This window comes from Methylophilus sp. 42, from assembly GCF_000384155.1.
Classification (GTDB): domain Bacteria; phylum Pseudomonadota; class Gammaproteobacteria; order Burkholderiales; family Methylophilaceae; genus Methylophilus.
Genome location: NZ_KB913031.1, coordinates 2,386,136 through 2,441,849, shown reverse-complemented (window position 1 = coordinate 2,441,849; position 55,714 = coordinate 2,386,136). Strand labels below are relative to the sequence as shown.

The 55,714-nt window shown below is 51.1% G+C and carries 59 protein-coding genes (1 of these 59 only partly in view); 40 read left to right on the top strand and 19 right to left on the bottom strand.

Annotated elements, in window-relative coordinates:
- The 4 genes from MET42_RS0111580 to MET42_RS0111565 form a co-directional block, all read right to left on the bottom strand.
- Positions 1–149 carry the 5' end (the start) of a GNAT family N-acetyltransferase gene (locus tag MET42_RS0111580; protein ID WP_019883179.1) on the bottom strand. The gene continues 640 nt to the left of window position 1, outside the view, so only the first 149 of its 789 coding nucleotides appear in the window; it begins with the start codon at positions 147–149; its stop codon lies off the left edge, out of view.
- Between the two features lie 164 nt (positions 150–313).
- Positions 314–772, bottom strand: coding sequence for a glycine zipper 2TM domain-containing protein (locus tag MET42_RS0111575; protein ID WP_019883177.1), 459 nt, complete (start codon positions 770–772; stop codon positions 314–316).
- Positions 773–843: 71 nt separating this feature from the next.
- Positions 844–1,812: a carbohydrate kinase family protein gene (locus MET42_RS0111570; RefSeq protein WP_019883176.1), complete on the bottom strand. Its 969-nt coding sequence runs from the start codon at positions 1,810–1,812 to the stop codon at positions 844–846.
- An 85-nt stretch (positions 1,813–1,897) separates the two neighbouring features.
- Complete coding sequence (locus MET42_RS0111565) at positions 1,898–2,464, bottom strand: TetR/AcrR family transcriptional regulator (protein ID WP_019883175.1); 567 nt, start codon at positions 2,462–2,464, stop codon at positions 1,898–1,900.
- A gap of 150 nt (positions 2,465–2,614) precedes the next feature.
- Between MET42_RS0111565 and MET42_RS0111560 the strand changes: the two genes are divergently transcribed.
- Entirely contained in the window at positions 2,615–3,112 is a 498-nt protein-coding gene (locus tag MET42_RS0111560; protein ID WP_019883174.1) for an SRPBCC family protein, read from the top strand.
- A gap of 46 nt (positions 3,113–3,158) precedes the next feature.
- Here the strand turns inward: MET42_RS0111560 and MET42_RS0111555 are convergent, their stop codons facing one another.
- Genes MET42_RS0111555 through MET42_RS0111545 form a run of 3 tightly spaced genes read right to left on the bottom strand, consistent with a single transcriptional unit; the run spans position 3,159 to position 4,827 of the window.
- Complete coding sequence (locus tag MET42_RS0111555; protein WP_019883173.1) at positions 3,159–3,905, bottom strand: hypothetical protein; 747 nt, start codon at positions 3,903–3,905, stop codon at positions 3,159–3,161.
- A 4-nt stretch (positions 3,906–3,909) separates the two neighbouring features.
- Positions 3,910–4,320, bottom strand: coding sequence for a CopD family protein (locus MET42_RS0111550; protein ID WP_019883172.1), 411 nt, complete (start codon positions 4,318–4,320; stop codon positions 3,910–3,912).
- Positions 4,321–4,827 carry a TlpA disulfide reductase family protein gene (locus tag MET42_RS0111545; protein WP_019883171.1) on the bottom strand — a complete coding sequence of 169 codons (507 nt, stop codon included), beginning with the start codon at positions 4,825–4,827 and terminating at the stop codon, positions 4,321–4,323.
- 95 nt (positions 4,828–4,922) lie between these two features.
- Between MET42_RS0111545 and MET42_RS0111540 the strand changes: the two genes are divergently transcribed.
- Complete coding sequence (locus MET42_RS0111540; protein WP_019883170.1) at positions 4,923–8,792, top strand: DUF3683 domain-containing protein; 3,870 nt, start codon at positions 4,923–4,925, stop codon at positions 8,790–8,792.
- A gap of 50 nt (positions 8,793–8,842) precedes the next feature.
- On the opposite strand, the gene MET42_RS14650 is transcribed toward MET42_RS0111540, so the two are convergent.
- Positions 8,843–8,968 carry a DUF3149 domain-containing protein gene (locus tag MET42_RS14650; RefSeq protein ID WP_019883169.1) on the bottom strand — a complete coding sequence of 42 codons (126 nt, stop codon included), beginning with the start codon at positions 8,966–8,968 and terminating at the stop codon, positions 8,843–8,845.
- Positions 8,969–9,133: 165 nt separating this feature from the next.
- On the opposite strand from MET42_RS14650, the gene MET42_RS0111530 reads away from it, so the two are divergent.
- Both MET42_RS0111530 and MET42_RS0111525 read left to right on the top strand, forming a co-directional pair.
- Positions 9,134–10,150 (top strand): quinone-dependent dihydroorotate dehydrogenase, encoded by a 1,017-nt coding sequence (locus tag MET42_RS0111530; protein ID WP_019883168.1) that lies wholly within the window; start codon positions 9,134–9,136, stop codon positions 10,148–10,150.
- Positions 10,150–10,767 carry a glutathione S-transferase gene (locus MET42_RS0111525; RefSeq protein ID WP_029512417.1) on the top strand — a complete coding sequence of 206 codons (618 nt, stop codon included), beginning with the start codon at positions 10,150–10,152 and terminating at the stop codon, positions 10,765–10,767. The genes MET42_RS0111530 and MET42_RS0111525 overlap by 1 nt, the downstream gene beginning before the upstream one ends.
- A gap of 719 nt (positions 10,768–11,486) precedes the next feature.
- Here the strand turns inward: MET42_RS0111525 and MET42_RS0111520 are convergent.
- Both MET42_RS0111520 and miaB read right to left on the bottom strand, forming a co-directional pair.
- Positions 11,487–12,440 (bottom strand): PhoH family protein, encoded by a 954-nt coding sequence (locus MET42_RS0111520; protein WP_019883166.1) that lies wholly within the window; start codon positions 12,438–12,440, stop codon positions 11,487–11,489.
- A gap of 2 nt (positions 12,441–12,442) precedes the next feature.
- Positions 12,443–13,780 carry a tRNA (N6-isopentenyl adenosine(37)-C2)-methylthiotransferase MiaB gene (miaB, locus tag MET42_RS0111515; RefSeq protein WP_033425682.1) on the bottom strand — a complete coding sequence of 446 codons (1,338 nt, stop codon included), beginning with the start codon at positions 13,778–13,780 and terminating at the stop codon, positions 12,443–12,445.
- Positions 13,781–13,907: 127 nt separating this feature from the next.
- Here miaB and cysG point away from each other — a divergent pair, with 127 nt between their 5' ends.
- Positions 13,908–15,299 carry a siroheme synthase CysG gene (gene cysG, locus MET42_RS0111510; protein ID WP_019883162.1) on the top strand — a complete coding sequence of 464 codons (1,392 nt, stop codon included), beginning with the start codon at positions 13,908–13,910 and terminating at the stop codon, positions 15,297–15,299.
- Positions 15,300–15,315: 16 nt separating this feature from the next.
- Here the strand turns inward: cysG and MET42_RS0111505 are convergent, their stop codons facing one another.
- Together MET42_RS0111505 and ompR are read right to left on the bottom strand one after the other, a co-directional pair.
- On the bottom strand, positions 15,316–16,593 hold the full coding sequence (locus MET42_RS0111505; RefSeq protein ID WP_019883161.1) for a sensor histidine kinase: 1,278 nt from the start codon (positions 16,591–16,593) through the stop codon (positions 15,316–15,318).
- Positions 16,594–16,653: 60 nt separating this feature from the next.
- A complete protein-coding gene (gene ompR / locus MET42_RS0111500; protein WP_019883160.1) occupies positions 16,654–17,379 on the bottom strand; it encodes a two-component system response regulator OmpR in 726 nt (241 codons plus the stop codon).
- 474 nt (positions 17,380–17,853) lie between these two features.
- Here ompR and MET42_RS0111495 point away from each other — a divergent pair, with 474 nt between their 5' ends.
- Together MET42_RS0111495 and MET42_RS0111490 are read left to right on the top strand one after the other, a co-directional pair.
- Positions 17,854–18,432 (top strand): EF-hand domain-containing protein, encoded by a 579-nt coding sequence (locus tag MET42_RS0111495; protein ID WP_232411533.1) that lies wholly within the window; start codon positions 17,854–17,856, stop codon positions 18,430–18,432.
- A gap of 100 nt (positions 18,433–18,532) precedes the next feature.
- On the top strand, positions 18,533–19,678 hold the full coding sequence (locus MET42_RS0111490; protein ID WP_019883156.1) for a GNAT family N-acetyltransferase: 1,146 nt from the start codon (positions 18,533–18,535) through the stop codon (positions 19,676–19,678).
- Positions 19,679–19,887: 209 nt separating this feature from the next.
- On the opposite strand, the gene MET42_RS0111485 is transcribed toward MET42_RS0111490, so the two are convergent.
- The gene (locus tag MET42_RS0111485) at positions 19,888–20,580 is read right to left on the bottom strand and encodes an SDR family oxidoreductase (protein ID WP_019883155.1); all 693 of its coding nucleotides are present in this window, start codon (positions 20,578–20,580) and stop codon (positions 19,888–19,890) included.
- An 81-nt stretch (positions 20,581–20,661) separates the two neighbouring features.
- On the opposite strand from MET42_RS0111485, the gene MET42_RS0111480 reads away from it, so the two are divergent.
- From MET42_RS0111480 to MET42_RS0111460, 5 genes are all read left to right on the top strand, one after another.
- A complete protein-coding gene (locus tag MET42_RS0111480; RefSeq protein ID WP_232411531.1) occupies positions 20,662–21,780 on the top strand; it encodes a TIGR03790 family protein in 1,119 nt (372 codons plus the stop codon).
- Positions 21,781–21,877: 97 nt separating this feature from the next.
- Entirely contained in the window at positions 21,878–23,176 is a 1,299-nt protein-coding gene (gene phoR / locus MET42_RS0111475) for a phosphate regulon sensor histidine kinase PhoR (protein ID WP_029512415.1), read from the top strand.
- Positions 23,173–23,910 (top strand): hypothetical protein, encoded by a 738-nt coding sequence (locus tag MET42_RS0111470; protein WP_019883151.1) that lies wholly within the window; start codon positions 23,173–23,175, stop codon positions 23,908–23,910. Before phoR ends, MET42_RS0111470 begins: the two co-directional genes overlap by 4 nt.
- Before the next feature lie 8 nt (positions 23,911–23,918).
- On the top strand, positions 23,919–25,082 hold the full coding sequence (locus MET42_RS0111465; protein WP_019883150.1) for a cupin domain-containing protein: 1,164 nt from the start codon (positions 23,919–23,921) through the stop codon (positions 25,080–25,082).
- Between the two features lie 204 nt (positions 25,083–25,286).
- Positions 25,287–25,502, top strand: coding sequence for a hypothetical protein (locus MET42_RS0111460; RefSeq protein WP_019883149.1), 216 nt, complete (start codon positions 25,287–25,289; stop codon positions 25,500–25,502).
- Positions 25,503–25,653: 151 nt separating this feature from the next.
- On the opposite strand, the gene tpiA (MET42_RS0111455) is transcribed toward MET42_RS0111460, so the two are convergent.
- The gene (tpiA, locus tag MET42_RS0111455; protein WP_019883148.1) at positions 25,654–26,436 is read right to left on the bottom strand and encodes a triose-phosphate isomerase; all 783 of its coding nucleotides are present in this window, start codon (positions 26,434–26,436) and stop codon (positions 25,654–25,656) included.
- 64 nt (positions 26,437–26,500) lie between these two features.
- On the opposite strand from tpiA (MET42_RS0111455), the gene ybeY reads away from it, so the two are divergent.
- The 7 genes from ybeY to MET42_RS0111420 all read left to right on the top strand — a co-directional run bounded on the left by ybeY (position 26,501) and on the right by MET42_RS0111420 (position 30,883).
- Positions 26,501–26,935 (top strand): rRNA maturation RNase YbeY, encoded by a 435-nt coding sequence (ybeY, locus tag MET42_RS0111450; RefSeq protein WP_019883146.1) that lies wholly within the window; start codon positions 26,501–26,503, stop codon positions 26,933–26,935.
- 37 nt (positions 26,936–26,972) lie between these two features.
- Positions 26,973–27,758, top strand: coding sequence for a ScpA family protein (locus MET42_RS0111445; RefSeq protein ID WP_019883145.1), 786 nt, complete (start codon positions 26,973–26,975; stop codon positions 27,756–27,758).
- 11 nt (positions 27,759–27,769) lie between these two features.
- Positions 27,770–28,318: an SMC-Scp complex subunit ScpB gene (scpB, locus tag MET42_RS0111440; RefSeq protein WP_019883144.1), complete on the top strand. Its 549-nt coding sequence runs from the start codon at positions 27,770–27,772 to the stop codon at positions 28,316–28,318.
- Between the two features lie 8 nt (positions 28,319–28,326).
- The gene (locus tag MET42_RS0111435) at positions 28,327–28,674 is read left to right on the top strand and encodes a winged helix-turn-helix domain-containing protein (protein ID WP_019883143.1); all 348 of its coding nucleotides are present in this window, start codon (positions 28,327–28,329) and stop codon (positions 28,672–28,674) included.
- An 84-nt stretch (positions 28,675–28,758) separates the two neighbouring features.
- Complete coding sequence (modA, locus tag MET42_RS0111430; RefSeq protein ID WP_019883142.1) at positions 28,759–29,514, top strand: molybdate ABC transporter substrate-binding protein; 756 nt, start codon at positions 28,759–28,761, stop codon at positions 29,512–29,514.
- A 23-nt stretch (positions 29,515–29,537) separates the two neighbouring features.
- Entirely contained in the window at positions 29,538–30,227 is a 690-nt protein-coding gene (gene modB, locus MET42_RS0111425) for a molybdate ABC transporter permease subunit (RefSeq protein WP_019883140.1), read from the top strand.
- Positions 30,227–30,883 carry an ATP-binding cassette domain-containing protein gene (locus MET42_RS0111420; RefSeq protein WP_019883139.1) on the top strand — a complete coding sequence of 219 codons (657 nt, stop codon included), beginning with the start codon at positions 30,227–30,229 and terminating at the stop codon, positions 30,881–30,883. Before modB ends, MET42_RS0111420 begins: the two co-directional genes overlap by 1 nt.
- Positions 30,884–31,024: 141 nt before the next feature.
- Here the strand turns inward: MET42_RS0111420 and MET42_RS0111415 are convergent, their stop codons facing one another.
- Genes MET42_RS0111415 through nadB form a run of 3 tightly spaced genes read right to left on the bottom strand, consistent with a single transcriptional unit; the run spans position 31,025 to position 33,658 of the window.
- Positions 31,025–31,504, bottom strand: coding sequence for a peptidylprolyl isomerase (locus tag MET42_RS0111415; protein WP_024930796.1), 480 nt, complete (start codon positions 31,502–31,504; stop codon positions 31,025–31,027).
- A gap of 59 nt (positions 31,505–31,563) precedes the next feature.
- Positions 31,564–32,040, bottom strand: a complete 477-nt coding sequence (locus MET42_RS0111410) for a thermonuclease family protein (RefSeq protein WP_019883137.1) — start codon at positions 32,038–32,040, stop codon at positions 31,564–31,566.
- A 7-nt stretch (positions 32,041–32,047) separates the two neighbouring features.
- Entirely contained in the window at positions 32,048–33,658 is a 1,611-nt protein-coding gene (gene nadB / locus MET42_RS0111405) for an L-aspartate oxidase (RefSeq protein WP_019883136.1), read from the bottom strand.
- Between the two features lie 209 nt (positions 33,659–33,867).
- Here nadB and rpoE point away from each other — a divergent pair, with 209 nt between their 5' ends.
- From rpoE to acpS, 12 genes are all read left to right on the top strand, one after another.
- Positions 33,868–34,497 carry an RNA polymerase sigma factor RpoE gene (rpoE, locus tag MET42_RS0111400; protein WP_019883135.1) on the top strand — a complete coding sequence of 210 codons (630 nt, stop codon included), beginning with the start codon at positions 33,868–33,870 and terminating at the stop codon, positions 34,495–34,497.
- A gap of 100 nt (positions 34,498–34,597) precedes the next feature.
- Positions 34,598–35,062, top strand: coding sequence for a sigma-E factor negative regulatory protein (locus tag MET42_RS0111395; protein ID WP_019883134.1), 465 nt, complete (start codon positions 34,598–34,600; stop codon positions 35,060–35,062).
- A gap of 20 nt (positions 35,063–35,082) precedes the next feature.
- Positions 35,083–36,069, top strand: coding sequence for a MucB/RseB C-terminal domain-containing protein (locus MET42_RS0111390; protein WP_019915178.1), 987 nt, complete (start codon positions 35,083–35,085; stop codon positions 36,067–36,069).
- A 206-nt stretch (positions 36,070–36,275) separates the two neighbouring features.
- Positions 36,276–37,694, top strand: a complete 1,419-nt coding sequence (locus MET42_RS0111385; protein ID WP_019883132.1) for a DegQ family serine endoprotease — start codon at positions 36,276–36,278, stop codon at positions 37,692–37,694.
- A 189-nt stretch (positions 37,695–37,883) separates the two neighbouring features.
- Positions 37,884–39,677 carry a translation elongation factor 4 gene (gene lepA / locus MET42_RS0111380; protein ID WP_019883131.1) on the top strand — a complete coding sequence of 598 codons (1,794 nt, stop codon included), beginning with the start codon at positions 37,884–37,886 and terminating at the stop codon, positions 39,675–39,677.
- Between the two features lie 36 nt (positions 39,678–39,713).
- On the top strand, positions 39,714–40,529 hold the full coding sequence (gene lepB, locus MET42_RS0111375) for a signal peptidase I (RefSeq protein WP_019883129.1): 816 nt from the start codon (positions 39,714–39,716) through the stop codon (positions 40,527–40,529).
- Positions 40,530–40,578: 49 nt separating this feature from the next.
- Positions 40,579–40,932: a DUF4845 domain-containing protein gene (locus MET42_RS0111370; RefSeq protein WP_019883128.1), complete on the top strand. Its 354-nt coding sequence runs from the start codon at positions 40,579–40,581 to the stop codon at positions 40,930–40,932.
- 22 nt (positions 40,933–40,954) lie between these two features.
- Positions 40,955–41,626, top strand: a complete 672-nt coding sequence (gene rnc / locus MET42_RS0111365; protein ID WP_019883127.1) for a ribonuclease III — start codon at positions 40,955–40,957, stop codon at positions 41,624–41,626.
- Positions 41,623–42,528 (top strand): GTPase Era, encoded by a 906-nt coding sequence (era, locus tag MET42_RS0111360; protein ID WP_019883126.1) that lies wholly within the window; start codon positions 41,623–41,625, stop codon positions 42,526–42,528. The genes rnc and era overlap by 4 nt, the downstream gene beginning before the upstream one ends.
- A 28-nt stretch (positions 42,529–42,556) precedes the next feature.
- Complete coding sequence (recO, locus tag MET42_RS0111355; RefSeq protein ID WP_029512412.1) at positions 42,557–43,309, top strand: DNA repair protein RecO; 753 nt, start codon at positions 42,557–42,559, stop codon at positions 43,307–43,309.
- Between the two features lie 718 nt (positions 43,310–44,027).
- Positions 44,028–44,756 carry a pyridoxine 5'-phosphate synthase gene (gene pdxJ, locus MET42_RS0111350; RefSeq protein WP_019883123.1) on the top strand — a complete coding sequence of 243 codons (729 nt, stop codon included), beginning with the start codon at positions 44,028–44,030 and terminating at the stop codon, positions 44,754–44,756.
- A gap of 31 nt (positions 44,757–44,787) precedes the next feature.
- On the top strand, positions 44,788–45,168 hold the full coding sequence (acpS, locus tag MET42_RS0111345) for a holo-ACP synthase (protein ID WP_019883122.1): 381 nt from the start codon (positions 44,788–44,790) through the stop codon (positions 45,166–45,168).
- 4 nt (positions 45,169–45,172) lie between these two features.
- On the opposite strand, the gene MET42_RS0111340 is transcribed toward acpS, so the two are convergent.
- Complete coding sequence (locus MET42_RS0111340; RefSeq protein WP_019883121.1) at positions 45,173–46,015, bottom strand: hypothetical protein; 843 nt, start codon at positions 46,013–46,015, stop codon at positions 45,173–45,175.
- 123 nt (positions 46,016–46,138) lie between these two features.
- On the opposite strand from MET42_RS0111340, the gene MET42_RS0111335 reads away from it, so the two are divergent.
- The 8 genes from MET42_RS0111335 to MET42_RS0111300 all read left to right on the top strand — a co-directional run bounded on the left by MET42_RS0111335 (position 46,139) and on the right by MET42_RS0111300 (position 54,404).
- Positions 46,139–46,933, top strand: a complete 795-nt coding sequence (locus MET42_RS0111335) for a ThiF family adenylyltransferase (protein ID WP_019883120.1) — start codon at positions 46,139–46,141, stop codon at positions 46,931–46,933.
- A gap of 252 nt (positions 46,934–47,185) precedes the next feature.
- Positions 47,186–48,163, top strand: a complete 978-nt coding sequence (locus MET42_RS0111330; protein ID WP_198289755.1) for a class 1 fructose-bisphosphatase — start codon at positions 47,186–47,188, stop codon at positions 48,161–48,163.
- A 14-nt stretch (positions 48,164–48,177) separates the two neighbouring features.
- Positions 48,178–49,212: a class II fructose-bisphosphate aldolase gene (gene fba / locus MET42_RS0111325; protein WP_019883118.1), complete on the top strand. Its 1,035-nt coding sequence runs from the start codon at positions 48,178–48,180 to the stop codon at positions 49,210–49,212.
- Between the two features lie 79 nt (positions 49,213–49,291).
- The gene (gene tpiA / locus MET42_RS0111320; RefSeq protein ID WP_019883117.1) at positions 49,292–50,122 is read left to right on the top strand and encodes a triose-phosphate isomerase; all 831 of its coding nucleotides are present in this window, start codon (positions 49,292–49,294) and stop codon (positions 50,120–50,122) included.
- Positions 50,119–50,280: a DUF2256 domain-containing protein gene (locus MET42_RS15000; RefSeq protein WP_019883114.1), complete on the top strand. Its 162-nt coding sequence runs from the start codon at positions 50,119–50,121 to the stop codon at positions 50,278–50,280. The genes tpiA (MET42_RS0111320) and MET42_RS15000 overlap by 4 nt, the downstream gene beginning before the upstream one ends.
- On the top strand, positions 50,277–51,821 hold the full coding sequence (locus MET42_RS0111310) for a cryptochrome/photolyase family protein (RefSeq protein ID WP_019883113.1): 1,545 nt from the start codon (positions 50,277–50,279) through the stop codon (positions 51,819–51,821). The genes MET42_RS15000 and MET42_RS0111310 overlap by 4 nt, the downstream gene beginning before the upstream one ends.
- A gap of 66 nt (positions 51,822–51,887) precedes the next feature.
- Positions 51,888–53,930 carry a polyphosphate kinase 1 gene (gene ppk1 / locus MET42_RS0111305; RefSeq protein WP_019883111.1) on the top strand — a complete coding sequence of 681 codons (2,043 nt, stop codon included), beginning with the start codon at positions 51,888–51,890 and terminating at the stop codon, positions 53,928–53,930.
- Positions 53,931–53,939: 9 nt separating this feature from the next.
- A complete protein-coding gene (locus MET42_RS0111300) occupies positions 53,940–54,404 on the top strand; it encodes a histidine phosphatase family protein (protein WP_019883110.1) in 465 nt (154 codons plus the stop codon).
- 41 nt (positions 54,405–54,445) lie between these two features.
- On the opposite strand, the gene MET42_RS0111295 is transcribed toward MET42_RS0111300, so the two are convergent.
- Entirely contained in the window at positions 54,446–54,946 is a 501-nt protein-coding gene (locus tag MET42_RS0111295; protein ID WP_019883108.1) for a hypothetical protein, read from the bottom strand.
- A 143-nt stretch (positions 54,947–55,089) separates the two neighbouring features.
- Between MET42_RS0111295 and MET42_RS0111290 the strand changes: the two genes are divergently transcribed.
- Positions 55,090–55,710: a ParA family protein gene (locus MET42_RS0111290; protein WP_019883106.1), complete on the top strand. Its 621-nt coding sequence runs from the start codon at positions 55,090–55,092 to the stop codon at positions 55,708–55,710.
- The last annotated feature ends 4 nt before the right edge of the window (positions 55,711–55,714 follow it).

Below are 55,714 nucleotides of genomic sequence, written 5' to 3'. Positions count from 1 at the left end.
TGGTAGCGCAGGCGTTGTGCTTCCATGATCTCTTCTGCGCTGGTGGCCAGTGCCACGCTCAGGGTTGAGGCTGGCTTACGGGTGGTGTCGGCTGGCGATTGAATTTCTGCCTGGTATGTGCCGTGTTCTTGCAGATGGCGTTCTAACATCACGCAACTCCTTGGTTGAGGTTTAGCGAGATATTAGGAGTGTCACATGAACGATTGGTGACGTTGGTGTGACAGTTGTGTGACGCCGCCAGTGACTAAACTGCTCGCGCTAAATAAAAAAGAGCGACCCATGGTCGCTCTTTTAAATGAAGCTATTTCCGCGCTTAGTGAGAAACGCGGGAGGTGCCGCCACTTTCAACAATACGCACACGCTCACCCGCGTTAAATTGCTCGTCAGCCTCTTGCACAATGGCGACCAAACCGCCGCCATCCAGCTTGACTGTGATTTCGTAAGCATTTTTACGCGTTGCCACTTCTTCTGCGGCAGAGCCCGCCAGGCCACCGGCGACTGCGCCAATCACGGCAGCAATCGCACTGCCTTTGCCGCCACCGACCGAGCTACCCGCGATACCGCCAATGGCGCCACCGGCAATGGTCCCGACAGGTGACTTGGTGCCTTCCAGTTTCACGGAGCGTACACTTTCCACCACACCGGTTTTGACTGTTTGTGCTTTACGCGCTTCGTCTCGTGAATACACATTGCCAGAGTTTGAACTGGCGCACGCCGCTAATACCGCTGCGATCACTGCGACAGTCATCCATTTTAATACGCGTGTTGTCATTTTTCTCTCCTAGTATTTACACACATCACTTCACTATTTAACGTAAATCACTTATATCTAATGCACATTGCTTAGCTGGCAGTCTGGCGCAGGGATGGGTCTTCTTTGAGCGCATCCTGTACCAGTGCATGGCTATAAATGTTTTCAATCTCTGTCCTGCTTGGCTGGTGGTTCTGGCCGCCGCGGCTGCCAATCTTGATGGCGCCCATGGTGGATGCCAGGCGGCCACAAGCCTTCCAGTCCCAACCGCGCACAATGCCGTATAACAAGCCGGCACGGTAAGCATCGCCACAGCCAGTCGGGTCTACCAAAGACTCTGCTTTAACGCATGGAATATCATGGCGTTGACCATCGGCATAAATATGTGAGCCTTCGCTACCCAAGGTCACAATCAGCGCTTTTACTTTAGCCGCCAGTTGTTCTAATGATAGCCCTGTTTTGTCTTGGATGACTTGTGACTCGTAATCGTTCACCGCCAGATAGTCGGCCATTTCAATAAAATGCAACAGTTCTTCGCCATTAAACATTGGCAAGCCCTGGCCAGGGTCAAACATAAATGGAATACCCGCATCGTGGCATTCTTTGGCATGTTGGAACATGGCATCGCGGCCATCTGGCGCAATGATTGCCAGCTTGATGTCGCGCGCATCATTCACGCTATTGGCGTGTGCATGCTGCATGGCGCCTGGGTGAAAAGCTGTGATCTGGTTGTCATCCATGTCAGTGGTGATAAACGCCTGCGCGGTATAAGTGCCTGCCACTGTTGTGATATGCCGCGGGTCAATATTGTTTTGTTCCAGCCAGGCTTGGTAAGGCGCAAAGTCATCGCCCACGGTGGCCATGATGTGTGGCTGGCCTTCAAGCAATTGCAGGTTGTAACCGATGTTGCCCGCGGTACCGCCAAATTCACGACGCATCTCCGGCACCAAGAAGGCAACGCTGAGTTTGTGGATTTTGTCCGCCAGAATATGGTTTTTAAATTGGTCAGGAAACACCATGATGGTGTCGTAGGCCAGTGAACCGCAAATAAGAATGTTCATGAATCCGCTTAAAGTCTTTAATTGAAAGTGAGGCTATTATTGCCGCCAGACAGGCGGCTGGCAAGTGCTGAAAGCCTGATGAGGCTCAGGATTGTTTGATGGCCATGTCGATTAAGGTTTTGGCGGCTTTTTTTGCCGATTTGATTGCGCCGGAACCACGCTTGATTTGTTCGGCCTGTACGGCGCCTTCAAACAGGATGGACAGTTGCAGTGCCAGCCCTTCGGCATCTTTAATATTGGCGTCTTGCGCTAATTTGGTGATGAACTGGCGAAACTCGCGCGATTGCTGCGAAGACAGTTGGTGGATGCGGTTTTCTTCGTTAGGGAATTCTGCCGAGGCCTTGATAAAAGCGATACCGGTGAAGGAGGGCGAAGTCACCCATTCTTCAATGAATTCAAACAGTTTCTGGATTTTTTCATTCGGGCTGCCACCCAGGCCACCCAGTTTTTCATTCATCCAGTTTTGAAAGTCCTGATGGCTTTGCTGCAACACGGCCAGGATCAGTTCTTCCTTGGTCTCAAAATACTTGTAAAGCGTCATTTTGGTGGTGCCGGCCACGGCCACAATCGTATCCACGCCAGTGGAATTGATACCGCGCGTCTGAAACAGGTCAGTGGAAACCTGAAGAATCTTTTGCTTTAAAGTATTCATGCTTTGATTATAGCACTCTATACCGCCTTGTATAGAGGTAAGCCAAGGCGCAAGGAATAAATCCTATTGATTTAGTTTTAATTGTCGTGTTAAATATACTATACCGTATAGTATAGTTTTATGGACAATCAATCACAACAGGAGAACATCATGCGTCAACTACAATCATTGGTATTAGCAACATTATTGGCGGCTGCAGGCAGCGCGTTTGCGGCGGAGCCGTTATTTGTGGTCAAGTCGGTGGAGCTTAATCAGCCAGTCGATGTGGTCTGGAAAAAAGTCGCTGATTTTGGCGATCTCGGCGCCTGGCATCCGGCCGTGGCCAAAACTGAAATTGTCTCTGGTAAAAATAACCATGCCGGTGCCAAGCGCGTATTAACCTTGCAGGATGGCGGCAAAATTAACGAAACATTGACGGCCTACAATGCCAAATCTAAAAGCTATTCTTACAAAATCACCGATAGCGTGTTGCCTGTGAATGAATACGCGTCTACCGTGAGTGTGCACAGCAATGGCGACGGCAAGTCTGTGGTGGTGTGGGAAGGTCATTTCTTGCCAAAAGCGCCGGCTGACGAAAAAGCGGCTTCTGATACGATTAAAGGCGTTTACGATGGTGGTTTGAATCAGCTAAAAACATTATTCCAGTAATTGGGCAAATGTGAATGATCAGCCGTCGTGATTGCGACGGCTTTTTTTATTTGGAGTTCAGCATCAGCTTGGGGGTGTAATTACATTTCACCTGGTCCAGCAATTGGTTGACCAGCACTTGCTCATCGCGATTGGTGGTGACATGGCCATTGATGATGTTTTCGATATATATACTTTTCAGTCGCTCTGGCAGCTGAATCGCTTCCAGCAAGCGGCAATCGCCGTGCTTCATGGTTTCCAGGCGGCTGTAAATGGCAGCGGTTTCAGAGGGGCTGGCTTCGTGTGACAGAGGGTGCGCAGGCGGCGAGTATTCTGGCGCTTTTGCTTGCAGCGCGGGTACTGGCGTGATCTGCATGTGCCAATAATATCCGCCGATGACGCCAAACAATAATGTCACGATGACCACGCCATAGTTGCGGATGGCTAGCCAGTTGATTTCGCGTCTGGTTTGCACATCAAGCAGTGCCTGCGCAGCTTGCCTGGCATGTTGCAGGGCGCTGGATTGTGGATGTAGCAATTTTTCCTGGCAGGCACTGCGCGCCATAAAATACAACTGATTGGCCAGCATGTCCGGCAATCTGGCGCCTGCCAGTTGTGCCTGGGCGGTCAGGTAGTATTGCAGTCTGTCAGGCGGGTTAATGTCTGTTGTCGTGTTGGCTGGCAATTGCGCCATCGGGCTGGATAGCAGGTCATCGAGAATGTTGAAGAGTGCGAACAGCTTGTGCGCGGCATGCTTGCCAGACTTGTCCAGCATGCGTATCAACCATTCGGATTGCAGCAGCGCGTCCAGCATGCGCTTAGAACGGTTTGGTCACGACCAGAATAACCACGGCAACCAATAGCATTACCGGCACTTCGTTAAACCAGCGGAACCAGACGTGGCTGTGGCGGTTTTGCTGTGCGCGGAATTGTTTTAACAGTCTGCCGCAATAATGATGGTAGCCGATCAGCGCAATCACCAGTGTCAGCTTGGCATGCAGCCAGCCGCCTTTGAAGCCATAACCTAACCATAGCCATAGGCCAAAAGCCAGCGCCAGTAACATCAATGGTTGCATAAAGCGGTAAAGCTTGTGTGCCATCAGCAGTAATCTGGCCTGGGCTTGTGGATCCTGCTCCATGGCCAGATTGACATAAATGCGCGGCAGGTAAAACAAGCCTGCAAACCAGCTGGTGACAAAAATAATGTGGAACGCCTTAACCCACAGCATTTAGCTGGCTTCCTTGTCTAATAGCTGACGTAACTCGGTAAAGTTGAGTTCGCCTATGGTTTTTTGCAGGCGATTGCCCTGCGCGTCAAAAATAAAGGTGGTGGGCGTCAGGTTGACGTCGCCAAAGGCTTTCACCATTTCGCCGTAGCCATCATGCATGACGGTAAAAGGCAGGTTTTTTTCTTTGGTGTAATTGGCGACTTGCGCGGGTGGGTCGTAAGGCATGGCGACGGCAATCACCACCAGGTTTTTGTCTTTGTATTGCTGGTAGGTGTTGATCAGGTCTGGCATTTCCTTGATACAGCCCGGGCAATCTGTGGCCCAGAAATTAACCAGCACGGTTTTACCGCGCAACGATTCCATACTGATTTTTTCGCCACTCAGGGTGGTGAAGGTGACCTCGGGCGCTTGCGGTTTTTGCATTACAGCCAAGGCCAGCCCTGCAAACAGGGCCAGCGCGACCAGTGGCACTACCCATTTTTTAAACTTAGATTTGAATGTAGACATCTGAAAACCTGATTAGTCAAAAACCCTGGCGGCTGTACCGTGTTTGTGCCGAATACGGCGTGGTATAATTAGCTTTTGTTTTTGATAAATTATCAATGAACGCACCTGTCAACGCAGATTTGTTAAAGCACAATTCTACTCCTCTCACGCGTTTACGCGAAATCCCGTACAACTATACCTCCTTCTCTGACCGCGAAATCGTTATTCGGTTTCTGGGCGAAGAAATCTGGGAGATTTTAAATACCTTGCGCGCAGAGCGTAAAACGGGTCGTAGTGCACGCATGTTGTTTGAGGTGTTGGGCGATATCTGGGTGGTATCACGCAACCCTTATCTGCAAGATGACTTGCTGGAAAACCCAAAACGTCGCAAGGCGCTGATTGAAGCCTTGTACCACCGTATCTCTGCGATTAATGAGCGTAGCGGCGGTAACGATAAAGTACAAAAGCTGGTGGCTGCAGCCACCAAGGCGGTTGAAAAATTTGCCGATGATTTCAAGCAAACGGCCGATTTGCGTAAAAAAGCCTTGGCCAAACTGACCAAATTTACGCGCAAAGACAATGTACAGTTTGATGGCCTGGCACGTGTGTCACATGTGACCGACGCGACTGACTGGCGTGTCGAGTATCCGTTTGTGGTGATTAACCCGGATACCGAAGCCGAGATTTCCTATCTGGTACGTGCGTGTATCGAATTAGGCTTAACCATTATCCCGCGTGGCGGTGGTACGGGTTATACCGGAGGTGCCGTGCCGCTGACACCGTTATCGGCAGTCATCAATACCGAAAAACTGGACCAGCACACTGGCGTGCAAATGCGCACTTTGCCTGGTGTCTCACGCCAGGTGGCCACCATTGAGTGTGGCGCCGGGGTGGTGACACGCCGCGCCATGGACGCAGCCACTGCGGCTGGGCTGGAGTTTGCCTGCGACCCAACCTCTGCGGATGCCTGCTGCATCGGCGGTAACGTGGCCATGAACGCTGGTGGTAAAAAAGCTGTGCTATGGGGTACTGCACTGGATAACCTCGCCTCCTGGCGTATGGTGACGCCTGACGCCACCTGGTTGGAAGTCGAGCGTCTGGATCATAACCTGGGCAAGATTCATGATATCGAGATGGCGCGCTTTAAAATCAGCCGCTACGACATTGATTTCAAGAATCTGCTGTCTGAGCCAGAAATCCTCTCGATTCCAGGACCTAGCTTCCGTAAGGTTGGCTTGGGTAAGGACGTAACTGACAAGTTCCTGTCTGGTTTGCCTGGCGTGCAAAAAGAAGGTTGCGATGGCCTGATTACTTCCGCGACCTTTATTCTGCACCGCATGCCCAAGCATGTGCGTACCATTGCGCTGGAGTTTTTTGGCAATGTGTCACATGCGGTACCGGCGATTGTCGAGATTAAGGACTACCTGGATGCAACCGCCAAGCAAGACCCGGCCGTAATTATGGCTGGCCTGGAGCACATGGACGAGCGCTATGTGAAGGCCGTGGGTTATGCGACCAAAGCCGCGCGTCAGCAACGCCCGAAAATGGTGTTGTTGTGCGATATCGCCTCTGATGACGAGAATGCCGTCGGTGAAGTGGCGTCCGCCGTGGTGCGTATGTGTAATGCGCGTAACGGTGAAGGCTTTATTGCCGTTTCGGCAGATGCGCGTAAAAAATTCTGGCTTGATCGTTCACGCACGGCGGCGATTGCGCGTCACACCAACGCCTTTAAAATTAACGAGGATGTGGTGATTCCATTGCCACGCCTGGGCGAATACTCTGACGGTATTGAGCGTATTAATATCGAGCTGTCGATTCAGAATAAATTGCGCCTGGTCGATGCACTGGAAGCGTTTGTGTCAGGTGATCTGCCACTGCAGCCGGATGAGGATGGCAATGCTGACCCTGAAGGCGTGAAATCCAAGCAGAATATTGCGCTGCAATTATTGCGCGACGTGCGTGCCAAATGGCGTTTACTGTTGAATACGCTGGATGAGCCTGTGGCCGTGCTGGGCGAGCTTGGCAAAGCATTTACGCAATATGACAACGTGTTCCGCGCCGTGCAATCATATGATTTGCGTGTGTCCTGGAAGCGTGAGCTGAAGCGCCCAATGGCCGATATTTTTGCTGGCCGTGAATACCAGAAAATTCTCGACAAGCTGGATGAAATCCAGAAAACCGTATTGAAGAGCCGCGTGTTTATTGCGCTGCATATGCACGCCGGTGACGGTAACGTGCACACCAATATCCCGGTCAATTCCGATGACTACGGCATGATGCAGGACGCACACGCTGCCGTGGCACGTGTGATGGATCTGGCACGTGGCCTCAATGGTGTGATTTCCGGTGAACACGGTATTGGTATCACCAAGATGGAGTTCCTGGACCAGGCCACCATTGATACCTTTGCCGCTTACAAAAACAAGGTAGACCCGAAAGGCCACTTTAACAAAGGCAAATTGTTGATGGGTTCCGGGCTGGAAAACGCCTATACGCCTAGCTTTGGTTTGCTGGAGCAAGAGTCCATCATCATGGAGCAGTCTGCCATTGGCGAAATTGCCGATGATATTTCTGACTGCTTGCGCTGCGGCAAGTGTAAGCCGGTGTGTTCAACGCATGTGCCACGCGCCAACTTGCTGTACTCGCCACGTAACAAAATTCTGGGTACTTCGCTGTTGATCGAAGCCTTCTTGTATGAAGAGCAGACGCGTCGCGGTATTTCACTCAAGCATTTTGACGAGTTCAACGATGTGGCCGACCATTGTACGGTTTGCCACCGTTGCGAAAAGCCGTGCCCGGTCAATATTGACTTCGGCGATGTGTCGGTCAAGATGCGTAACTTCCTGCGCGAACAGGGTAAAAAGAAATTCAACCCAGGCACCGCTGCGGGCATGTTGTACCTGAACGCTAAGGATCCGGCGACCATTAAATTCTTGCGCGGCACCATGATCGGCATGGGCTATAAAGCCATTAATATCGCCAATAGCCTGGCCAAGAAGTTTGGCTTGCTCAAGGATAAAAAAGCGCCGCCAGCCACGGTGGGCAAGGCTGAAATCAAGGCGCAGGTGATTCACTTTATCAATCGCCCGATGCCGAAGAAAATGCAGTCCAAAACTTCGCGCGCCATGTTGGGTGTGGAAGACGACACCATGATCCCGGTCATTCGCAATCCGCAAAAGGTGACTGAAGATTCAGAAGCGGTGTTCTACTTCCCGGGTTGTGGCTCCGAGCGCTTGTTCTCTAATGTGGGCCTGGCAACACAAGCCATGCTGTATGAGGTAGGCGCGATTACGGTGTTGCCGCCAGGTTATCTGTGCTGCGGTTATCCGCAAACAGCGTCGGGCAACCATGATAAAGGCCAGGAAATCACCGCCGATAACCGTGTGTTATTCCATCGCGTGGCTAATACACTGAACTACCTGGACATCAAGACGGTGATTGTGTCTTGCGGTACCTGCATGGATCAGTTGCAGAAATACGAGTTCGAGAAAATTTTCCCCGGCTGCCGTCTGCTCGATATCCACGAATACCTGATGGAAAAAGACATGCGCTTGCAAGGCGTGACTGGTACACGTTATATGTACCATGACCCATGCCATTCGCCGATGAAAACCTACAAGCCGTTGGAAGTCACCAACAAGCTGATGGGCACCGATGTGGCACTGAATGACCGTTGCTGCGGTGAGTCTGGCACGTTTGCAGCGGCACGTCCTGACATTGCGACCCAGGTGAAATTCCGCAAGCAGGAAGAGCTGGAAAAAGGCATGGAAAAAATGGGCCTGACCGTCGGTGCACCTGAGCAGGCTGTCAAGATTTTGACCTCTTGCCCAAGCTGCCTGCAAGGCTTGTCACGTTATGGGGATGATACCGGTATTGAAGCCGACTATATCGTGGTGGAAATGGCCAAGCATGTGCTGGGTGAAAACTGGATGGAAAATTACATCCAGAAAGCCAATAATGGCGGCATTGAAAAAGTGCTGCTGTAAACAAGATAAACCCCGCGAAAGCGGGGTTTCTGCTAGTGGTCGTGTGGCGCTTATTGTTGGCGCGCCTTGAGGTAGACGTAAATGCCCGCCCAGGTCATGACTACAAAAATAACGGCAATCACGATAAAACTCATCAAACCATAGTCTGTAGATAATAAATCAATCAAAATTTTCATTGGGTTTCCTCCTGTAAGCTCATGATTAGCAAGCACTGATTCTGAGGATAATTTTGAACCCTATTGTTGACATGGTTTTTGATGTAACGCAAAAGTGATGCAGGCAGTAAGCGCTGAAATACAGCTTGTGCTGCCTTACTTGAGAAATCTTCAGGAAAATAACAGATGAATGTTTACCCGCTAATCAAGCCGCTGCTGTTTCAACTGGACGCAGAGCAGGCACATGACCTCACCTTGCAATCGCTCAAGCGCGCTGAAAAACTGGGGCTGCTGGCATTGGCTGCTGGCCGGTTGCCAGAACAGCCTACGCAGGTGATGGGGCTGACTTTTCCTAACCCGGTAGGCCTGGCCGCAGGCCTGGATAAAAATGCTGCCGTGATTGACGGCATGGCTGCGCTGGGGTTCGGCTTTATTGAAGTCGGCACCGTTACACCACGCGCGCAACCGGGCAACCCCAAGCCACGCCTGTTCCGTTTGCCAGAAGCACAAGCCATTATTAACCGCTTCGGCTTTAACAACCTGGGCGTGGATCAGTTGATCCAGAATGTGAAGGCCAGCAAGTTCAAGGGCATTCTGGGCATCAATATAGGCAAAAATTTTGATACGCCTAACGACAGGGCAGCAGAAGATTACCTGACCTGCATGCGTAAAGTGTATAGCCATGCCAGCTATATCACCGTGAATATCTCTTCGCCCAACACCAAGAACCTGCGTGCACTGCAAGAAAAAGACGCGCTGGGGCAATTGCTGGCCACACTTAAGTCTGAGCAAAAAATCCTGTCACAGGTCCATGGTAAATATGTGCCCGTGGTGCTTAAAATTGCACCGGACCTCACGACTGAGCAAGTGCAGGAAATTGCTGAACTGCTAATGCAGCACCGCATGGATGGCGTCATCGCGACCAATACCACGCTGGCGCGTGATGCTGTGGCCGGTCTGCCGAATGCGGAAGAAGCTGGAGGCCTGTCAGGCGCACCTGTGAAGGCAGGGTCTACACGTGTGATCCAAACCCTTGCGGCTACATTGCAAGGCAGTTTGCCGATTATTGGCGTAGGTGGCATTTTGAATGGGGACGATGCCAAAGAAAAAATGGCTGCGGGCGCCAGTCTGGTGCAGTTGTATAGCGGGTTAATCTATAAAGGCCCGCAGCTGATTAAGGATTGCCGTAAAGCGCTGCTGTAATGGCATTGCCTATCCTTTACTCCTATCGGCGTTGCCCGTACGCCATGCGCGCCCGCATGGCATTGTGGGCGGCTGATATCCAGCTTGAGGTACGTGAAATTTCATTGCGAGAAAAGCCTGCGCATTTGTTGCAGATTTCTCCCAAGGGCACCGTACCTGTATTGCAACTGACAGAGGGAACAGTGTTGGAGCAAAGCCTGGATATTATGCTGTGGGCGTTGGCACAGCGTGATCCGCAAGGTTGGCTCAACACAGACCGCGACACGATAGTGCGCCTGATCGCGATCAATGATGGTGACTTTAAAAAAGCCCTGGACCGCTACAAATATCCCGAACGTTATCCCGAGCAACCGCAAGTGTTTTATCGGCAACAGGGGGAGCAGTTTTTGCAGCTGCTGGAGGCCGCCTTGCAGCAACATCGCTTTGTATTGGGTGATTCTGCCAGTATGGCAGATGTGGCGATTTTTCCGTTTATCCGCCAGTTTGCGGCTGTGGATGCTGGGTGGTTCGCTGGTAGTGCTTATCCGCAATTGCGGGCTTGGTTAAACGGTTGGCTGGAAAGTGCGTTGTTTGCGCAGATTATGCAGAAGTTTCCAACATATATTGAGTCGACATAGCCAATATTGCTAAGGCTGATATTCCTTAGATAATGTCAAAGAAAGTCATTCTTCTGATTTTTTGTTTTGTGGGCTTGGGTGACATCGTTTTTCGCCTGTAGGCGAGTTACTTTTCTTTGCTTGCCCAAAGCGAAGACTATTCTATGATCGATCTATTTCGTCTCTCGACGAACATTCTTTCTTATGCTTGTCCATAAGAAAGAAGGCAAAGAACAAGACACCCCAACTTCCGCTTGTATCCTGTGCTACTCGGCTTGTCGGGCGGCAATCAAAAACTCGCTCCTTTGGAGCTCAAACAGTTGCTTGCCGACTACTCCCGCCAATCCTGCGTTGCTCGGCGCGGCAGATGGGGACCCCGAAAACCTACGAGCGCCGTCGTTTGGCCGATTTAACAAAAGAATCCGGTTTTTGAATCGTCCGAACTAAACCAATGCAAGTTAGATGAGACAAATCCCATCCCATCACGCTGAGTAGCGGAGACAAAATAAGGAGAAAGGGAGCGACTGTTTGAGCACCGCGGCAGCTTGCGTAGTGTGCAAGCTGCTAGGGCGAGTTTCGTGACCGCTTATTTTGTTGAGCAACGCAAGGAAGCCGCAGGCCGTGATGGCTGGGTGCCCTCCTCTTTGGTTACTTTCTGAGGGGCAAGCATCAGAAAGTGACTCGCCGAGAGGCGAAACAATTTGATGCTTAAATGCACAACACTTAAATATCAGAAGTGCTTAGTCGCTTTTCTGTGCACTCTGCTCAAACTTCTCATACGCATTAATAATCTTCTGTACCAACGGGTGCCTTACCACATCCTGCGACATAAACTGCGTAAAGGCGATGCCTTTGACATCTTTGAGGATTTTTTGCGCTTCTACCAAGCCACTTTTCTGGTGACGTTGCAAGTCAATCTGTGTGACGTCCCCCGTAATCACGGCTTTGGTACCAAAGCCAATGCGGGTTAAAAACATCTTCATCTGCTCCGGCGTGGTGTTCTGCGCTTCATCCAGAATAATAAAGCTCTGGTTGAGCGTACGGCCACGCATATAGGCGAGCGGGGCGACTTCAATGGCGCCACGTTCGAACATTTTATTCACGGTGTCATAACCCGCCAGGTCATACAGCGCGTCATACAACGGGCGCAGGTAAGGGTCAACTTTCTGGTTTAAGTCGCCGGGTAAAAAGCCCAAGCGCTCACCGGCTTCCACGGCCGGGCGCACTAATACAATCCGTTTTACGCGGTCGCGCGTCATGGCATCCACCGCGCTGGCGACGGCGAGGTAGGTTTTACCTGTACCTGCGGGGCCGATGCCAAAGGTGATGTCGTGGTCCTGGATTTGCTGCAAATAACTGACCTGGCGTGGCGTACGGCCATGCAGGTCGCCACGGCGTGTCATCAGTACCGGCATCGCGCTGCTGGCGACTTCTTCTGGTTTGAGTTTGTCGATTTCGACCAGGCCTAATTGAATATCTTCCAACTCAATTGGTTTTTTGGATCGCGCATAAAAGTTTTCCAGCATTTGCGCGCCCAGCCGCATATTGGTTTGCGTGCCGCTCAAATAGAAGGTGCTGCCACGGCGGTTGATTTCAATATCAAGACCATTGGCGAGTTGGCGGATGTTTTCATCCAGCGGGCCGCACAGGTTGGCCAGCATCAGGTTGTCTTCGGGGCTTAAGGTAATTTCCATGCTTAATTCACAATTTCGCCAACCAGGCGATGGGGGTTGTAGACGTTGGTAATTTTGACTTGAACCATTTGATGGATAAAACGGGCATCGGCGGCGATATCCACGACGCGGCCGTTGTCGGTTTTGCCAGCCAGCAAGCCAGGGTCTTTCCAGGAGGGGCCGTCAATCAGTACGCGTTGTACGGTGCCTAGCATGGCACGGCTGATGGCATCACCGTTGGTTTCGTTTTCGGTTTGCAGTTGCTTCAGCCATGCGGCTTTATCCGCTTGCGGGGTTTCGTCAGGCAGGTAACTGGCTGGCGTGCCCGGACGCGGGCTGTACAAAAAGCTGAAGCTGTAATCAAAACCGACATCGCGCATCAGTTTGAGCGTGGCCTGGAAGTCTTTTTCTGTTTCGCCAGGGAAGCCAACAATAATATCGCTGGTAATGGTTAGTGCTGGATTGGCTGCTTTCAGTTTGCGGATCAGGCCTTTGTATTGCAACGCGGTGTAGTTGCGTTTCATCGCCATGAGGATGCGGTCACTGCCAGCTTGTACCGGCAGGTGTAATTGATTGGCCAGTTTTGGCACATTGGCATGGCAGGCAATCAGGCGCTCGTTCATCTCGTTCGGGTGACTGGTGGTGTAGCGGATGCGCTCGATTTGCGGGATCTCGGCCACGGTTTCAATCAGCATCGCCAGATCAGCTTCAATCCCTGCATATTGCACACGGTAGGCATTCACGTTTTGGCCTAGCAGGGTAATTTCTTTCACGCCTTGTTCGGCCAGTTGGATCGCCTCGGTCAGGATGTCTTCAAACGGACGTGAAAATTCTTCACCGCGCGTGTAAGGTACGACGCAAAAACTGCAGTATTTGCTGCAGCCTTCCATAATGCTTAAGAAAGCCGTTGCCCCTTCGATACGTGGTGGTGGCAAGTGGTCAAACTTTTCAATTTCGGGAAAGGTAATATCCACCTGCGGTTTGTTTTCGGTCTGCTTGGCTTTGATCAGCTCTGGCAGGCGGTGCAGGGTTTGTGGTCCGAACACGACGTCGACATAAGGGGCACGCTTGATAATCGCGTCGCCTTCCTGGCTGGCGACACAGCCGCCGACGCCAATGACCAGGTTGGGGTTTTTCTCTTTGAGCGGGATCATGCGGCCCAAATGGCTGAATACTTTTTCTTCAGCTTTTTCGCGCACCGAGCAAGTGTTGAGCAGAATCACGTCGGCTTCTTCCATATTATCGGTCTGGGTCATGCCGTCGTGTTCGCGCATGAGGTCAACCATGCGCGAAGCATCGTATTCATTCATCTGGCAACCAAACGATTTAATGAATATCTTTTTTCCGCTTTCCTGCTTCATTGAACGCTAAATTTCTCACAAAAACAGTATTTTAGCGTATTTACAGGTGAAACCCTAGGCAACAATCAATCCCCGGAGAACTGGTCACTGCGGTAAAATATACTTCTTTTATTCAAACACTGTCTGCATGCAAGCCTTACCGATTTTTTTCAATATTGCACAACGCCTGTGTGTCGTCATTGGTGGCGGCGATGTCGCCACGCGCAAGGTGCTGATGCTGCGCAAGGCGCAAGGCCAGGTCATGGTGATCTCGCCTGAATTGTGCGATGAGTTGCGCGTGTTGTTCGAGCAGGGTGAGATTCAATACGTGCAGGATCAATTTCAGCCTGGGCAACTGACGAGCGCTTGCCTGGTGATTGCAGCCACAGATGATGAGGCTGTCAATGAAGCGGTTTCGGTTGCGGCTAAACGCCTGAATATCCCGGTGAATGTGGTGGATGCTCCAGCTTTATGCACGTTCACCATGGGCTCCATTATAGATCGCAGCCCGGTGGTAATCGCGGTTTCCAGCGAAGGTAATGCGCCGGTATTGGCGCGACATATCCGCAGTAAAATCGAAACCATGCTGCCTGCGGCATATGGCCGTATCGCGACCATCGCCGGCGAGTTTCGCGAGCAGGTGAAGGCCAAGTTTACCAATATGCCTGCGCGCCGCCGATTTTGGGAGGGTGTGTTGAATGGGCCGTTGGTCGAGCGCGTATTGTCCGGCCAGGAACAGGCTGCGCGTGACTTGCTGGGTGAGTTGCTCAGTCAGAGTGAAGATGCGCCCACGCGAGGTGAAGTGTATCTGGTGGGCGGCGGCCCGGGGGATCCTGACTTGTTGACCTTCAGGGCGTTGCGCCTGATGCAGCAGTGTGACGTGTGTGTCTATGACAAGCTGGTTAGTAAAGAGGTGATGGAGTTGGTGCGACGCGATGCCGAGTTGATTTACGTCGGTAAATCACGCGACCAGCATACTTTGCCACAAGAGGAAATTAACCAGTTGCTAGCCAGGCTGGCATTGGAAGGCAAGCGCGTGTTGCGCCTCAAAGGCGGCGACCCGTTTATTTTTGGCCGCGGGGGAGAAGAAATTGAAACCCTGATGCAACATGGCGTGCCATTTCAGGTGGTGCCTGGTATCACGGCGGCGAATGGTGTTTCCAGTTATGCCGGTATCCCATTGACGCACAGGGATTATGCGCAAGCCTGCTTGTTTATCACTGGCCACCTGAAAGATGGCACGATTGATTTGGACTGGCAGGCCATGGCACGGCCCAAGCAAACGGTGGTAATTTATATGGGCTTGGTGGGGCTGGAGCAAATTTGCGCTAAGCTAATTGCACAAGGGGTTTCGCCAGATATGCCCGCCGCCGTGATTCAGCAGGGCACGACACAAAAGCAACGTGTGGTGGAGTCTACCCTGAAAAACTTGGCCGCAGATGTCGCTGCTGCTGGGTTGAAGCCGCCCAGCCTGACTATTATTGGTGAAGTGGTGAAATTGCGCGCACGCTTGAACTGGTTTACACCGACCGACGAGTAAAGCCGGGTCGTATCAATCAGGTATTCGGCAGGATGGGTAAAGAAAGCCTGGCTTCCAGCCCACCTTCAGTGCGGTTGAGCAGTGCCAGCTGGCCGCCATGCAAGGTGGCGATACGGTTGCAAATCGCCAAGCCCAGGCCGCTGCCGCCTTCGTATTTATTACGCGCGCTGTCCATACGCTCAAACGGGCGTAGCAAGCGCTCTGCATGTTCAGGCGGAATACCGGGGCCGTTGTCGAGCACACTGATCACGATCTTGTCGGCCATGACCTGGCTGCGTACCTCCACTTTACCCTTGCCGTAGTTGTAGGCGTTGCCGACCAGGTTATCGAGTAAGCGCTGCATGGCAAGCGGCCGGATAGGGATAAAATATTTAGGCCCCAGTGACACTTTTAACTCACGGCCTGCGCGGCGCTGACGTTCAGCCAGCGCATGCAGCAGGTCGTTGATATCCATCATGCGCGTGGGTTCGCCTTCCACGCCGCGTACAAAATCCAGGAACTGATGGATAATATTGTCCATGTCGGAAATATCTTCAATCATGCCATGCTTCATATAGTCAGCTTCCGCTGGCAGCATTTCTACCGCCAGGCGCAGGCGTGCCAGCGGGGTGCGGATATCGTGTGATACGCCTGCCAGCAATAATGTGCGTTCGGCATCCAGGCGTGCCAGCGATTCGGCCATTTCATTAAAGGTATGCGTCACTTCGCGCAACTCCTCCACACTATCCTCTGGCAGTTTTGGCGCTGGTTCGCCATTGCGCAGACGTTCGGCTGCATGTACCAGCATGGTCAGTGGCCGGTTGATTCTGGCAGTCAGCAAATAGCCGCCAATCAATGACAGCAAGCCTACTACGGCGGCCCATCCAAGCCAGTGCCAGGGGAAAGGGCGGTCGACCTGGATTTTTGGAATGACCACCCAAAAATCATCTTGCCCCACATTAAAGCTGATCCAGAGGCCGGGAATGTCGTAATGGTTGACCGTGATAATGGTTTCTTCGCCCATACGCTCGCGGATTTTTTGTGCCACCAGGTTAATAAACGGGTCTACGGGCAGCGGCTCAATGTCTTCCAGAAAGTCTGCAGCATAGACGCGCACACCTTCGCGGCCGGACAGTTCTGACAACAAGGCCAGGCGGCGATTTTCATGCGAGGCAATCAGTGAGGCGCGGGTGTAATTAACGATGGTGACTGCCTGTAAGGCAGCCGCGGTTGCGCGTGGTTCGCGGTCAAAATAATCAAAAATTTTGAGTGAGGCATAGATGCTGACGGCCAATAGAATGGCAATCAGTAACATGATGCGGGACAGCAGTCTGCGAGGCAGTAGGCGCACGTGAGTTAGAGCAATGCAGGCAATTTATTGCGGCGCTTCGCCATCTGGAATAAACACATAGCCAAAGCCCCACATGGTTTGCAGGTAGCGTGGATGCGCTGGATCCGGTTCGATAATGCGGCGCAGGCGTGACACTTGCACATCTATGCTGCGGTCAAACACATCCAGCTCGCGGCCACGGGCCAGTTGCATCAGGCGGTCACGTGACAATGGCTGGCGCGGATGTTCGGTAAACACCTTTAACAAGGTGAACTCGCCACTGGTAATAGTAATCGGCACGCCATTTTTGGTCAGGCTGCGTGTGTTGGTGTCAAAGACAAACTCACCAAACTGAAACGCGGCACTTTTTTCTTCAACCGCTTGTTTGGGTGTGATTTCGTGACGACGCAACACGGCGTTGATCCTGGCCAGCAACTCACGTGGATTAAACGGTTTCGGCAGGTAGTCATCAGCGCCCATTTCCAGGCCAACAATGCGGTCGACTTCGTCACCGCGTGCAGTCAGCATGATAATCGGTGTCATGTGGTTGGCACCACGCAGTCGGCGGCAGATGGCCAGGCCATCTTCACCTGGCAACATCAGGTCGAGAATCAGCAGGTCAAAGCTCTCGGCAGACATGGCTTTGTCCAGCTCTTTGCCATCGGAAACGGATTTGATATTGAATCCTTGTTCAGTGAGGTAGCGCTGTAAAAGTTCGCGCATACGCAAATCATCATCAACCATCAATATTTTTTTTAACTGTTCTGCCATACGTACCTTTTTACACAGAAGCGTGCGTTTTGTTAACGCGCCGGGCCGCCATCGGGATGACCTCACACAAGAGGCCAAAATGGCTGAGCCATAAAACTTATCTTTATCATTATACTCCAAGCCGTATCCGGCATGAAGTGGGGTGGTTACAACTTGGTTACAAATAGCGCAGGGGATGAAATATTGCATTTACAATCCTGATGCAAGATGACTGCCTGAAATTGACAGGCATGGCGATGAAAGAATCGCTATTTTTTGTTAAATCAGTTGATGCCGCGACCAGAGTTGCGTTATGTTAGGCAGCCTGATTTTAAAGTCAGGCAATATCTGTCATGTTAATCGTGCTTGGTTCTACTTTAAAAAGATTGTTTTTCAAAAAGCTTTGAGTGAAACAAGAATTTAGTGAAACAAGAATTAAGGTATTACGTTTGGATGTGGATGTGTAAAGCGAACAAACATTTGAAAGAGGTTTTTTTGCTAACAACGACCATGTTGCTGGCATCGCCTGTGTCTGCCGATCTGAAGCTACCTATTCGGCTGACGGATAATCGTATCGTCGATAATGACGATGTGGGCCTCTCCAAGACGCTTGAACATAACTTCAGTCCTGAAGACCGTGCGCGTTTACGCAAGGCCTTGTCTGATTATGCACGTAATACCGACCCTGATCACCAGCTCATGCTACAAAAGCGCAAGGTGATGCACGACAGCATTTCCCAGCGTTTTAATGAATGCAACCGCGACAATGATGACTCGCTGGATCGCGAAGAAGCCACCCTCTGTTTGCCGCAGGTAGCGCGTCATTTTTCATATGTTGACCTTGATGGTAACGGTGTTATTACCCTGGATGAATTGGAAAATGCGTATGCGCAAATGGTCGAGCGGCAACGTGAAGCTGAAGCCAAAAGCCAGTCACAGCAAGCGATTGTGTCAGATTCAGACACAGATAAATCCAAAAATAAATCCAAACCGGCTTCCGCAGTCATTCCCGCCAATAGTACGGTGAATTCCACTGGCAAAGATGCTTCTGTCATCCGTAAACGCCCTAGTTAAAAACATCCTGGTTAAGTCACAGTTCTTGCCTCCCTGCATGCCAACTTCAGCCTCGGCGTGTTCACTTTCTCATTTGTGTGTGATCACGGCTTAATCCCGTATGGATATCAGTCAATTATCGTTTGTCTGGTATCGTGGTTTGCAGGACATTTCAGCGACGGCCTGGCAGGCATTAGCCGGCTCTCATCCTATGCTGGATTACCGGTTTTTGCGGGCGTTCGAATTGTCGGCAGCGGTGGATCAGGAAACCGGCTGGATTCCGTATCATTTAGCCGTTTTTAATGGTGAGCAACTGCTTGCTGCGGCACCTTGTTATATTAAAACCCATTCGTATGGCGAGTATGTCTTTGACTGGTCGTGGGCGGATGCTTACGAACAGGCGGGTGGCCAATACTATCCCAAACTGATTTCAGCCATTCCGTTTTCGCCCGTTACCGGGCCGCGCATCCTGATCCACCCTGATTATCCAGACTCCATTGCCTTGGTTAAAGCCATGTTGTCGCAGATGCGTGAACTGTGCCAGGCGCATGCTTTATCCGGGCTGCATGTGTTATTTCCTGATGAGCCGTCGGCAGCAGCCTGTGCCGAGGCTGGTGGCTTACGCCGCCATGGTGTGCAGTTTCGCTGGGAAAATCCAGGCTACGCTGATTGGGAGGCCTTTCTTGCTGCACTTAGTCGCGACAAGCGTAAAAAAATACGCCAGGAACGCAATAAAGTGACTCAGCAAGGCGTGCATTGCCGTGTACTCAACGGGCATGAGGTCAGTCCGGCGGAACTCGCCTTGTTTTATCAATGCTACTGCAATACTTATCACCGGCACGGCAGTAGTCCTTATTTATCCTTGGCTTTTTTTGAGCACATCAGTCGTGACCTGCCTGAACAGTTCAGGCTGTTTATCGCCAGCCAGGATGGCGAAGACGTGGCCGCCAGTTTATGTGTGCTGGGGGATGACACATTGTACGGTCGCTATTGGGGCAGCTTGCGCGATATTTCGTGCCTGCACTTCGAGTTGTGTTACTACCAGCCGCAACAATTCTGTATCAGCCACAACGTACGCTATTTTGAAGGTGGCGCCCAAGGCGTACACAAACTGGCGCGCGGTTTTACCCCTTATACTACTTGCTCCTATCACTGGTTAAGCCATGCTGATTTCCACCAGAGCGTTGCGCGCTTTTTGGCCCGCGAAGCCAGCACCATGCAGGACTATGTCGATGAACTAGAAGAGCGTAGTCCTTATAAGGGCTAATTTACTGCCGATAAGCTAAGTATTCAAGATACTACTTAAGCGCTCTAACGGTGCCACCTGCTTCGGGCCTCATCTGCCGCGCCGAGTAGCGCAAGGAAGAAGCGGAAGCTGGGGTGTATTTCTTTTGGTGACTTATTCTTTGTGCAAGCAAAGAAAAGTCACTCGCCTAGAGGCGAAAGGCAATGCTGCGCGTTGCTACTCACCGCCAATCACCAAGGAATCCCTTTCCCATCATAAGCAATAAACTCTCCCGATTGCGCGCTGGTTAATCCCTCAATCACCTGGCGTAATCCACGCACGCTGGTTTCGGTATCAATCAAGCCATTCGGCCCGCCCATATCGGTACGCACCCAGCCCGGATGCAAGGCTGCAACTTTGATATTAAATTCCCGCAAATCAATAGACAGGCTTTTAACCACCATATTCAATGCGGTTTTGCTACTGCGGTAAATATATTCGCCACCACTGCCGTTGTCTTCCATACTGCCCATTTTGCTGGTCATGGCGATGAGTTTCGCCTGGTTGGCGCGGCGCAGTTGCGGTAAAAAGGCTTCGGCGAGGTAGTAAGTGGTCAGCGTATTGACCTGGAATGCGTGTAGCCAGGCTTGTGGATCGGTCTTGCCGAATGCGCTGTCAGGATAAGTGCCGGCGTTGCTGATTAGAATATCGATAGTGAGTGCGGACAATTGGCCAGCCAGCGCGCGAATGGCACTCACATCGCCCACATCCAGCGCCAATACCTGGATGTTGGTGTGCTTGGCAGCTAGTTGTTGTAGTGCTGTCGCTTTGGACGGGTCGCGTACAGTGGCGTAAACCTGCTGGCCGCTTTCGGCATATTGCTTGACATACTCCAGCCCAATACCACGGTTGGCTCCTGTGATCAGAATTGTTTGTGTCGTCATTATTTGCCTCGTTTTCTTCAATCAATTAAATCTGGGATATGATTGAATTTTACGCTGGTTTGTTTGCCAGAGTGGCTATCTTTGCAATTGCAATGGAGTATTGAGTTGATGGGTGTGGGTTATCGTTTGGGACAGGTGAGTGCCTGGATGGCACTGTGTTTTGTGTTGTTGGTGACAAAAGCCATGGCGGGCGGGGTGGATGTGAGTAAAAGAATCCCGCTAAGGCCTTCTTTGTTAAAGCCCGAAGATGTGGCGGTGATTTATAACGTCAATGATGCGCAGAGCGAAGAAATCGCCCGTTATTACTTGCAGGCAAGGCAAGTGCCCGCAGAAAACCTGATTGGTGTCGAGTTACCCAGGCATGCTAAAGATGCACTAACCGTGCCGGAGTTTGAGTCTTTAAAGGCGCAACTGGATGCCAAACTGACCAATCAGCAGGTATTGCTCCTGGTGTGGCGCACACCCTTTGCCGTGCAGTGTAACAGCCTGACCAGTGCACTGACCCTGGGGCTGGACTTGAACCAGTGCCGTAAAACCTGTGACCCGGGGCGTGATAGTCCTTATTTTAATAGCTCGTCATTGCGGCCTTGGGCAGATCACCATATCCGCTTGTCCATGCTGCTGCCGATCAGCAATGTAGAGTCAGCCAAAGCCTTAATCGATCGTGGTGTGTTGAGTGAGTTCAGCTTAAATGATGCCGATGGCTACTTTCTCAAAACGCGCGATGTTGCGCGCTCCAAGCCGCGGGAGGCATTCTTTCCGCTGGATGGCATGACCGTTAAATCCAAGAAACTCACCATGCATACCTTGAGCCAGGAGTCGATTGAAAAGCAGGGCGCGGTCATGTTTTATTTCACCGGGCAAAAGCAGGTAGATTTCATGTTGACGAATACTTACTTGCCCGGCGCGATTGCCGATCATTTGACCTCCTCAGGGGGCGTACTGGCCAGCTACAATGACCAGATGCCAGCGTCGCGCTGGCTGGATGCAGGGGTGACGGGCAGTTATGGTACGGTTTCCGAGCCCTGTAACTACTGGCAGAAGTTTCCCAATCCGCAAATTGTGATGGCGCATTACCTGTCAGGCGAGACCTTGATTGAGGCCTACTGGAAAAGCGTGAAGTGGCCAATGCAAGGCGTGTTTGTGGGCGAGCCGCTGGCCAAACCCTACGCAAGAAGCGCCCCGGTCATGGCTGAGTAAGCGGTCTATTTGCTCCTGGGCGGCTGTCATCATCCTGTCATTGCCTGTGGACAGATGTGTCGTATAATCGCCGACATTGATGTGTTGAGAATAGCTTGTGCAAGATATTCGTTGGAAAGCGTTCTGGAGTCTGCTGTTTTGGGCGTTCTGTTGCCTGATGGTGGGCTGGTTCACCAGTGCAGACACTGCCTGGCTATTGTTTATGGCAGGTGTGCTGGCCTATCTTGCCGGACATTTATACTGGACGCACCGCCTGTACCAGTGGGCGCTCAAACCCAGCCTTAACTTCATGCCAAACGGCAAAGGCATCTGGGAGGACATCTTTGCTAATCTGTATCATGAAATGCGCCGCCATTCGCGCAGCCAAAGTCAGCTGAGCAGTACACTTGAGCGCCTGCGTCATGCCACCAGTGCGTTGCCAGATGGGGTGGTGGTACTGAATAACCGTAACGAAATTGAATGGTTTAACGAGCCTGCGATTCAGCGACTGGGTTTAAAGCGGCATCATGATGAAAACCAGCCGATTTATTACTTGTTGCGGCAAGCCGAGTTTGTGACGTATTTGCAGGCCGAAGATTACAGTGAGCCGCTTAAACTCAAATCCTGGCGCAGCCCGGATGTGACGCTGGAATTACAGATTATTCCCTTTGCCAGCAAGCAGCGCTTGCTGATCTGCCGTGATGTATCTGCCATTGAAAAAACCGAGGTCATGCGCCGCGATTTTATTGCCAATGTATCGCATGAGTTGCGTACGCCACTGACAGTCATCGGCGGTTTTCTCGAAACCATTAGTGATATGCAAGGTGAAGTCTCGCCGGATATCCAACCTTATTTCGACATGATGCAGTCGCAAACAACGCGCATGCGGCGCATTATTGAAGACTTGCTGACCTTGTCGCGTTTGGAAAATAACGTCACGCTCAAAGATGAAACCGATATTGCCATGCCTGCCTTGCTGCAGCAGTTGCAGAAAGATGCACAGGCATTGAGCCAGGGCCAGCATACCGTGACGCTGCATATGGAGACGAAAGTTAATCTGCGCGGCAGTTATAACGAATTGTTGAGCGCCTTGGGTAACCTGACCAGTAATGCCGTGCGCTATACCCCTGAGCAAGGCAAGATTGATATCTACTGGCAGATGCGCGGCGAGGATGCCGTATTCAGCGTGCAGGATACCGGCATAGGCATTGAGCCGCATCAATTGCCGCGCCTGACGGAACGTTTTTACCGTGTCGATAGCGGCCGCAGTCGTGACACTGGCGGCACCGGCTTAGGGTTGTCCATCGTCAAACATATTTTGCATCACCATCAGGCCAGTTTGCAGATTGAAAGTGAGCCTGGCCAGGGCAGCCGTTTCCAGATTGTCTTTCCGGCACAGCGGGTATTGCCTGCATGAGTTTTTCCGGCTGGCGTGTGATGATCTTACTGCTGGCCGGATGCAGCACGACACCGGATGGCGGTTATGTCGATTCGCCTAATGGGCGGCCGGTGCCTGTGCGGCAAGACCGCAATACCTTTCATCAACTGGTCAAAACAGACCTCGATCGCCTGGCCGATATTGAATATAGCGAAAACGTCAGTACCTTGCGCTTGCTCATGCTCAAAATGTACAAGCGCAACCCGGCTGAGGCGCAAAAATCAGGTCTGGGGACGCCAGAACAAATTGCCAGCTATGTGTTTGAGCAGGTCGCCACGCATCACTGGCAGTTCGATGCCTTGGGTGGTGCGCAAGATACCGCTGCGATTAAACTGGCCCTGAATGCACAATACAGCGGAGACCGCGTGTTAGCCTTGGTGGTTGGCATACAGTCCATGCTGTTCCGTGCCCATGGCAATAAATCGGCTTTTTTCCTCACCGATAGCATAGAGCCGCAGAGTTTGTATAATGCGGCCAGGAATATTGAGATTGCGGTATGGAAGCTGACCAATGCCAAAAATACACAAGGCGAGTTATTGCTACTCACCAATAGTTTGCCGGGCGAAGTGCAGAATCTCAGTTTTGAGCGGGAATTCAGCAAACTGATCGCCCGGACCGATTTATTGGCGCTGACACTGGCCGAAAAGTCGCAACGTTTTATTTCGCGCCTGACCCAAAGTATTACCACGGCGCCTTTTCTACCTTTTAGATAAATTTAATCATGCAACAAGCACTGACCTTACTCAATGGCTTAACACCGGCACAGTTCATGGCGGAATACTGGCAAAAAAAGCCATTATTGATTCGTGGCGCAATGCCGGACTTCCAGGGCTTGCTAGATCCTGAAGAGCTAGCCGGGCTCGCGTGTGATAGTGAAGTGCCCGCCAGGTTAATACAGTTTGATCCCGACCGTGCGCAAGCAGGTGATGGCTGGCAAGTCAGGCAAGGGCCGTTTGATGATGATGACTTTACGGCATTGCCAGCGCAGCATTGGACGTTGCTGGTACAGGGCATGAATCATGTGTTGCCGGAAGCGCAAGCCTTGCTGTCGCAGTTTGATTTTATCCCGACAGCCAGGTTGGATGATGTGATGGTCAGTTACGCGCCTACGGGAGGCGGGGTTGGCCCGCATATCGATAGTTACGACGTTTTCTTGCTGCAAGGCGCAGGCAAGCGCCGCTGGCGCATCAGCCAGCAAACGGACTTACGCTTGATTCCTGAAGCGCCGTTGCGCATCCTGTCGCATTTTGTCAGTGAGCAAGAGTGGGTGCTGGAACCCGGCGATATGCTGTACCTGCCACCCAATGTCGCGCACTGGGGCATCGCCGAAGATGATGACTGCATGACCTACTCCATTGGTTTCCGGGCCCCAGCGGCCAGGGAACTGGCGATCGAGTTCCTGGATGAGTGCCGCCAGAATGGCTTGCCGGATGCCTTGTACCGTGATCCCGACTTGCAACCAGTGGTGGATGCGGCGGAGGTGGATGTCAATATGGTGAATAATGTCGCAGACATGCTGCGCCGCTTGCCCTGGCAAACTGAGCAATTAGGGCCTTTTCTGGCAAAGTATTTTTCTGAGCCCAAGGCATATGTTGTTTTTTCCCCTAATCGTAAACTCAGCCTGGAAAAGTTTTCCCAACGCCTGGCACAACAGGGCGTCGTCATGGATCTGCAGACACAGATGCTGCATTGGCAAGGCCAGTATTTTATCAATGGTGAAAGCGTGCAAGCGCCCGCTGAAGGCGCGCCTTTGTTGAATGCCTTTGCCAATCATCGACAACTGGAGCCGGCGATATGCCAGGGGGAGTCGATAGTGAGCTTGTTGCCATGGCTGCATGAAATGTATTTGTCAGGCTATGTGCATCTGGCTGAAAACGCAGCTTAATTGCATTGGTAGCAAATGATTTGCGGGTGTTTTTGTGAAAAAAACACCTAGATGTGGTTGTCACGCAAAAAAATCCATGTTTTTTAAGAGAATGTGCGTTCTTTTTTTAATGAATTACTGATACAATTTTTTCACTCGGCTGGTTCTGCATCAAGGGGATTGTCCGTACATAATTTTTTGCTCATACATACTAAGGAAATAAAGATGACACGTTCTGCATTGTTGGCTGCATTGTTGGCTCTGGCTTTGACTGCTTGTGGTGAAAAACCAGCTGAAGAAGCGCCTGCTGCTGAGGCACCTGCTGCTGAAGCTCCTGCTGCTGAAGCTCCTGCTGAGGCACCTGCTGCTGAAGCCGCTCCTGCTGAGGCTGCACCTGCTGAAGCTGCTCCTGCTGAAGCTCCAGCTGAAGAAGCTAAGTAATTCAGACTTGAGTAATCTGGTTTTAATTAAGTCTGGTTTATTTAAAATCTAGCATTCACTTAAAATCCAAGCTTACTTAGATGTAGAAAAGCCGACGAAAGTCGGCTTTTTTATTTGTGCTTCAATAATCGCTGAAAGCGATACTTGCCTGTCAGGCCGCGCTTTTGAGTGGGGTTAATTCATTTGCAATCTGGCAAATGCGGATAAAGTCTTCTGCTACCAATGCGGCACCGCCAATCAGACCGCCATCGACATCCGGCATGCTGAGCAGTTGAGCGGCATTCCCTGGGTTCATGCTGCCGCCATACAATAAGGAAATCTCCTCTGCCACTTGTGCATCAAGCAATTCAATGTGGCCGCGGATAAAAGACAAAATAGCCTGCGCATGTTGCGGTGTGGCCGCCTTGCCCGTGCCGATGGCCCATACCGGTTCATAGGCAATCACGCCTTTTGATAGCGCCTGGATGCCGACATGCGCAATGACCGGATTCAGTTGACGCACCACCACCAGGTCAGTTTCACCCTGTTCATACTCGTCCAGCGTTTCACCGATACACAAGATCGGTGTCAGCCCGGCCTTTAAGGCGGCTTCAAAACGTTCACCACAGCTTTCATCATTGTCGTGGCCACGCTGTCTGCGCTCGGAATGACCAATAATCACATAGGTGCAGCCAAACTCCTTCAGCATGAGCGGTGACACTGAGCCTGTGTAAGCGCCTTTTTCATGGCGGCTCATGTTTTGCCCGCCCCAAGCAATATGGCTGTTTTGCAGCACTTGTTGGGCTTGATACAGATAAGGATGTGGTGGGCACACCGCATAGCGGGCACGGTGATGGCGTGTCTGTTGCAACAGGCTTTGCATGAATTGCTGGTTGTCTGGCAAATTGCCATGCATTTTGCGATTGGCAACCACCAACTTGGGGCGATTTGTCATCACACCGTTTCCTTTAAGGGTTTTCTTTCTATAATGACGGATATTCTACAGAAAACTTGACGTTATGCCCGCATTAGATTTTTCCCTGCAACTTGCCTCAGCTACGGCCGATATTCCTGCTGCGGCGCAATTTAAACGTTGGGTGCGTGCCGCGTTGCGCGTAGAAACCAGCCTGACGATCCGTATTGTTGACGAGGCAGAAGGGCGGCAGTTAAACGCGGCATATCGCGGCCGCGATTATGCCACCAATGTGCTGACTTTTCCGCTCACTGAAGAGCCTATGCTGATGGGCGATATTGTGATTTGCGCGCCCGTCGTTGCCAGAGAGGCAATGGAGCAGGGCAAGCCGCTGCTTGCGCATTATGCACACATGACCGTGCATGGCGTACTGCATCTGCACGGTTATGACCATGAGGTGGATGCGCAGGCCGATTTGATGGAAGCGATGGAAGTCGCGGTGATGCAAACACTCGGCTTTGCCAATCCTTATGCAGAATAAGCTTTAATCCCAGGCAGCAAATCGCTACAATCCCTGCATGGAGTTCACTGCCCACAGTCCGGTCAAAATCAAAGGCGAGCCGCTTTCGACGCTGCCGCAGGACTTGTACATTCCGCCGGATGCACTGGAAGTCTATCTGGAGACCTTTGAAGGTCCGCTGGATTTGTTGTTATATCTGATCCGCAAGCACAATCTGGATATTCTGGATATTCCCATGGCTGATCTGACAGTCCAGTACATGACCTATGTCGATAAAATGAAGACGGTGAACCTGGAACTGGCGGCGGAGTATTTATTGATGTCCGCCATGCTGATTGAGATTAAGTCGCGCATGCTGTTACCCAAGCCGGCCGAGGTGGCAGAGGAAGAGGATCCGCGTGCCGAACTGGTCAGGCGCTTGATGGAATACGAAGCGATCAAGCTGGCGGCACAGCGGCTGGATGCGATGCCTAAAGTGGGCCAGGAGATTGATGTGGCGGCAGCTTATTATCAGCAGATCAGCCTGGTAAAACCGCCGGAAGTGAGCCTGGATGATTTGGTAGAGGCCTGGCGTAATGTGCTCAAACGTGCCAAGTTGAGTCAGCACCACAAGCTGGGGCGTGCCGAGCTTTCTGTGCGTGAGCATATGAGCTTGCTGCTGCGCAGGCTGAGTGCCGTGCAGGTGCTGCGTTTTGATGAGTTGTTCGATCTTGAGGCCGACGGTGTACCCAAGCTGGTGGTGAACTTTCTAGCCATGCTGGAGCTGGCCAAAGAGGGCCTGGTGCGTATTACACAGCAAGATGCGTTTGGCACCATTTATGTACAAGCCAATAGTGCGGCTTAGGAAGTAATCTCATGCGTGAACCAGACAGCATTGAAGAGATGAAGCGTATTCTGGAAGCCGCGTTACTGACTTCGCCACAACCGTTGGCACTCGATGATTTGCTCAAATTATTTGCCGGGCGCATGGAGCGCGCGACGCTACGTATGCTGCTGGATGAATTGAAAGCGGACTGGGTGGAAAAAACACTGGACCTGGTGCAGGTGGCCAGTGGGTATCGCTTTCAGGCCAAGGTGGAATATAGTGAGTATCTGTTGCGTTTGAACCCGGAACGGCAGCCGAAATATTCGCGGGCAGTGATGGAAACACTGGCGATTATTGCGTACAGGCAACCAGTTACGCGCGGCGATATTGAGCAAATTCGTGGCGTGGCTGTAAATCCTAATGTGATTCGCCAACTGCAGGAACGTGACTGGATCGACGTGGTCGGGCAACGTGAAGTGCCGGGCAGGCCATCACTATATGCGACGACCAAACATTTTCTGGATGACTTGAATTTGCGCTCACTGGCAGAGTTGCCGCCTTTTGAGGCGTTTGCGCAAACAGAAATCCCGCTGGAGTAAGATTGATCATGCAAGCGCCATTACTTAGAATCAGAATCAACCACGAAGGCAACACCGCACTCGGGCCAGGCAAGATCGAGCTTTTGCAACATATTGCACAGCATGGCTCAATTTCTGCGGCCGCCAAGCAGATGCGTATGTCGTATCGCCGCGCCTGGGAGTTGGTTGATGTGATGAACCGCTGTTTTGACCAGGCGGTGGTGGTGAGTACAGCGGGTGGTTCTCATGGTGGTGGAGCGCAAGTGACCGAGTTTGGCCAGGCACTGATAGGGGCCTATCAGCAGATTCTACAAAAATCGGCGCAAGCCGCCGCGGATGAATTGCAGTTGATTACGCAGCATTTGAAGAAAGACTGATTTTTTTAATTATCGTAATGTATATGTGGGTATAACGATGGTAGCATCGCATATGTATGATTAATTGATAACTGGGTGGACGTAATGAAAAAGTGGGTGTGGCTGGGGTTGTGCCTGATCAGCGTATTGGCACAGGCAGAAGACAAGAAAATCAAGGTGTTTGCTGCGGCAAGTTTGACCGATGTCATGAACGTGCTGGTCAAGCAATATGGTCAGCAAACCGGTGTGCAGGTCGTGCCTGTCTATGGCGGTTCTGGCACCCTGGCTAAACAACTGGAACAAGGCGCGCCAGGCGACCTGTTTATTTCCGCAGACGAAAAATGGATGCAATACCTGAAGGATAAGCAATTGGTGCAGCTTGCCACAATCAAGCCATGGCTGGGTAACCGCCTGGTGATGATTACGCCGCAAAACAAACCGTTAACAATCAAGGCTGATGCCAACACCGATATTGGCCAGCAAGCCCCCGGCTATTGGTGCACGGGCGATACCTTGTCGGTGCCGGTAGGCATTTATGCCAAGCAGTCACTGACTAACCTGGGCTGGTGGGACAAGCTGAAAACGCGGCTGGTGAGCACGCAGGATGTGCGGGCAACGCTGAGCCTGGTCGAGCGTGATGAGTGTGATGTGGGTATTGTCTATGCCAGCGATGCGCAATCATCCAGCAAGGTCAAAGTGGCCGGTGAGTTTGCCGAAAACAGTCATGTGCCGATTATCTACCCGATGGCATTATTACCGCAGGCGGCGGCAGAAACCAATGCTTTTTACCATTACCTGCAATCTGCCGAAGCTAAAAAACTGTTACTCTCTTACGGTTTTAAACCCTTGTTCAACGATTAGTCTGCAAGCTGTTTGTGACTGTTATGTGGTCGTTGTCTCCTGTTGAAATCGACATCGTGCTGTTGTCACTGAAAGTGGCTGCCTGCTGTGTGCTGGTGTTGCTGTTGCCAGCCATCGCTATGGCCTGGCTGCTGGCCAGAAAGCAATTCTGGGGACATGCTGTTGTGGATGCGCTGGTGCATCTGCCCATGGTGTTGCCGCCAGTGGTGCTAGGCTATATGTTGCTGGTGTTGCTGGGACGGCGCGGCTGGATTGGCAGTTGGTTGTATGAGCAATTTCACATACAACTGACCTTCCACTGGTGGGGGGCGGTGATCGCCTCTGCTGTGATGGCGTTTCCGCTGATGGTGCGTGCTATTCGCCAGGCGCTGATGCAGGTAAATCCTTTATTGGAGCAGGCCGCGCAGACATTAGGGGCCACACCAGTCAAAACATTTTTTTCAATTACCCTGCCGCTTTCTTATCACGGTGTACTCACTGGCGGTATTCTGGCGTTTAGCCGTAGCCTGGGTGAGTTTGGCGCCACCATTACCTTTGCGGGTAACCTCGAAGGTGAAACCCGTACCTTGCCATTGGCGATTTATAGCCTCACCCAGTCGCCAGAAGGGGATGCCGCCGCCCTGCGACTGGTGATGTTGAGTGTACTGGTCTCTGTGTTCGCTTTGCTGGCCAGCCAGTGGCTGGAGCGCCGCCTGCTCAGGAGTCAGCGCTGATGTTTACGGTCGATATCCGGATACAGCAGCCTTATGCGGCAAGCACTGCATTTGACCTGCAGGCAAGCTTCGCGCTGGCACCAGGTCAATGCTTGGGAATCATGGGCGCATCGGGTTCAGGAAAAACAACCTTACTGCATAGTATTGCCGGGCTGTTGATGCCGTCTTCCGGCGTGATCCGCAGTGGTGATCATGTTTGGTTCGATCATAAACAGACGATTCAATTGCCGCCATGGCAGCGCCGAGTGGGCTTGGTATTCCAGGATGGGCGCTTGTTTCCGCATATGAGCGTAGAGCAGAATTTACGGTATGGCATGCCCGCAGGCTTGGCCAGGATCGTGCTGCCCGAGGTGGTGGATGTGCTAGCCATCCAGCCCTTGCTTAAACGCAAGCCCAGCCAGTTGTCTGGTGGGGAAAAGCAGCGGGTGGCCATCGGGCGTGCTTTGTTGCGCCAGCCGTCGGTGTTACTGATGGATGAGCCATTGAGCGGCCTGGATGATGGGCTCAAGCAGCAAGTATTGCCTTATATCAAGCAGGTGATTGCAACGTTTGGTTTGCCAACGCTATACGTCAGCCATGTGGGGGATGAAGTGGCGGAGGTTGCCGATGAAGTGTTAACGCTGGCGCAAGGAGTCTTGCGCCAGGTTGTTGATTAGTGGCTGCGCGGGCGAATCACGGCGTTGCACGGTACTCGAAATCCTCATGTACTTCGAGTACATTCCGGTTTCTGCGTGCCGTGCGCCTGGTGCTTCATCCCGCTCGCTCACTAATGCTGTGTTTATAACTAACGCGAAAAGTTAGTGGTGATGACCACCGGCACCATGCACGTGCTGGTGAGAAATTTCTTCCTGGTTTGCTGAACGCACGCTGGCGATGGTTGCAGTAAACAACAGGCGTTGGCCAGCCCAAGGATGGTTGCCGTCAACCACGACTTTGCCGTCTGCAATGTCAGTGATGGTGTACAAAATTACGTCGCCGGTTTCGTCTTCACCTTCAAACTGCATGCCCACTTTCAGGTCTTTGCTAGGAAATGCACTGGCTGGTTCGATTTGCACCAAGGCATCATCGTATTCGCCAAAAGCATCTTCCGGGTCCAGGCTTACTTCTATCACGTCGCCCACGTTTTTGCCGTGCATGGCTTCTTCCACTTTCGGGAAAATATTGTCATAACCGCCATGCAGATAGGCAACCGGATCCTTGCTTTCTTCCAAGGTGTCGCCATCGCTATTTTGCAGTTTATAGGTCATGGTGACCACGGTGTTCATCGCTACTTGCATGTCTAAAGTCCTAAAGTTCTTTGATAAAACAGTATTCTAAAGGATATTGTCTGCATGTGTCATTCTTGCCGACGATAATATTGTCCGTAAAGTTTTCGCCATTGCCAAGGCGGCATCGGCTCGGCATCTTGCCACAAGCCCAAGCCTTGTTGCTGTGCCTGGCGCTGTAACGTATCCAGTTCTAACCGTTTTGAATAGCGTGCGTTAAACCAGGCCATGCCCAGCGCAATTTGTGATTGGCTGGCATCGGTGTTGTTGCAATACAAATGCCCCAGTGTCCTGCCATAGAGATCACGGCCTTGCAGTTGGACGGCAATGTTTGCGTGCTCGCAAAGCTGCTTCAGGCTGCGTCTGGATTGGATGCCGAAAGCTTGCTGCCGTTCAGGTGCGTCGATATCCAGCAGGCGTAAGTGGTAGGTGAGGGTGTTGTCACGAATAATGACGGTGTCGCCATCAATGACGTTGACCAGTACAGGCGCTGCATGTGAGTAAACGCTTGCAATCAGCAAGCCAACTGGCAGCCAAACTTTTATCATGCAATGCTTAATCCAGCAGGCTGGTGTAATTGTCTGGTGTCAGTACGCTGGGAATCGCCTCTGGCAGCAAGTCGGGATAATCTTTACTAAAGTGCAGGCCGCGACTTTCATGGCGGTCAATGGCACATCGCACAATCAGCTCGGCTACTTGCAGCAAATTACGCAGTTCAATGAGGTCGTGGCTGACTTTAAAGTTACTGTAGAACTCATGCACTTCGTTCCGCAACATATGGATACGATGCAGGGCGCGGCTCAGGCGTTTGGTGGTGCGCACAATACCGACATAGTTCCACATGAAGCGGCGTAATTCATCCCAGGTATGGGTAATCAGCACCTCTTCGTCGGCATCGGTAACGCGGCTTTCATCCCAGTCAGGCAATGAAATGGTCGGCTGTAAGCCTTGTGCTTCTATGTCCAGTGCGCAGCTTTGACTAAAGGCCAGGCATTCCAGTAATGAGTTGCTCGCCAGGCGGTTCGCCCCGTGCAGGCCGGTGCAAGCAGTTTCGCCAATCGCATACAGGCAGTCAATGTCGGTGCGGCCATGCATATCGGTCATCACGCCGCCACAGGTGTAGTGAGCAGCAGGCACCACCGGAATCGGTTGTTTGCTGATATCAATGCCCAATTGCAGGCAGCGCTGATAAATGTTGGGGAAGTGCGATTGAATAAACTCGACTGGTTTGTGGCTGATATCCAGGTAGACGCAATCCAGGCCGCGTTTTTTCATTTCAAAGTCGATGGCGCGCGCAACCACATCACGTGGCGCCAGTTCGGCGCGTTCGTCATGCCAGGGCATAAAGCGCGTTCCATCAGGCAACAGCAATAAGCCACCTTCACCACGCAATACTTCTGAAATCAAAAAGGATTTTGCATGTGGGTGATAAAGGCAGGTTGGGTGAAATTGCACGAATTCCATATTCGCCACGCGGCACCCTGCGCGCCAGGCCATGGCGATACCATCGCCGGTGCTGATGTCAGGGTTGGTGGTGTATAAATATACTTTGCCCGCGCCGCCCGTAGCGGTGACAGTGTATTGCGCAGAAAGCGTGATCACTTTGCCAGTCTGGTTATTGAGCACGTAGGCGCCCAGGCAGCGGTTGGGGCCGTCGCTGGCTGTTTGTTTGAACAGTTTGTGCGTGGTGATCAGATCGACCGCGATATGGTGTTCTAGAATAGTGATGTTCGGATGCTCGCGTACGCGATCTGTGAGTGTGGTTTGCACTGCCTGGCCGGTCGCATCAGCCACATGTACCACGCGTCGGTGACTGTGGCCGCCTTCACGGGTCAGGTGCAAGCGGTCATCGTCCGCTTCGCGGGTGAAATTCACGCCTTGCTGCAATAACCACTCAATGCTGGCGCGGCCATTGGTCACCACCATGCGTGTCACTTCGCTGTCACACAGTCCGGCGCCTGCATCCAGGGTGTCTTTAATATGGGCTTCTATGGAGTCTTCGCTGTTGTGTACAGCAGCAATGCCGCCCTGTGCCCAGTTGCTGGCACTCAAGGTGAGCTCGCGCTTGCTTAAGATGCATACCCGGTGTTGATCAGCCAATCGTAACGCCAGCGATTGCCCCGCCAGCCCGCTGCCAATAATCAGGACATCAAACACTTTATTCATATTGTTTTGAGATCAATGGAACTTTGGAAGGGAGTGCAGGGTCACATAATTGTCTGTATTGCGTGTTGCAGTGGCAGGCAAAAATAAGGGATGAGGCGATGTTACACACAGCAAATTTAGAGGCGTTAACGCGCACCGGGTTCGTCGAAAATAACACAAAAGCGTATACTACTCCCAATCATAAAATTACCCAAGGGAGTCATCGCGATATGACTGTTCAGGCGGCGAACGCCAAACAGCAAGAGAATAAAGAGTTTGACCAGATGCTGGTTGAACGTGCTCAACAAGGCGATAAACGTGCCTTTGGATTGTTGGTAGAAAAATACCATCGTAAACTCGGCCGCTTGTTGTCGCGCATGATCCGTGACCAGGCCGAGGTGGAAGACGTGGTGCAGGAGTCTTTTATCAAGGCGTATCGTGCATTGCACAGTTTTCGTGGTGACAGTGCGTTTTACACCTGGTTGTACCGGATTGGTATTAACACGGCCAAGAATTATCTTGTTTCTTTGGGGCGCAAGCCGCAGGTGATGCAGGATGTGGAAATCGAAGATGTAGAAAACTTCGATGAAGGCGATGACATGCGTACGATGGAGACGCCTGAAACATCGCTGATGACGAAAGAAATTGCGCAAACAGTGAACGATGCGATTGCCGCATTGCCTGAAGAGTTACGCACTGCAATTACTTTGCGCGAGTTGGAAGGCTTGAGTTATGAAGACATTGCTAACGTGATGCAATGTCCTATCGGTACAGTACGTTCACGTATTTTTCGGGCGCGCGAAACAATTGCGGCGAAGTTGAGGCCATTGTTGGATACACCTCAGCATAAACGTTGGTAATCGCGCGATATTTGCTATAAAACGGTGGTGGGTGTGTAGGTGTTATGACAAATTTTTTGTTAAATGCTAACATAAAAACATTGATTGACTTGGGGTTATTATGAAGCAGCAATTATCTGCATTGGTCGACGGTGAAGTCGATGTTGAACGCTGTGAACATATTTTTCTCGCAGCCAAATCTACGGGTGACGTTGCCCAGGCCTGGCGTGACTATCATGTGATTCGCGATGTGATCCGTGAAGAATGCTGGGTGGAGTCTGATATGACCAGCCGCATTATGGCGCAGCTTGATGATGAACCCACCATGTTGGCGCCGCAAGCCCTCACTGTGTCTGAAAAGGTGACTCATATCCGTCCGCGTTTCAGTAAATATAGCTGGTCAATCGCCGCTTCGGTGGCTGCCGCTTTCTTTGTGGGCATGTTCGTGTTGAATCAGCCGGAAGTGGCTGCACCGACGCAAATTGCTGACAATGACACAGATCAATATGTCGTCGCGCATCACAACTATGCACCTAATAGTGCAACGTATTACATGCACAATGTAGCTTATAACGCTGGCGAATAACTTTACTGTCGTTACTCCGTATGTCACCTAAGTTTGATTTCCTTCGGGCGTTTGATTTCCGTCGAGCGCTCTTGCCTGTCTTGTGCCTGGCGACCATCAGCCAGGCTGCTTTTGCCGAAGAAGATCTCTGGGCAACCATGCAGAAAACCGCTTCTGCCGCCCGCGAATTAAATTATCAGGGTCTGTTTGTTTATCACAACGGCGCGATGATACGCTCGGTGCAGATTACCCATATTTATGAAGGCGGACGCGAGTTCACCCGCAATGTAGTACTGGACGGGCGGCCGCGCGAAGTCTTTAGTGAAGGCGATGATATCGTCATCTTCAATGCCAAAAATGACAAGGTCGTGATTGAAAAGCGACGCGGTCAGAACCTGTTTCCGGCCATGTTGCCCACACAGTTATATCCCCTCAAGCAAAATTACAAACTGAAGTTTGTCGGCCAGGAGCGCATTGCCGGACGGTTAGCGCAAGTGATCGACATGGTGCCGAATGACAACCTGCGTTATCAGTATCGGATCTGGTCAGATGCTGAATATGGCTTGTTGCTCAAAATGAGCATGCTCGATATGCAAGGCCATACGCTGGAACAGATTGGTTTTAATCAGGTGGCAATGCTGCACACCAAGGACCTTGACTGGTTTCAGCCCAAAATCGATGCGACCAAACCTTATGTGATGGATGACACCACCGATTTGACACACACGGTGGATAATCTGGTCGTGGCTAATTTGCCCGCGGGTTACAAAAAAGTGGATCAAATCCAGTTGAAAGTGCCGGGCAGGACTGCGCCTGTGCAGCAATTGATTTTCTCAGATGGTCTGGCATCCGTATCGCTGTTTGTTGAGCCGATGGTCAAAGGCATGCAGCCGCGTGTTGGTAAAAAAACCATGGGATCGACCAATGTCTATGCGCATGTGCTAAATGGCTACCAGTTGGTGGTCGTGGGCGAAGTGCCTGCACAAACGGTTGAGCAAATCGCTCAACAGGTGACGTTTAAAAAATAATTTTATGCCTGGTCAGTGGTTCAATTGCAAAGATTGATCGTTCTCAGGCCTCATGACATGGTGCGCAACCACTCTCCCCACAACTTGTATTTCTCTGCAGCGTCGCCATGTAATGAGGGTGACGCTTTCCCGTGTCAATATGCCCGTGCTGTGTTTCATGGCATGGCGTAAAAGATTTTTTTAATCATTAAATGGTAGGAATAATCATGATGAAACGATGGATTTCTGGCGTGATGTTAGCGTGTGCGATCACAATCGCCATGCCAGTGGTGGCCGTAGAGGCCAAAGACTTGCCTGATTTTACTGAGTTGGCAGAAAAACAAGGGCCGGCGGTGGTCAATATCAGCATTACTTCTGTAGTGCATGGTGGCAATATTGGCTTCCCTGGTATGCCGAATGACGAAAACCTGCAAGAGTTTTTGCGTCGCTTTGGTATCCCCGGGATGCCTGGTGGTCAAGGCCAGGACGGTGGCCAGGACTATAAAACGCAGTCCTTGGGCTCTGGTTTTATTATCAGTGCCGATGGCTATATTCTTACCAATGCGCATGTGGTGAATGAGGCCGATGAAGTGTTGGTCAAACTGTATGACAAGCGTGAATTCAAGGCGAAAATCATCGGTGCGGATAAGCGTACCGATGTGGCGCTGATTAAAATTGAAGCGACTGGCTTGCCTAAAGTGACTGTCGGTGACCCTAACGCATTGAAGGTCGGTGAATGGGTGGCGGCCATTGGTTCGCCGTTCGGCCTTGAAAACACCATGACCGCCGGTATTGTGAGTGCCAAAGGTCGCGCACTGCCACAAGAGAATTATGTGCCGTTTATTCAAACTGACGTCGCGATCAACCCGGGTAACTCCGGTGGCCCGCTGTTTAACCTGCGTGGCGAAGTGGTGGGTGTGAACTCGCAGATTTATAGTAAAAGCGGCGGTTCCATGGGCTTGTCTTTCAGTATCCCGATTGATGTCGCCATTGATATTTCCAATCAGCTCAAGGCCACTGGCCGCATTGCACGTGGCTGGTTAGGTATCGGTATTCAGGAAGTGACCAAAGACCTGGCTGACTCGTTCGGCCTCAAGCAAACCAGCGGTGCTTTGATCGCAGGCATTGAGAAAAACAGCCCGGCGGATAAGGGCGGCTTGGAAGCGGGCGATATTATTCTCAAGTTTGATGGTAAGCCAATTACGACTTCGAGTGATTTGCCACGTGTGGTGGCGACCACCAAGCCAGGCAAAGTGGTGCCCGTGGAAATTGTGCGCAAAGGTGCCAACAAAACGCTGCAATTGGGCGTTGGCGAAATGCCTAGCGAACAACCTGAGGTGGCCGCGTCCAGCAAAGAGCCGGTCAAGCCAGAGGCGAATAAAATTGGCCTGACCTTGCGTGAACTCACTGCATTGCAGAAGAAAAAGCTTAATGGTAAAAATGGCCTGCTGGTGATTGAGAGTGGTGGTGCAGCCGCGCAAGCCGGTATCCGTCGCGGTGATGTGATTCTTGGCTTGAATAACAATGAAAGCCAAAGCGTGGATGCGTTTAACAAGCAGATTAATGCGGTGGCTGCAGGTAAAACCGTGGCAGTATTAGTACAGCGCGGTGAAAACACCTTGTACGTGCCGATTAAAATCAAGTAAGGGCTGTGATGATGTTGCAAAAAGACAGGACAGCCTGTCTTTTTGTTTTTTAAGGCCGGGAATTCACGCTGCCTGCCTGGGCCTGGGCGGAAAATAAATCACTGATATTCATGCATTTGTTGTAAAATGCACCCCATTTGAAAGGCGCTTCAAGCGCCTTTCTTGCTTGTAAATAACGCATAACTGAACATGAAAAATATTCGTAATTTTTCGATCATTGCCCACATTGACCACGGCAAATCGACACTGGCAGACCGCATTATTCAATTATGCGGTGGCCTGGAGGCGCGCGAAATGGAAGCGCAAGTGCTCGATAGCATGGACATCGAGCGTGAGCGTGGCATTACTATCAAGGCGCAAACCGCAGCCTTGCAATACAAAGCCAATAACGGTGAAATTTATCAGCTCAACCTGATTGATACCCCTGGTCACGTCGACTTTAGTTACGAAGTGAGTCGCTCGCTGTCTGCCTGTGAGGGCGCGTTGCTGGTGGTAGATGCCTCGCAAGGTGTAGAGGCGCAAAGTGTGGCCAACTGCTATACCGCGATTGATCTGGGTGTCGAAGTGACGCCTATCCTCAACAAGATTGACTTGCCCTCTGCGGACCCGGCGCGTGTCTCGCAAGAAATTGAAGATGTCATCGGCGTCGATGCGACGGATGCCGTGCGTTGTTCGGCCAAAACAGGCGAAGGCGTGCGCGATGTGCTGGAAGAAGTCGTCGCCAAGGTGCCGCCGCCAGTCGGTGATATTGATGCACCGTTGAAAGCCCTGGTGATTGACGCCTGGTTTGATAACTATGTGGGCGTGGTCATGCTGGTGCGCGTGGTGGATGGTTCGTTGAAGGCCAAAGAAAAGATCCGCCTGATGGCGACTGGCGCTGAGTATTTGTGTGAACAAGTGGGTGTATTTACGCCTAAGTCGGTACAGCGCACGCAATTAAGCGCCGGTGAAGTGGGCTTTATTATTGCTGGCATTAAAGAGCTGGCGGCAGCCAAGGTTGGTGATACGGTGACCTTAGCTGGCAAACCTGCGGCTGCGCCATTGCCTGGCTTTAAAGAAGTGAAGCCGCAAGTGTTTGCAGGCTTGTATCCGGTGGAGTCCAACCAGTTTGAATCCTTGCGTACCGCACTGGAAAAACTGAGTTTGAATGACTCCAGCTTGCAGTTTGAGCCGGAAAACTCGACTGCGCTGGGTTTTGGCTTCCGCTGCGGCTTTTTGGGCTTGCTGCATATGGAGATCGTACAGGAGCGCCTGGAGCGCGAGTACGACATGGATTTGATTACCACTGCGCCTACAGTGATTTATGAGCTGTTACTGAGAAGTGGTGAAGTAGTACAAATCGAAAACCCGTCACGCTTACCTGAGCCTTCCCGGGTTGAAGAAATTCGTGAGCCCATGATTGTGGTGAACTTGCTGATGCCACAAGACTATGTCGGCCCAGTGATGACCTTGTGTAATAACAAGCGCGGTATCCAGCGCAATATGCAATACATGGGCCGCCAGGTCATGTTGAGCTACGAGATGCCGTTGAATGAGGTGGTGCTGGATTTCTTTGATAAGCTGAAGTCAGTGTCACGTGGCTATGCCTCCATGGACTACGAGTTTCTTGAGTTCCGTGCTGCGGACCTGGTCAAACTGGATATTATGGTCAACGGCGAGCGTGTCGATGCATTAAGCCTGATTGTGCACCGTGCCAACAGCTTGTATCGCGGCCGTGAACTGGTGTCTAAAATGCGCGAATTGATTCCACGCCAGATGTTTGATATTGCGATTCAGGCGTCGATTGGTGCCAACATTATTGCGCGTGAAACGGTGAAGGCCATGCGTAAAAACGTGATTGCCAAATGTTATGGCGGTGATATCACGCGTAAGCGCAAGTTGCTGGAAAAACAAAAAGAAGGTAAAAAGCGTATGAAGCAGGTGGGTAACGTGGAAATTCCACAAGAAGCCTTCCTTGCCATCTTGCGTGTAGAAGATAAATAGTCACTTTTAGTGCAATAGCTTACTCAGGAAACAAGCATGTATTTTGCAATCTTTATGTTGGTGATTTTGCTGGTCTCAGGCGTGATCTGGCTGCTGGATATTCTGGTCTTGCGCAAACAACGCCAGGCGGGTGCATTGGGCGATGTCGCCGACCCATGGTATGTGGAATACAGTAAAAGCTTTTTTCCGGTAATTTTGCTGGTATTTATGGTGCGCTCGTTTGTGGTCGAGCCATTCAAGATTCCGTCCGGTTCCATGATGCCAACCTTGCTGGCAGGCGATTACATCCTGGTGAATAAATTCACTTACGGTTTGCGCGTGCCTATTATCAATAACGTGTTTTACCCGGTGAGCCTGCCCAAGCGTGGTGATGTATTTGTGTTTCATTACCCGCCTGACACTTCGATTGACTACATCAAGCGTGTAGTGGGTTTGCCAGGCGACAAAATCCAGTATCGCGACAAGCAGTTAACAATTAATGGCAAAGTGATTAATCTTGATTTTGTGCAGCCATATCAATATGCACTCAATGTGAATGACGAAAGCGGCAATGCGCGCGCGGTGGATGTGACTGCGTCACGCTTGAGCGAGCAGTTGGGCGACGTCAAGCATGATGTGTTGATTCATGACATCATGAACCAGTATAGCCCTGGTAGCGCGGGTGACCGCCTGATGCAGGGAGAAACGATTACTGTGCCGGCAGGTGAGTATTTCGCCATGGGCGATAACCGTGATAACAGCTCAGATAGCCGCGTGTGGGGCTTTGTCGCAGAAAAACATCTGGTCGGCCGCGCATTCTTTATCTGGTTTAATTTTGACCAATGGCGCCGTATCGGGCAAAGTATTGGTTAGGGGCACGGCGAGCCGTGTGGAAAAAGACATCTTCTTGAGGGATAGCACAATGAATGACTCAAAGAGCGCTCACCAACACGGCATCGGTTTGATCGGCTTTTTGCTGATTCTGACCGCATTTGGCATCCTGGGCACGGTAGCCCTCAAGGCCTTGCCTGCTTACATGGAGTACTATTCTATCCAGGCCACGGTGAACCGCATTGCGCACGATCCTTTATTGCAAAATGACAGCGATGTGCGCACTGCGTTTGATCGCCAGATGCAGGTAGACAGTATCCATGACGTGACTGGTCGCGATTTGGACATCAGCGGTGGCGTTGTCGCCATGCGCTACCAGAAAAAAATTGCACTGACAGACACTATGACCTTGTTGATCGACTTTGATGCTGCCAGCAAACCTTAATGGCTGGCTTGATCGCACTTAAATGAACGCATTCCCGGTATTACAAACCAGAATTAGCTACAGCTTTACGCAGCCTGTCTTACTGCAACAAGCGCTCACCCATCGCAGTTTTTCTGCCACCAATAACGAGCGTCTGGAGTTTTTAGGCGATAGCGTGCTCAACTTTATTATTGCGCACCAGTTGTTTAATTTATTTCCAAATTTGCCCGAGGGTGATTTAAGCCGTTTACGCGCAAAGCTGGTGCGCGAGGCCAGCCTGGCTGAAATTGCCGCCGACCTGCATTTGGGTGACGCACTCAAGTTAGGCGAAGGTGAGCTTAAAAGCGCCGGTTGGCGCCGCCCCTCGATTCTGGCTGATGCGCTGGAGGCGATTGTTGGTGCGGTTTACCTGGATGGCGGCTTTGAGGCTGCCCAGCAAGTGGTCGCATTACTGTATCGCGACAAGCTGCAAACCATAGATCCCAAGGCGATTGATAAAGACGCCAAATCACAATTACAAGAATATCTGCAAAGCAAGAAAATGGATCTGCCGGAGTATCAGGTAGTTTCTATCGAAGGCGAGGCGCATGCGCAAAGCTTCACCGTGCAGTGTTTTATTAAAAAACTCAAGCTGACCACCACCGGGGTGGGCACCAGCCGCCGTGTGGCGGAGCAACAAGCGGCCAAATTGGCCATGGACGAGATTCAATCATGACAGAAGACATTACCCCCGCTGCAGACGATTTTCGTTGTGGTACCGTTGCCATCGTTGGTCGCCCCAATGTCGGTAAATCCACACTGCTAAATCATATTTTAGGCATGAAGCTGGCGATTACTTCGCGTAAGGCGCAGACCACGCGCCATCGCCTGCTGGGCATTCATACCACAGACGATACCCAGTTCCTGTTTGTGGATACGCCTGGCTTTCAGCAAAAACATATCAACGCGCTCAATAAAACACTTAACAAAACCGTCACCCAGGTGCTGACCGAAGTCGACGTCGTGCTGTTTGTAATTGAGCCGATGAAATTGGGCGAAGCCGATGAAATCGTGCTCAAGCTGCTGCCAAAGAACAAACCGGTGTTGCTGGTCGTCAACAAGGCAGACCTGATGGGCGATAAAGGTAATTTATTGCCCTTGATTCAGGACTTTGACCTGCTGTTTGATTTCGCAGGCATTATTCCGGTCAGTGCCAAAAAGAGCCTGTATCTGGATGAATTACTATCCGCAGTGCGCGAGCATTTGCCTGAACAGCCAGCGATGTATGCCGAAGATGAGCTCACCGATAAAAATGAGCGCTTTCTGGCGGCCGAACTGGTCCGTGAAAAAATCTTCCGTTTACTGGGTGACGAAGTGCCATACTCGGTGACGGTAGAAATTGAAAAATTTGAAACCGTCAAAAACCTGCGCCGTATTTTTGCCGCCATTATTGTCGACAAAGACAGCCAGAAGCCGATGATCATTGGCAAGGGCGGCGAAAAGCTCAAGCAAATTTCCACTGAAGCTCGTCAGGACATGGAGAAACTGTTTGGTTCCAAAGTCTACCTGGAAACCTGGGTTAAGGTGAAGGGCGGCTGGGCCGATGATGCGCGCGCATTGAAGAGCCTGGGTTTCTAGTAACACTTGATTCTACTGGCATCAACATATGGCAGTAAAACCTCCCGATTCCGGAAGCCACAAGCAATCCCAGCAGCCGGTTTTTATTCTTCACACCTATCCCTTTAAAGAAACCAGTCTCGTGGTTGAAATGTTCAGCCGCGACCTGGGGCGTATTGCCGCCGTGGCGAAAGGCGCACGGCGCCCACTCTCAGCCATGCGCGGCATGCTGCAATCTTTCCAGCAGTTGGCCGGTACCTGGTCAGGTAAAAACGAACTCAAAACGCTACATGAATTGGAGTGGATGACCGGCCTGACCCTCCTCAGGGGCGATGCCCTGATGTGTGGCTTTTACATGAACGAACTGCTATTGCGTCTATTGCCACGCGATGATGCCCATGCACAGTTGTTTGAATATTATGCACAAACCATACAGTTGCTCTCTACCTTGCAACAAGATGCCGGGAATGGCCAACTGGCCGAAATCCTGCGTCGGTTTGAGCTCAAGATGTTGCAGGAGCTCGGCTATGCTGTACCGCTCACGCATGACGAAAATGGTGAGATTATCCATGCGGATGAAACCTATCGTTTTGAAGCGGATTATGGTGCCTGCTCGCCATCGGCAACCCGCAATGGTTTGTTGATACAAGGTGCAACGCTGCTGGAAATGGCGCGGGGTAACTACTCGAATGTGACGACGCAGTCGCAAAGCAAGCAATTGATGCGCTATTTGTTGCAGCATTATTTGGGTGAGAAGCCGTTGCATACTAGGCAGTTGTTGGTGGATTTACAGGGGTTTTAGTTTGTTTACGTGATGTATTCTTTTCGCCTTTAGGCGAGTCACTTTCTGGTGCTTGTCCCCCAGAAAGTAACCAAAGAGGAAGACACCCAGCCATCACGGCCTGCGGCTTCCTTGCGTTGCTCAAATTAGGACTTTCGTCCGTTGCTTTGCCGGACTTAAGCATAAGCCGGTCACGAAACTCATCCTAGCGGGCTGCACACGACGCAGCCCACCGCGGGATTCGGACAGTCGCTCCCTCTACTCTTATTTTGTCTCCGCTACTCAGCGTGATGGAATGGGGATTGATCTCGCCAAACAACCATTAGTGAAGATTTAACGGAAGCATAATTCTTCTGGTTTATTGATAACAACCAAGAATGGTTGCAGGCACTTGGTTTTCGGGGTCCCCATCTGCCGCGCCGAGTAGCGCAGGCAAAATAAGGTGAAGGGAGCGACTGTTCGAATCCCGCAGTAGCTCACGTTCTGTGTGAGCTACCAGGTTGAGTTTCGTGACCGCTTATTTTGGCGAGCAACGCAGGAAACAAGCAGAAGCTGGGGTGCACTTTCTTTTGGTTACTTGTTCTTTGTGCAAGCAAAGAAAAGTAACTCGCCGAAAGGCGAAATCAAACATACTCCTAAGTACATAGATATCTATATCTTTCTATTTTTCGCATGATTAATTTGGTTTACCATAATCAACAGTTAGAATATTGTCATTCATCCAATTACAAAGAGAACTATGTTAAAACTAGGCGTTAATATTGATCACGTCGCAACTATCCGCCAAGCACGTGGCACCAAATATCCCAGCGTAGTGCAGGCCGCACTGCGCGCTGAGCAGTCTGGTGCAGACAGCATTACCTTGCATTTGCGCGAAGACCGTCGCCATATGCAGGATGCAGATATTTTTGCTTTACGCCCTTTGTTGCAAACCAAAATGAACCTTGAGTGTGCTGTTACCAGCGAGATGATTGATATCGCCATTCAGGTCAACCCGCAAGACGTTTGCCTGGTGCCTGAGCGCCGAGAGGAGCGCACGACCGAAGGCGGTTTGGATGTGCTCACACACTACGCCAAAGTTGAGCATGCGGTTAAAAAACTGTCTGATCAAGGCATACGTGTGTCACTGTTTATTGCGCCTGATCTGGCGCAAATTGATGCGGCTGCCAAAATGGGCGCGCCGGTGATTGAGTTGCATACCGGTACTTTTGCCGATGCTGACACAGAAAAAGATCAGTTGGATGAACTGGAAAAAATCGACGCCGCGCTACAACATGCGAAAGCCGCGGGTCTGGTCGTGAATGCCGGTCATGGCTTGCATTATCACAATGTGCATCATATTGCGCGCCTGCCAGGCTTTGAGGAACTCAATATTGGTCATGCCATTGTGGCGCATGCCCTATTTGTGGGGTGGGATAATGCGGTGCGTGAAATGAAGGCACTGATGAAAGAGTTTTCACCAAAATGATGCGACTAAACCTGTATTGTCAGGAGTATCGATGATTTACGGCATAGGCACAGATATTGTCGAAGTTGAGCGAATCGAGGCGTCACTCGATCAGTTCGGTGACAGCTTTGCCAAACGCATTCTGGCACCTAGTGAGTGGTCTGATTATGAAGCGAGTAAACTCAAGGCACGTTTTCTTGCTAAACGCTTTGCCGCAAAAGAAGCGTTTGCCAAGGCGATAGGTACCGGCATTCGCGGCGATGTCAGCTTTCAGAATATTGCAGTCACCCACGATGCGTTAGGGCGACCCTTGTTGCAACTGTCATCGACACTGCAAGCATTTCTCAAACAACACCATATTTATCAATCGCATATCAGCATCAGTGATGAAAAAAACCTGGCACTGGCTTATGTCGTGCTTGAGACTGGCTAAATGTTTATTTGCACCACTCTATGGGGTCACTTGATAATCCAGAAATGACACCGTTAACTACATCTTGACCTCCTCCAATTGGATTATAAAATCCGACAATTCTTGGGGTGATGATCGTGTCGTTTTCGTTATAAAGAATTGCTTTGATTTGGCCTAATGCAAGAATGGCATTTTGTACCGTAGATTGATTCAGCTCGCTAGGCATGGGAATAATTGTTGATACTGATTTACCTGAAACTCCAAGGGTTTGTACCACTAGTGTTCCTACTAGATTACCTGCCTCAGCTTCAGCTGCAATCGCTCCAAGGCTTGCCAGATTTGCAGAGCCTCGCTTTATTGAAATGGATGCGGTAAGTCTTAAACCTACTCCAAGATACACAGGAAACTGGACACGGTCTAAGTTGATTTCTAGTGAGTAAGGTTTTGTGAATACTTTTGAAATCGTTTTCTCTGTCACAGAGGTGTCGAATACTGAGACTTGATATCTTTGTGCTCCAGGCGTGGTGACATTCCTTTCAACATACAGTTGTTTACTTGTTGAGTCGAAAGCGATGTAATCAAGGATTACCTGGTATGACTGCCCTTGGGTTCCAATTTTAGACGGTCCAAAAGTAAGGCTACCATTTACGTCGTATTGTCCAACAGCAATTCTTACGGCCTGATCTGGTAATACTTTCAAAAAATCTTTAGTTTTACAGGATGAGGGAATGTTGATGGGAATTGGATCTACTGGAACATAGTTGTAACCACTCTTGATTTCACCTGGGGATTCCGGAAGCTTGGGTGCGATAGAGCATCCTCCCAAAATAGATGATAGTACAACTAATGTAAGAGTTGATTTCTTCATGCTCACCTTCCCTTATAACAATATTGTCTCTATTCGTCTTTATATAATATTTTTAACCCCTTACACTTGATGAAGTGATTGTGGATATGTATTTTAATGAATCAGTGTGGTTTTTAAGCCTAAATGGGTTTAGTGCGTATGGATGTTGATAGTTTAAGTATGCGCCGTTTTAGCGGCGTGCGCCGTTTGTATGGCGAGCAGGGTTTGGCCAATTTGCAGCAAGCGCATGTGCTGGTCATCGGCATTGGTGGTGTGGGGTCGTGGACGGTAGAAGCCCTGGCGCGCAATGCGGTGGGCAAGTTGACCTTGGTGGATCTGGATAATATTGCCGAGTCGAATATCAACCGCCAGATTCATGCGCTGGAGGATACGCTGGGCAAAGCCAAAGTGACGGCCATGCGTGAGCGCATTGCGGCGATTAATCCATTGTGTGAGGTGCTTGAAGTTGAGGATTTTGTGACACCTGAAAACCTCGAGATTCTCTTGGCCGATCAGCCGGATATGGTGGTGGACTGCATGGATGATACCAAGGCCAAAATCGCCCTGGCGGCATATTGCAAGCAGCAGCAACTGCCATTGATCATGGTCGGTAGTGCGGGTGGTAAGCTCGATGCGACGCGTATCCGCCTGGCCGACCTGGCGCATGTGCAGGGCGATCGCATGCTGGCGAAGGTCCGCAACCAGTTACGTCGGGATTATGGTTTCCCCAAGGCTTCTGATCACAAGAAATCGGCCAAATTCGGCATTGTTGCTGTGTACTCAGATGAGCCGGTCGAGCGACCTGAAGAGGCTTGTGAAACATCGACAGCAGGACTGACAGGCCTCAACTGCGCTGGTTACGGCTCCAGTATTTGCGTGACGGCCACCGCTGGTTTTGTGGCGGCACAACAGGCCATTCAGCAATTGATCACGCTTTAACACTCGCAGTTTATAAGCATAGGCTTGGCCCACCGCAAGCAAATCAGGTTGAACAATGTGGGAATAGCAGCGTCTACTTTAAAAAGTCAGGCATAAACATTGCATGTTTGCAGATATCAATCGCACGGAGGTCGTCCGTACTCACTTTAAATACGCTAGTTTTCAGCCTGTCATCATGACTTCAAGCCCTTGCGCTATCAGTTACAGTGTCATATGGCCCGAAGTACGCTTAATCCATCAAAGGTGATTGCCATGCAATTGAATGTGTTTTTAAAGAAGATTTCTATCAACCATGCCTTGAATGTGCTGATCTGGCATATTGCAGAGGCGGGGATTGAAATTGCTGCGCTGATCAAGCAAGGGGCATTGGAAGGGGTCACGGAAAAAATGACCAGTACCAATGTGCAAGGCGAAACACAGATGCAGCTGGACATTCGTAGCCACGAGGTGGCCGCGGCACACCTGCGCGCTTCGGCAGTGGTGGCTGGCGTATTGTCAGAAGAAGTAGATGCGCCGGTCTTGTTTGAAACGCTGGATGCACCATTTCTGGTCAGTATGGATCCTCTGGATGGGTCTTCTAACCTGGCGATTAATGGCGTCGTCGGCAGTATTTTCTCGGTCATTCCTAATATCGGCGTGGCCACACTGGGTGATCAGGCTTTTTTGCGGCCAGGACAGGATCAGCGTGCCGCGGCCTATATCATGTATGGCCCGGCTACCTTGCTGGTGCTCACCATTGGCCAGGGCACACATGTGTTTACGCTGGATCAGCACAGCCAGTCATTTGTATTAACGCAACAAACCGTGCAGGTTGGTGAGGAAACCTCAGAATTTGCCATTAACGCCAGCAACCAGCGCTATTGGCAACCTGCCGTTCAGCGCTATATTGTTGAATGCCTGCAAGGCAGCGAAGGCCCGCGTGGGCGTGACTTTAATATGCGCTGGTGTGCCAGTATGGTGATGGATGTACACCGTATTCTGACGCGCGGTGGCGTGTTTTTGTATCCACGCGATAGCAAGCAGCCGGTCAAAGCGGGCCGGTTGAGATTGTTGTATGAGGCTAACCCCATGAGTTTGCTGGTGACACAGGCTGGTGGGGCAAGTATAGACGGGCTGGAAGACGTGCTCGCCCTTCAGCCGACGGCATGTCATCAGCGTGTGCCGGTATTGTTAGGCGCTAAACAGGAAATCCAGCGCTTGCGTGATTACCATCAGCAAGTTTCAAAATAATAAAGGAGTATGACATGGCATTGATTTCGCTCAGGCAACTACTCGACCACGCCGCAGAACACAGCTATGGCCTGCCTGCGTTTAATATCAACAATATGGAGCAGATTCTCTCCATTATGAAGGCGGCCGACGAAGTCGACAGTCCGGTGATTTTGCAAGCCTCAGCAGGCGCACGTGGTTATGCCGGGGAGTCTTTTTTGCGCAAAATGGTTGAAGCGGCGATTGAACAATATCCGCATATTCCCATTTGCATGCATCAGGATCATGGCGCTTCGCCCAAGGTCTGCCAGATGGCCATTCGCAGTGGCTTCTCTAGTGTGATGATGGATGGCTCGCTTAAAGAAGATGGTAAAACGCCCGCGAGTTATGAATACAACGTTGAAGTGACGCGACGTGTGGTCGAGTTTGCGCATGCGGTCGGCGTGTCGGTTGAGGGCGAGCTGGGCGTGCTGGGCTCGCTGGAAACCGGCATGGCAGGCGAAGAAGATGGCGTTGGTGCCGAAGGTAAACTGGATGAGTCACAATTGCTGACTGATCCGGATGAAGCGGCTGCGTTTGTCGAAGCGACCAAAGTCGATGCACTGGCCATTGCCATTGGTACCAGCCATGGTGCTTATAAATTCACGCGGCCACCTTCAGACGATACGCTGTCGATTGAACGTATTCGCGAAATCCATGCCAAAATCCCTAACACGCATCTGGTGATGCATGGTTCGTCCAGTGTGCCGCAATCCTTGCTGGAACAAATTCGGCACTATGGTGGCAATATCAAGGAAACCTATGGTGTACCGGTGTCTCAGATTGTAGAAGGCATTAAAAATGGCGTGCGCAAGGTCAATATTGATACCGATATCCGCCTGGCGATGACGGCGGCGATTCGTGCCTATATGGTCGAGCATCCTGAGGAGTTCGATCCACGCAAATATTTCAAAGAAGCGACCACGGCAGCACAGCATTTGTGTAAAGAACGCTTTGAGGCCTTTGGTAGTGCCGGACAAGCGAGTAAGATAAAGGTAATTACACTGGAAAAAATGGCAGCCATTTACTAGCTGCATGACATGACCGTGAGTGAAATAGCCTAAAAAAAGCAATTATAAATTGAGGGGGCATGAGTAAAGGAATCCCATCATGCGAGAAAAATTAGTCATTGGTAACTGGAAGCTGCACGGCGGCTTGCTTGAAAATCAAGGCTTGCTGAACAGGCTCAAGCAAGAGTTGCACGACCTGGATGGCGTAGCGACAGCTGTGTGTTTACCTTATGTATACTTGTATCAGGCGCAAGACTTGCTGCAAGACTCCTCGATTGCCTGGGGTGCGCAAAACGTTAGCCAGTTTACTGAAGGCGCGTTTACCTCCTGCATTTCGGCCAAAATGGTGGCCGAGTTTGGTTGTAGCTATACCATTATCGGTCATTCTGAACGGCGTGCCCTCAAACTTGAAAGTAACCAGGTGGCCACCAAGCGCCTGCTCAATGCCTTGCATGCCGGGCTCACCCCTATTTTTTGTGTCGGCGAGACCCAGGATGAACGCGATGGCAACATGGCCGAGCTCATTGTGCGCAACCAGATGCTGAACGTGGTGTATGGCCTGGATGATGAGGCCTTCGCACTGGCCAAGAAATTCAATATGGTCATCGCTTATGAGCCAGTATGGGCGATTGGCACTGGCGAGCACGCCACGCCTGAGCAGGCACAACGCATGCATGCATTTATCCGTATGATGATTGCCGAACGCGACCGCGAGTTTGCCGAACAGATCCGTATCGTCTATGGCGGCAGTATGGCGCCTGAAAACGCGTACAGCTTACTCAGTATGCCGGATATTGACGGTGGCTTATTGGGCCGTGCTGCACTGGTTGCTGAAGATTTTGTCGATATCTGCAGAATCGCCAGCCGTTGCTATCAGCAAAAAACGGTGGTCCGTGAATCATCGGCAGCCATCCCCGTTTTTGAGGTATGACGGTTGCCTTTAAAGGCAACAAAAGTAGCCTGCCAACAAAACTCTGCCAGCAATGTGGCAAACCGATGACCTGGCGAAAAGCCTGGGCGAATAACTGGGATCAGGTTAAATATTGCTCTGAGCGTTGCCGTCGCGCATTGCAAAAACACGCCATATGAGAAACCTGGTCATTATCCTCGGTGACCAGCTCACGCTGGATAACCCTGCCTTAGACCACTTTGATCCGACGCAAGACCTGATTGTGATGGCTGAAGTCATGCATGAAGCAAATCATGTATGGTCTCACCGACAGCGCATTACCTTGTTTTTATCTGCCATGCGCCACTTTGCAGAGAGGTTGCGGGCACAAGACTATCCATTGGCTTATTTTCAGCTAGACGCACATCCTTATCCTGATTTAGCGACCGTTTGGCAGACTGTATTGCAGCAGTACCAGCCACAGGCAATCAAGGTCTGCGAACCTGGTGATTGGCGCATCTGGCAAAGTCTGCAAGCGGTGGCTGACCAGCACGCAGTGCCTCTACATGTGCTGCAAGATACACATTTCATGAGTAGTATCGACCAGTTCCGGCGTTGGGCAGCCAAATACAGCGAAAAAAACACTTCTTTGCGGATGGAGTTTTTTTATCGTGGCATGCGTAAAAAATATCATATTCTTATGGACGGCGAGGAACCTGCAGGCGGCAGCTGGAACTTTGATCATGACAACCGTCAATCGCTGGGCAAGTTAGGTCCGCAAGCACTTTCACAGCCACCTGTGTTTACGCCAGATGCCATCACGCAAGCAGTCATGGTTATGGTGAATGAACGGTTTGCCGATCACCCAGGTGCGCTGGCGTCTTTTACCTGGCCAGTGACGCGTGAGCAAGCACTCACCTTGCTCACACATTTTGTCCAGGAAAAGTTAGCGCAGTTTGGCCCATATCAAGATGCCATGTGGCAAAACCAGCCATATTTGTGGCATTCCCTACTCGCTTCGGCCATGAATCTCAAGTTACTCAATCCGCGTGAAGTCATCGCCGCTGCCGAGCAAGCGTATGTTGATGGCCGCGCCTCATTAGCAAGTGTCGAAGGGTTTATTCGCCAGGTGTTGGGTTGGCGAGAGTTTGTGCGCGGTGTGTATTGGCTGGAAATGCCAACACTTAAATCGGCGAACTATTTCCAGCATGCACTGGATTTGCCAAACTGGTTCTGGACCGGGCAGACGCAGATGCAATGTTTATCGCAGTGTATAGGCCAAACCTTGCAAACTGGCTATGCACATCATATTCAACGCCTGATGGTGATCGGCTTGTTTTCGACACTGGCGCAACTGTCGCCGCAACAGGTCTCAGCATGGTTTTTGGCCGTTTACGTCGATGCCGTGGAATGGGTAGAGTTGCCCAATGTCGCTGGCATGGCGCTATATGCCAATGGGGGCCGCTTTACCAGCAAGCCCTATATCGCCAGTGGTGCCTATATTCAGCGCATGAGTAATTATTGTACGGGATGCCGGTATGATCCAAAACAAAAAACCGGTGATCGGGCTTGTCCATTCACAACACTTTACTGGGGTTTTTTAATCAGACACGAGGCTTTGCTGGCTGCGAATCCGCGTACACGTTTAATGGTCAAGCATATTGCCACCATGCCTGAAGAAGAGCGATTGGCGATTGCTGCATTTGCTGAGCAGCGATTGCAACAATTGGCAGACCTGTAATGCTTGCTCGTGTAATTTCACAAAACTGTCACAATAGACACTGGTTCAGTGGATACAATAATCGCCATGAAAAACACCACGCCCGCTCTGCTTGACAGAGATCTTAGCATTCTCAGTTTTAATGCCCGTGTACTGTCTTTGGCGCAACGAGAGGACTATCCCTTACTCGAGCGTTTGCGCTTTTTATGTATCGTTTCTAACAACCTCGATGAGTTCTTTGAAGTGCGCATGCCATTGCAGATGGAGGCGTACCAGCAAGGCGTGACCAGTGGCCCGGTATCTGCCTCTACCTGCGAGCAAGTTGCCACCATGGCACAGGCGCTGGTGGCACAACAATATCAGTTGTTTAATGATGCACTGATGCCCGCCCTGGCGAAAGAAAGTGTGCACCTGGTGTCTGGCGGTGTGCGTACGCCGGAGCAAACCACCTGGGTTTCTAACTATTTCAAGCGTGAAGTGCTGCCATTCTTGATGCCGGTATCGCTGGATCCGTCGCATCCTTTTCCGCAGGTGGCCAATAAGTCGCTGAATTTCATTGTGCGCATTGCCGTCGACGATGAGGAAAAAATTGCCATTGTACGTGTGCCGCGTGTGGTGCCCCGGCTGTTGCAATTGCCGCCGTCTATCAGCAAAGGCGAGCAATGCTTTGTGTCGTTGACCAGTATTATCCGCGCCAATCTGGAGGTGTTGTTTCAAGGCGCCAGTATCCTGCATTTCTCCCAGTTCCGTGTGACGCGTAATAGTGATCTTGAGGTGGATGAGGATGATGTGATCAACTTGCGCACGGCCTTGCGTGAAGAGCTTGCACATCGCCAATATGGTGAAGCGGTGCGCCTGGAAGTCACGCAGGAGTGTGATGACAGGCTTGCCGAGTTTTTACTCAAACAGTTTAATTTGCCGCCGCTCGCCCTTTACCGCGTCAACGGGCCGGTCAATCTGGGGCGTTTGATCCAGTTGCCAGATATGGCCAAGGGCGATCACCTCAAGTTCGTGCCTTTCCAGCCGCACTGGCCGCGACATATCAAACGCAATACCTCTTTGCTGGCGCAGATGCGTGAAAAAGATCTGCTGATTCACCAACCATACGAGAGCTTTGAAGTTGTCATCCAGCTACTGGAAGAAGCGGTCAAAGACGATCAGGTATTAGCCATCCGCATGACGATTTACCGCACAGGTGCAGATCCACGCATGTTGCGTTTGCTGCAGGAGGCGGTGCGTCGCGGTAAAGAAGTGCTGGTGGTGGTTGAGCTCAAAGCGCGCTTTGATGAGGAAGCAAACATTAACTGGGCCGAAGCCTTGGAGTCGGTTGGCGCGCAAGTGGTGTATGGTGTCGTTGGTTTAAAAACCCATGCCAAGATGTTGTTGATCATGCGTCGCGAAGGTAAAAGCATTCATCGTTATGGCCATCTTTCTACCGGTAACTACAATCCCAAAACGACACGTCTATACACAGACTGGAGCATGTTAACCGCTGATGCCAACCTGACGCGCGAAATGGAAACGGTGTTCCGTCACCTGACCAGCGAGTTGCCGATTCCGGCCCTGAAGCATTTGCTGGTGGCGCCATTTACCCTGCAAAACAGCATGATCAAACAGCTGGAGAAAGCACAGCGTCTGGCCAAGCAAGGCAAACCGGCCAGGGTGATTGCCAAAATGAACGCCTTGACGGATGTGCCGCTGGTCGCCGCTTTAATGAAGGCCGCCAGCGCTGGTGTTGAGATTGACTTGATTGTGCGCGGTGCCTGCATACTGCCGGTGGACTCACCCGCAGTGAAAGGTCGTATCCGCGTGCGTTCTATCGTCGGGCGTTTGCTCGAGCATTCGCGCGTGTTTTATTTTGAGCTGGATGGGCAAGTGCAGATGTGGTTATCCAGCGCGGACTGGATGAGCCGTAATATGATGCGGCGGGTAGAGCTGGCCTGGCCGATTAAAGATCCGGCCATGCAAAGCCGCATTTATCAGGAAAGCCTGCAGCTTTACCTGCAAGATAATAAGGATGCCTGGCAATTGGCAGAAAAAGGCCAATACGTGCCAGTCGCACAACAAGCGCTGGATGCCGAGCCGTTGTCTTGCCAGAACCTGTTATTGCAACAATATCATTCCATGTAGCCCCGCGTGATGTCAGTGAAAAATTTGATTTTATGGCGTCATGCCGAAGCCGAAGTGTTATTGCATGGCGCCTCTGACCTTGAGCGCGCCTTGACCAAAAAAGGGCATAAACAGGCCAAACAAATGGCCGGCTGGCTCAAGAAATATTTACCAAAGCAGACCTATGTGCTGGTGAGTCCTGCTGTGCGTACGCGTGAAACCGTGGCTTATTGGGGGGATGATTGGCAGGAAGATAGTCGGCTGGCGCCTGAAAGGCCGTTGGAACCTTTATTGCAGTTGCTGGCGCAAAGCCCATTCGAGACCGTGATGTTGGTCGGCCACCAACCCTGGATAGGTGAACTGGCCGCGCAGAGCCTGGGTATGCCGGATGGGCAGATCAGTATTAAAAAAGGCGCTGTATGGTGGTTACGGCTGCCAAAATCGGGGCCACCCTACAAACTATATAGTGTGCAAAGCCCCGATTTGATTGAATAAGCTGAGCGCTGTGATCTGGCTTAAGCCAAATTCAGTGTGAGCTATTTTTTAGGTCTGCCAGTTTTAATCGTCGGCACGGTTGCCAGGGCGGCTTTTAATGTGGCGTCGTCCATGGCGGATAATAACTTAAGCCCAGCTCTTAATAGCTCGCTTTTCTTCGCTGGTTTGGCCAGGCCTTCCAGGCGTTTTTTCAATGCAGCGATTTGCGCGTACTCTTCTTTAGGCATGGTGAAGCTGTCGCGCTCCATTTTGACCTTGCTGGCTTTAGGTTTATCTTTTTCAACGGCTGTCGCCGTTTTATTCACAACTTTAATCGCAGATGCGGGTGTCACTTTTTTTGCAGCTACCGCTGTTTTTGCGACTGCTTTTGCAATTGGTTTGACCGCAGGTTTGGCTGTTGCCGGTTTTACAGCTGTCGTTGGTTTTGCCGCGGCAGGTGTCGTCGCAACGGCTTTAGTGGCGACTGGCTTGGCTGGGCTTGCTGCTTTGGCTGTAGCTGGTTTGTTAGCGCTCAAGGGTTTGGCGACTGGTTTGCTGGCCATGTGTTTCTCCTGAATTGATATTGTGAAAACAGTTTATACCGTTTTTTGTTGACGTCAATTGTCATAAATATTTCATATTAATATGGTGTTATAGAGGCTGTTTTTCATGACAAAATGCAACACCTTTAATCGGGGAGTATGAGATGCGCAGGGTATTGGTGGCAAATACCAAAGGCGGTTGCGGCAAAACCACTCTGGCCACCAATCTTGCTGGCTATCTGGCGCAACTGGGGCACAAAATCGTGCTGGAAGATATTGACCGGCAGCAATCTTCCGCTGACTGGTTGGCGCGTCGCCCCTCTCATGTCGCGACGGTGTTTAATGCCGAAGACCTGGGTAAATCTGCCTTGCAGAAGGCCGACTGGGTCATTACTGATTCGCCGGGCGGGCTGCGGGATAAAAAGATTTCTGATGCCGTGACTGAAGCCGATCTGGTGTTGGTGCCCATCGCGCCATCCGCGTTTGATATAGGCGCCACGCAAGACTTTTTAGAGTTGCTGGCCGAAGAGAAAGCCGTGCGCAAGCATAAGACCTTTGTTGGTCTGGTCGGCATGCGCGTGATGCCACGCACACGTTCAGCCGAGCGCCTGCTGGCATTTATGGATGAATCAGGCTTTGCCGTGCTTTCCATGCTGCGCTCATCGCAAATTTATGTGACGGCAGCAGAGGAAGGCTTAAGTATTTTTGAATTGTCGAACAGCTTGAAAGAGGTCGACATTGCGCAGTGGAATCCGGTCACCGACTGGATTTTGCAAAACAGTTAAAGCG

What these genes read in the sequence shown, in the direction of transcription:
- ppk1 (WP_019883111.1), top strand. Translation starts at nt 51,888, where the DNA reads ATGAAAAACACCACGCCCGCTCTGCTTGACAGAGATCTTAGCATTCTC.
- MET42_RS0111390 (WP_019915178.1), top strand. Translation starts at nt 35,083, where the DNA reads ATGTCACCTAAGTTTGATTTCCTTCGGGCGTTTGATTTCCGTCGAGCG.
- miaB (WP_033425682.1), bottom strand. Translation starts at nt 13,780, where the DNA reads ATGAAGCAGGAAAGCGGAAAAAAGATATTCATTAAATCGTTTGGTTGC.
- pdxJ (WP_019883123.1), top strand. Translation starts at nt 44,028, where the DNA reads ATGTTAAAACTAGGCGTTAATATTGATCACGTCGCAACTATCCGCCAA.
- MET42_RS0111370 (WP_019883128.1), top strand. Translation starts at nt 40,579, where the DNA reads ATGAATGACTCAAAGAGCGCTCACCAACACGGCATCGGTTTGATCGGC.
- MET42_RS0111460 (WP_019883149.1), top strand. Translation starts at nt 25,287, where the DNA reads ATGACACGTTCTGCATTGTTGGCTGCATTGTTGGCTCTGGCTTTGACT.
- recO (WP_029512412.1), top strand. Translation starts at nt 42,557, where the DNA reads ATGGCAGTAAAACCTCCCGATTCCGGAAGCCACAAGCAATCCCAGCAG.
- MET42_RS0111445 (WP_019883145.1), top strand. Translation starts at nt 26,973, where the DNA reads ATGGAGTTCACTGCCCACAGTCCGGTCAAAATCAAAGGCGAGCCGCTT.
- MET42_RS0111575 (WP_019883177.1), bottom strand. Translation starts at nt 772, where the DNA reads ATGACAACACGCGTATTAAAATGGATGACTGTCGCAGTGATCGCAGCG.
- MET42_RS0111525 (WP_029512417.1), top strand. Translation starts at nt 10,150, where the DNA reads ATGGCATTGCCTATCCTTTACTCCTATCGGCGTTGCCCGTACGCCATG.
- MET42_RS0111395 (WP_019883134.1), top strand. Translation starts at nt 34,598, where the DNA reads ATGAAGCAGCAATTATCTGCATTGGTCGACGGTGAAGTCGATGTTGAA.
- MET42_RS0111330 (WP_198289755.1), top strand. Translation starts at nt 47,186, where the DNA reads ATGCAATTGAATGTGTTTTTAAAGAAGATTTCTATCAACCATGCCTTG.
- MET42_RS0111565 (WP_019883175.1), bottom strand. Translation starts at nt 2,464, where the DNA reads ATGAATACTTTAAAGCAAAAGATTCTTCAGGTTTCCACTGACCTGTTT.
- MET42_RS0111385 (WP_019883132.1), top strand. Translation starts at nt 36,276, where the DNA reads ATGATGAAACGATGGATTTCTGGCGTGATGTTAGCGTGTGCGATCACA.
- MET42_RS0111520 (WP_019883166.1), bottom strand. Translation starts at nt 12,440, where the DNA reads ATGGAAATTACCTTAAGCCCCGAAGACAACCTGATGCTGGCCAACCTG.
- MET42_RS0111295 (WP_019883108.1), bottom strand. Translation starts at nt 54,946, where the DNA reads ATGGCCAGCAAACCAGTCGCCAAACCCTTGAGCGCTAACAAACCAGCT.
- MET42_RS0111490 (WP_019883156.1), top strand. Translation starts at nt 18,533, where the DNA reads ATGGATATCAGTCAATTATCGTTTGTCTGGTATCGTGGTTTGCAGGAC.
- MET42_RS0111555 (WP_019883173.1), bottom strand. Translation starts at nt 3,905, where the DNA reads ATGCTGGACGCGCTGCTGCAATCCGAATGGTTGATACGCATGCTGGAC.
- MET42_RS0111530 (WP_019883168.1), top strand. Translation starts at nt 9,134, where the DNA reads ATGAATGTTTACCCGCTAATCAAGCCGCTGCTGTTTCAACTGGACGCA.
- MET42_RS0111560 (WP_019883174.1), top strand. Translation starts at nt 2,615, where the DNA reads ATGCGTCAACTACAATCATTGGTATTAGCAACATTATTGGCGGCTGCA.
- MET42_RS0111485 (WP_019883155.1), bottom strand. Translation starts at nt 20,580, where the DNA reads ATGACGACACAAACAATTCTGATCACAGGAGCCAACCGTGGTATTGGG.
- MET42_RS0111415 (WP_024930796.1), bottom strand. Translation starts at nt 31,504, where the DNA reads ATGCAAGTAGCGATGAACACCGTGGTCACCATGACCTATAAACTGCAA.
- acpS (WP_019883122.1), top strand. Translation starts at nt 44,788, where the DNA reads ATGATTTACGGCATAGGCACAGATATTGTCGAAGTTGAGCGAATCGAG.
- MET42_RS15000 (WP_019883114.1), top strand. Translation starts at nt 50,119, where the DNA reads ATGACGGTTGCCTTTAAAGGCAACAAAAGTAGCCTGCCAACAAAACTC.
- MET42_RS0111420 (WP_019883139.1), top strand. Translation starts at nt 30,227, where the DNA reads ATGTTTACGGTCGATATCCGGATACAGCAGCCTTATGCGGCAAGCACT.
- MET42_RS0111335 (WP_019883120.1), top strand. Translation starts at nt 46,139, where the DNA reads ATGGGTTTAGTGCGTATGGATGTTGATAGTTTAAGTATGCGCCGTTTT.
- MET42_RS0111505 (WP_019883161.1), bottom strand. Translation starts at nt 16,593, where the DNA reads ATGTTACTGATTGCCATTCTATTGGCCGTCAGCATCTATGCCTCACTC.
- MET42_RS0111550 (WP_019883172.1), bottom strand. Translation starts at nt 4,320, where the DNA reads ATGCTGTGGGTTAAGGCGTTCCACATTATTTTTGTCACCAGCTGGTTT.
- MET42_RS0111310 (WP_019883113.1), top strand. Translation starts at nt 50,277, where the DNA reads ATGAGAAACCTGGTCATTATCCTCGGTGACCAGCTCACGCTGGATAAC.
- ybeY (WP_019883146.1), top strand. Translation starts at nt 26,501, where the DNA reads ATGCCCGCATTAGATTTTTCCCTGCAACTTGCCTCAGCTACGGCCGAT.
- MET42_RS0111540 (WP_019883170.1), top strand. Translation starts at nt 4,923, where the DNA reads ATGAACGCACCTGTCAACGCAGATTTGTTAAAGCACAATTCTACTCCT.
- tpiA (WP_019883117.1), top strand. Translation starts at nt 49,292, where the DNA reads ATGCGAGAAAAATTAGTCATTGGTAACTGGAAGCTGCACGGCGGCTTG.
- nadB (WP_019883136.1), bottom strand. Translation starts at nt 33,658, where the DNA reads ATGAATAAAGTGTTTGATGTCCTGATTATTGGCAGCGGGCTGGCGGGG.
- era (WP_019883126.1), top strand. Translation starts at nt 41,623, where the DNA reads ATGACAGAAGACATTACCCCCGCTGCAGACGATTTTCGTTGTGGTACC.
- fba (WP_019883118.1), top strand. Translation starts at nt 48,178, where the DNA reads ATGGCATTGATTTCGCTCAGGCAACTACTCGACCACGCCGCAGAACAC.
- lepA (WP_019883131.1), top strand. Translation starts at nt 37,884, where the DNA reads ATGAAAAATATTCGTAATTTTTCGATCATTGCCCACATTGACCACGGC.
- modB (WP_019883140.1), top strand. Translation starts at nt 29,538, where the DNA reads ATGTGGTCGTTGTCTCCTGTTGAAATCGACATCGTGCTGTTGTCACTG.
- MET42_RS14650 (WP_019883169.1), bottom strand. Translation starts at nt 8,968, where the DNA reads ATGAAAATTTTGATTGATTTATTATCTACAGACTATGGTTTGATGAGT.
- MET42_RS0111570 (WP_019883176.1), bottom strand. Translation starts at nt 1,812, where the DNA reads ATGAACATTCTTATTTGCGGTTCACTGGCCTACGACACCATCATGGTG.
- scpB (WP_019883144.1), top strand. Translation starts at nt 27,770, where the DNA reads ATGCGTGAACCAGACAGCATTGAAGAGATGAAGCGTATTCTGGAAGCC.
- cysG (WP_019883162.1), top strand. Translation starts at nt 13,908, where the DNA reads ATGCAAGCCTTACCGATTTTTTTCAATATTGCACAACGCCTGTGTGTC.
- MET42_RS0111465 (WP_019883150.1), top strand. Translation starts at nt 23,919, where the DNA reads ATGCAACAAGCACTGACCTTACTCAATGGCTTAACACCGGCACAGTTC.
- rnc (WP_019883127.1), top strand. Translation starts at nt 40,955, where the DNA reads ATGAACGCATTCCCGGTATTACAAACCAGAATTAGCTACAGCTTTACG.
- MET42_RS0111340 (WP_019883121.1), bottom strand. Translation starts at nt 46,015, where the DNA reads ATGAAGAAATCAACTCTTACATTAGTTGTACTATCATCTATTTTGGGA.
- MET42_RS0111435 (WP_019883143.1), top strand. Translation starts at nt 28,327, where the DNA reads ATGCAAGCGCCATTACTTAGAATCAGAATCAACCACGAAGGCAACACC.
- MET42_RS0111545 (WP_019883171.1), bottom strand. Translation starts at nt 4,827, where the DNA reads ATGTCTACATTCAAATCTAAGTTTAAAAAATGGGTAGTGCCACTGGTC.
- MET42_RS0111290 (WP_019883106.1), top strand. Translation starts at nt 55,090, where the DNA reads ATGCGCAGGGTATTGGTGGCAAATACCAAAGGCGGTTGCGGCAAAACC.
- modA (WP_019883142.1), top strand. Translation starts at nt 28,759, where the DNA reads ATGAAAAAGTGGGTGTGGCTGGGGTTGTGCCTGATCAGCGTATTGGCA.
- ompR (WP_019883160.1), bottom strand. Translation starts at nt 17,379, where the DNA reads ATGGCAGAACAGTTAAAAAAAATATTGATGGTTGATGATGATTTGCGT.
- MET42_RS0111470 (WP_019883151.1), top strand. Translation starts at nt 23,173, where the DNA reads ATGAGTTTTTCCGGCTGGCGTGTGATGATCTTACTGCTGGCCGGATGC.
- rpoE (WP_019883135.1), top strand. Translation starts at nt 33,868, where the DNA reads ATGACTGTTCAGGCGGCGAACGCCAAACAGCAAGAGAATAAAGAGTTT.
- MET42_RS0111300 (WP_019883110.1), top strand. Translation starts at nt 53,940, where the DNA reads ATGTCAGTGAAAAATTTGATTTTATGGCGTCATGCCGAAGCCGAAGTG.
- MET42_RS0111410 (WP_019883137.1), bottom strand. Translation starts at nt 32,040, where the DNA reads ATGATAAAAGTTTGGCTGCCAGTTGGCTTGCTGATTGCAAGCGTTTAC.
- tpiA (WP_019883148.1), bottom strand. Translation starts at nt 26,436, where the DNA reads ATGACAAATCGCCCCAAGTTGGTGGTTGCCAATCGCAAAATGCATGGC.
- lepB (WP_019883129.1), top strand. Translation starts at nt 39,714, where the DNA reads ATGTATTTTGCAATCTTTATGTTGGTGATTTTGCTGGTCTCAGGCGTG.